46 protein-coding genes and 2 pseudogenes (1 of these 48 running past the window's edge) are annotated in these 57671 nt (G+C 73.7%); 32 read left to right on the forward strand and 16 right to left on the reverse strand.

The features are described from left to right. Window positions 1–324: 324 nt before the first annotated feature. Window positions 325–3930: pseudogene (locus ABZ452_RS13095) on the reverse strand (helicase-related protein); the annotation flags it as partial. 312 nt (window positions 3931–4242) lie between these two features. Next, a pseudogene (locus ABZ452_RS13100) lies at window positions 4243–5202 on the reverse strand (DEAD/DEAH box helicase); the annotation flags it as partial. A gap of 170 nt (window positions 5203–5372) precedes the next feature. On the opposite strand from ABZ452_RS13100, the gene ABZ452_RS13105 reads away from it, so the two are divergent. The 10 genes from ABZ452_RS13105 to ABZ452_RS13150 all read left to right on the forward strand — a co-directional run bounded on the left by ABZ452_RS13105 (window position 5373) and on the right by ABZ452_RS13150 (window position 15677). Next, a complete protein-coding gene (locus ABZ452_RS13105) occupies window positions 5373–5741 on the forward strand; it encodes a hypothetical protein (protein WP_357942080.1) in 369 nt (122 codons plus the stop codon). 120 nt (window positions 5742–5861) lie between these two features. After that, window positions 5862–8696, forward strand: a complete 2835-nt coding sequence (locus tag ABZ452_RS13110; protein ID WP_357942082.1) for a Na+/H+ antiporter subunit A — start codon at window positions 5862–5864, stop codon at window positions 8694–8696. Window positions 8697–8751: 55 nt separating this feature from the next. Further along, entirely contained in the window at window positions 8752–9234 is a 483-nt protein-coding gene (locus ABZ452_RS13115) for a Na(+)/H(+) antiporter subunit C (protein ID WP_357942084.1), read from the forward strand. Between the two features lie 37 nt (window positions 9235–9271). Beyond that, window positions 9272–10765 carry a Na+/H+ antiporter subunit D gene (locus tag ABZ452_RS13120; RefSeq protein WP_357942086.1) on the forward strand — a complete coding sequence of 498 codons (1494 nt, stop codon included), beginning with the start codon at window positions 9272–9274 and terminating at the stop codon, window positions 10763–10765. Then, window positions 10762–11412 (forward strand): Na+/H+ antiporter subunit E, encoded by a 651-nt coding sequence (locus tag ABZ452_RS13125; RefSeq protein WP_357942088.1) that lies wholly within the window; start codon window positions 10762–10764, stop codon window positions 11410–11412. The genes ABZ452_RS13120 and ABZ452_RS13125 overlap by 4 nt, the downstream gene beginning before the upstream one ends. Beyond that, complete coding sequence (locus tag ABZ452_RS13130; protein ID WP_357942090.1) at window positions 11409–11672, forward strand: monovalent cation/H+ antiporter complex subunit F; 264 nt, start codon at window positions 11409–11411, stop codon at window positions 11670–11672. Before ABZ452_RS13125 ends, ABZ452_RS13130 begins: the two co-directional genes overlap by 4 nt. Window positions 11673–11730: 58 nt before the next feature. Beyond that, window positions 11731–12060, forward strand: a complete 330-nt coding sequence (gene mnhG / locus ABZ452_RS13135; RefSeq protein WP_357942092.1) for a monovalent cation/H(+) antiporter subunit G — start codon at window positions 11731–11733, stop codon at window positions 12058–12060. A 161-nt stretch (window positions 12061–12221) separates the two neighbouring features. Beyond that, a complete protein-coding gene (locus ABZ452_RS13140) occupies window positions 12222–13574 on the forward strand; it encodes a hemolysin family protein (protein ID WP_357942094.1) in 1353 nt (450 codons plus the stop codon). Beyond that, window positions 13571–14635 carry a hemolysin family protein gene (locus ABZ452_RS13145; RefSeq protein WP_357942096.1) on the forward strand — a complete coding sequence of 355 codons (1065 nt, stop codon included), beginning with the start codon at window positions 13571–13573 and terminating at the stop codon, window positions 14633–14635. Before ABZ452_RS13140 ends, ABZ452_RS13145 begins: the two co-directional genes overlap by 4 nt. A gap of 115 nt (window positions 14636–14750) precedes the next feature. Then, the gene (locus ABZ452_RS13150) at window positions 14751–15677 is read left to right on the forward strand and encodes a sporulation protein (protein WP_357942098.1); all 927 of its coding nucleotides are present in this window, start codon (window positions 14751–14753) and stop codon (window positions 15675–15677) included. A 40-nt stretch (window positions 15678–15717) separates the two neighbouring features. On the opposite strand, the gene leuE is transcribed toward ABZ452_RS13150, so the two are convergent. Further along, complete coding sequence (gene leuE, locus ABZ452_RS13155) at window positions 15718–16386, reverse strand: leucine efflux protein LeuE (protein WP_357942100.1); 669 nt, start codon at window positions 16384–16386, stop codon at window positions 15718–15720. After that, on the reverse strand, window positions 16383–17630 hold the full coding sequence (locus ABZ452_RS13160; protein ID WP_357942102.1) for a bifunctional pyridoxamine 5'-phosphate oxidase family protein/GNAT family N-acetyltransferase: 1248 nt from the start codon (window positions 17628–17630) through the stop codon (window positions 16383–16385). Before ABZ452_RS13160 ends, leuE begins: the two co-directional genes overlap by 4 nt. Before the next feature lie 38 nt (window positions 17631–17668). Here ABZ452_RS13160 and ABZ452_RS13165 point away from each other — a divergent pair, with 38 nt between their 5' ends. Together ABZ452_RS13165 and ABZ452_RS13170 are read left to right on the forward strand one after the other, a co-directional pair. After that, on the forward strand, window positions 17669–19006 hold the full coding sequence (locus ABZ452_RS13165) for an aminotransferase class I/II-fold pyridoxal phosphate-dependent enzyme (RefSeq protein WP_357942104.1): 1338 nt from the start codon (window positions 17669–17671) through the stop codon (window positions 19004–19006). A gap of 225 nt (window positions 19007–19231) precedes the next feature. Then, window positions 19232–19930: a UdgX family uracil-DNA binding protein gene (locus ABZ452_RS13170; protein WP_357942106.1), complete on the forward strand. Its 699-nt coding sequence runs from the start codon at window positions 19232–19234 to the stop codon at window positions 19928–19930. On the opposite strand, the gene ABZ452_RS13175 is transcribed toward ABZ452_RS13170, so the two are convergent. Further along, window positions 19927–20580 (reverse strand): 4a-hydroxytetrahydrobiopterin dehydratase, encoded by a 654-nt coding sequence (locus ABZ452_RS13175; RefSeq protein WP_357942108.1) that lies wholly within the window; start codon window positions 20578–20580, stop codon window positions 19927–19929. The two genes, ABZ452_RS13170 and ABZ452_RS13175, sit on opposite strands and share 4 nt — an antisense overlap. Before the next feature lie 164 nt (window positions 20581–20744). On the opposite strand from ABZ452_RS13175, the gene ABZ452_RS13180 reads away from it, so the two are divergent. The 7 genes from ABZ452_RS13180 (at window position 20745) to rny (ending at window position 29302) form a co-directional block, all read left to right on the forward strand. Beyond that, a complete protein-coding gene (locus tag ABZ452_RS13180) occupies window positions 20745–21887 on the forward strand; it encodes an acyl-CoA dehydrogenase family protein (protein WP_357942110.1) in 1143 nt (380 codons plus the stop codon). Between the two features lie 71 nt (window positions 21888–21958). Beyond that, window positions 21959–23302, forward strand: coding sequence for an MFS transporter (locus ABZ452_RS13185; RefSeq protein WP_357942112.1), 1344 nt, complete (start codon window positions 21959–21961; stop codon window positions 23300–23302). A 3-nt stretch (window positions 23303–23305) separates the two neighbouring features. Further along, window positions 23306–23506 (forward strand): DUF3046 domain-containing protein, encoded by a 201-nt coding sequence (locus ABZ452_RS13190; protein ID WP_355060932.1) that lies wholly within the window; start codon window positions 23306–23308, stop codon window positions 23504–23506. Between the two features lie 184 nt (window positions 23507–23690). Further along, window positions 23691–24737 (forward strand): recombinase RecA, encoded by a 1047-nt coding sequence (gene recA / locus ABZ452_RS13195; RefSeq protein WP_091269420.1) that lies wholly within the window; start codon window positions 23691–23693, stop codon window positions 24735–24737. A 14-nt stretch (window positions 24738–24751) separates the two neighbouring features. Beyond that, the gene (locus ABZ452_RS13200) at window positions 24752–25450 is read left to right on the forward strand and encodes a regulatory protein RecX (RefSeq protein ID WP_357942115.1); all 699 of its coding nucleotides are present in this window, start codon (window positions 24752–24754) and stop codon (window positions 25448–25450) included. Window positions 25451–25542: 92 nt separating this feature from the next. Then, entirely contained in the window at window positions 25543–26247 is a 705-nt protein-coding gene (locus ABZ452_RS13205) for a 3-keto-5-aminohexanoate cleavage protein (RefSeq protein ID WP_357942117.1), read from the forward strand. A 1288-nt stretch (window positions 26248–27535) separates the two neighbouring features. After that, on the forward strand, window positions 27536–29302 hold the full coding sequence (gene rny / locus ABZ452_RS13210) for a ribonuclease Y (RefSeq protein ID WP_357942119.1): 1767 nt from the start codon (window positions 27536–27538) through the stop codon (window positions 29300–29302). A gap of 63 nt (window positions 29303–29365) precedes the next feature. On the opposite strand, the gene ABZ452_RS13215 is transcribed toward rny, so the two are convergent. Genes ABZ452_RS13215 through ABZ452_RS13230 form a run of 4 tightly spaced genes read right to left on the reverse strand, consistent with a single transcriptional unit; the run spans window position 29366 to window position 32764 of the window. After that, window positions 29366–30334, reverse strand: a complete 969-nt coding sequence (locus tag ABZ452_RS13215) for an amino acid ABC transporter permease (protein WP_357942121.1) — start codon at window positions 30332–30334, stop codon at window positions 29366–29368. Next, window positions 30331–31038: an amino acid ABC transporter permease gene (locus ABZ452_RS13220; RefSeq protein WP_357942123.1), complete on the reverse strand. Its 708-nt coding sequence runs from the start codon at window positions 31036–31038 to the stop codon at window positions 30331–30333. The genes ABZ452_RS13215 and ABZ452_RS13220 overlap by 4 nt, the downstream gene beginning before the upstream one ends. 37 nt (window positions 31039–31075) lie before the next feature. Next, window positions 31076–31951, reverse strand: a complete 876-nt coding sequence (locus ABZ452_RS13225; RefSeq protein ID WP_357942125.1) for a glutamate ABC transporter substrate-binding protein — start codon at window positions 31949–31951, stop codon at window positions 31076–31078. 57 nt (window positions 31952–32008) lie between these two features. After that, window positions 32009–32764, reverse strand: coding sequence for an amino acid ABC transporter ATP-binding protein (locus tag ABZ452_RS13230; RefSeq protein WP_357942127.1), 756 nt, complete (start codon window positions 32762–32764; stop codon window positions 32009–32011). Between the two features lie 196 nt (window positions 32765–32960). On the opposite strand from ABZ452_RS13230, the gene selD reads away from it, so the two are divergent. The 3 genes from selD (at window position 32961) to miaB (ending at window position 36437) form a co-directional block, all read left to right on the forward strand. Beyond that, window positions 32961–33950: a selenide, water dikinase SelD gene (gene selD / locus ABZ452_RS13235; RefSeq protein WP_357942129.1), complete on the forward strand. Its 990-nt coding sequence runs from the start codon at window positions 32961–32963 to the stop codon at window positions 33948–33950. A gap of 216 nt (window positions 33951–34166) precedes the next feature. Further along, window positions 34167–34646 (forward strand): hypothetical protein, encoded by a 480-nt coding sequence (locus tag ABZ452_RS13240; protein WP_107078199.1) that lies wholly within the window; start codon window positions 34167–34169, stop codon window positions 34644–34646. Between the two features lie 255 nt (window positions 34647–34901). Continuing rightward, entirely contained in the window at window positions 34902–36437 is a 1536-nt protein-coding gene (miaB, locus tag ABZ452_RS13245) for a tRNA (N6-isopentenyl adenosine(37)-C2)-methylthiotransferase MiaB (RefSeq protein WP_357942131.1), read from the forward strand. 51 nt (window positions 36438–36488) lie between these two features. Here miaB and ABZ452_RS13250 read toward each other — a convergent pair whose 3' ends face one another. Further along, the gene (locus tag ABZ452_RS13250) at window positions 36489–38105 is read right to left on the reverse strand and encodes a cellulase family glycosylhydrolase (protein WP_357942133.1); all 1617 of its coding nucleotides are present in this window, start codon (window positions 38103–38105) and stop codon (window positions 36489–36491) included. A 342-nt stretch (window positions 38106–38447) separates the two neighbouring features. Further along, on the reverse strand, window positions 38448–39656 hold the full coding sequence (locus ABZ452_RS13255; protein WP_357942135.1) for a DUF349 domain-containing protein: 1209 nt from the start codon (window positions 39654–39656) through the stop codon (window positions 38448–38450). Window positions 39657–39858: 202 nt separating this feature from the next. On the opposite strand from ABZ452_RS13255, the gene ABZ452_RS13260 reads away from it, so the two are divergent. The 3 genes from ABZ452_RS13260 to dapF are packed head-to-tail and all read left to right on the forward strand — an operon-like array spanning window position 39859 to window position 42330. Beyond that, window positions 39859–40575 carry a class III extradiol dioxygenase subunit B-like domain-containing protein gene (locus ABZ452_RS13260; protein ID WP_357942137.1) on the forward strand — a complete coding sequence of 239 codons (717 nt, stop codon included), beginning with the start codon at window positions 39859–39861 and terminating at the stop codon, window positions 40573–40575. After that, the gene (gene miaA / locus ABZ452_RS13265; protein ID WP_357942139.1) at window positions 40458–41477 is read left to right on the forward strand and encodes a tRNA (adenosine(37)-N6)-dimethylallyltransferase MiaA; all 1020 of its coding nucleotides are present in this window, start codon (window positions 40458–40460) and stop codon (window positions 41475–41477) included. Before ABZ452_RS13260 ends, miaA begins: the two co-directional genes overlap by 118 nt. A gap of 7 nt (window positions 41478–41484) precedes the next feature. Continuing rightward, window positions 41485–42330, forward strand: coding sequence for a diaminopimelate epimerase (gene dapF, locus ABZ452_RS13270; protein ID WP_357942141.1), 846 nt, complete (start codon window positions 41485–41487; stop codon window positions 42328–42330). 118 nt (window positions 42331–42448) lie between these two features. Here the strand turns inward: dapF and ABZ452_RS13275 are convergent, their stop codons facing one another. Continuing rightward, window positions 42449–43921, reverse strand: a complete 1473-nt coding sequence (locus ABZ452_RS13275) for an NAD-dependent malic enzyme (protein WP_357942143.1) — start codon at window positions 43919–43921, stop codon at window positions 42449–42451. Window positions 43922–44060: 139 nt separating this feature from the next. On the opposite strand from ABZ452_RS13275, the gene hflX reads away from it, so the two are divergent. Beyond that, window positions 44061–45581, forward strand: a complete 1521-nt coding sequence (gene hflX, locus ABZ452_RS13280) for a GTPase HflX (RefSeq protein ID WP_357942145.1) — start codon at window positions 44061–44063, stop codon at window positions 45579–45581. Between the two features lie 50 nt (window positions 45582–45631). Further along, window positions 45632–47236, forward strand: coding sequence for a hypothetical protein (locus tag ABZ452_RS13285; RefSeq protein WP_357942147.1), 1605 nt, complete (start codon window positions 45632–45634; stop codon window positions 47234–47236). A 54-nt stretch (window positions 47237–47290) separates the two neighbouring features. Here ABZ452_RS13285 and lexA read toward each other — a convergent pair whose 3' ends face one another. Continuing rightward, window positions 47291–48073 carry a transcriptional repressor LexA gene (gene lexA, locus ABZ452_RS13290; RefSeq protein ID WP_357942149.1) on the reverse strand — a complete coding sequence of 261 codons (783 nt, stop codon included), beginning with the start codon at window positions 48071–48073 and terminating at the stop codon, window positions 47291–47293. A gap of 544 nt (window positions 48074–48617) precedes the next feature. Between lexA and nrdR the strand changes: the two genes are divergently transcribed. The 4 genes from nrdR to ABZ452_RS13310 all read left to right on the forward strand — a co-directional run bounded on the left by nrdR (window position 48618) and on the right by ABZ452_RS13310 (window position 54004). After that, window positions 48618–49112 (forward strand): transcriptional regulator NrdR, encoded by a 495-nt coding sequence (nrdR, locus tag ABZ452_RS13295; RefSeq protein ID WP_357942151.1) that lies wholly within the window; start codon window positions 48618–48620, stop codon window positions 49110–49112. Window positions 49113–49147: 35 nt separating this feature from the next. Next, window positions 49148–52045: a vitamin B12-dependent ribonucleotide reductase gene (locus ABZ452_RS13300; protein WP_357942153.1), complete on the forward strand. Its 2898-nt coding sequence runs from the start codon at window positions 49148–49150 to the stop codon at window positions 52043–52045. Window positions 52046–52156: 111 nt separating this feature from the next. Next, a complete protein-coding gene (locus ABZ452_RS13305; RefSeq protein ID WP_357942155.1) occupies window positions 52157–53104 on the forward strand; it encodes a DUF2332 domain-containing protein in 948 nt (315 codons plus the stop codon). 174 nt (window positions 53105–53278) lie between these two features. Then, complete coding sequence (locus ABZ452_RS13310; RefSeq protein WP_357942157.1) at window positions 53279–54004, forward strand: nucleotidyltransferase domain-containing protein; 726 nt, start codon at window positions 53279–53281, stop codon at window positions 54002–54004. A 62-nt stretch (window positions 54005–54066) separates the two neighbouring features. On the opposite strand, the gene ABZ452_RS13315 is transcribed toward ABZ452_RS13310, so the two are convergent. From ABZ452_RS13315 to ABZ452_RS13325, 3 genes are all read right to left on the reverse strand, one after another. Continuing rightward, entirely contained in the window at window positions 54067–55263 is a 1197-nt protein-coding gene (locus tag ABZ452_RS13315) for a DUF6596 domain-containing protein (RefSeq protein ID WP_357942808.1), read from the reverse strand. A 65-nt stretch (window positions 55264–55328) separates the two neighbouring features. Continuing rightward, window positions 55329–55670, reverse strand: coding sequence for a YciI family protein (locus ABZ452_RS13320; protein WP_357942159.1), 342 nt, complete (start codon window positions 55668–55670; stop codon window positions 55329–55331). Between the two features lie 96 nt (window positions 55671–55766). Then, window positions 55767–57023, reverse strand: a complete 1257-nt coding sequence (locus ABZ452_RS13325) for an MFS transporter (RefSeq protein WP_357942161.1) — start codon at window positions 57021–57023, stop codon at window positions 55767–55769. Window positions 57024–57203: 180 nt separating this feature from the next. On the opposite strand from ABZ452_RS13325, the gene ABZ452_RS13330 reads away from it, so the two are divergent. Next, on the forward strand, window positions 57204–57671 hold the 5' portion of the coding sequence (locus ABZ452_RS13330; protein ID WP_357942164.1) for a class I SAM-dependent methyltransferase. 174 nt of this gene lie beyond the right edge of the window; the window shows 468 of its 642 coding nt (coding positions 1–468); its start codon is at window positions 57204–57206; its stop codon lies beyond the right edge, outside the window.

Below are 57671 nucleotides of genomic sequence, written 5' to 3' on the forward strand. Positions count from 1 at the left end.
CCGCTGACGCTGACGCTGACGCTGACGCTGACGCTGACGCTGACGCTGACGCTGACGCTGACGCTGACGCTGACGCTGACGCTGACGCTGACGCTGCACCGGCGACCGGAGTCGACGGCGGACGCGGAGGCCGGCGCCCGACGCGGACGCTGACGGCGCACCGGCGACCGGAGTCGACGGCGGACGCGGAGGCCGGCGCCCGACGCGGATGCTGACGGCGCACCGGCGACCGGAGTCGACGGCGGACGCGACGCCGACGCCCGACGCCGATGCCCGACGCCCGACGCAAGGCGCCGACGGCGGTGTGGCGGTTGGGGGGGCTGGTCAGCCGCGGAGGCGGAGGCCGCGGGGGGTGGCGCGGAAGCCGGCCGCCGTGAGCGCGTCGCGTAGCGGCGAGGAGTGCACGGCTTCGCCGTCGGCGCGTTCCACCGAGATCGCGCCGAGCGCGCCGGAGTGCACCGCGTCGGCGAGCGCCTTGCCGGCCGCGGCCAGCGTGTCGGTGTCGTCGGTGAAGGAGAGGATGGTCCGCCCGCCCCGCTCGACGTAGAGCACCAGGTCGCCGCCGACCAGCACGACCAGCGCCCCGGCTTTGCGCCCGGCCCGGTGACCGGTGGCCGGTGCCGCCCCGTCGCCGGAGTCGACGACCCGGTCGGGCCAGGGCAGGGCCGCGCCGTAGGGGTTGGCCGGGTCGGTGGCGGCGAGCACCACGGTGGGTCCGCCGCCGCGGGTCCGGTTGTCGTCGGCGGGGTCGGCCAGGGCGCGGATCCGGTCGACCGCCCCGGGCACGGCGAACTGGGCGGCGCCCAGCCCTTCGACGAAGTAGCCGCGCCGGGCTGCCCCGCGTTCCTCCAGTGCGGAGAGCACCGGGTAGACCGCCGTGAAGCCGCCGGTCACCTGCTCGGCCATGACCGCCCCCCGGGTGACCACGCCGTGCCGTTCGAGCAGCAGGTCGGCGAGGGCGGCGGCCCGCTTGGTGGGGTCGAGGTCGCGTTCGGGCAGCCGGGACCAGCGGCCGGCCACGGTGGGCGGGCCGCCGCGGCTGGGCAGCGCCACCCGGCCGGGGCGGCGGTAGCGGGTGCGCGGGGCGGTCGGCCGGCTCCGGTGCGCCCCGCCGCCGCCGAGCGCCGCCCGGAGCGGGGCCAGGGTGTCGTTGGTGAGGTGACCGGCCCAGACCAGGTCCCACACCGCGGCCGTCAGGGCGGTGTCGTCGGTGGAGCCGACCCGGTCGGACAGGGAGCGGAAGAACAGGGCCTGCCCGTCGGCGAGCGCGTCGAGCACGGCCTCGTGCAGCGGGGTGACGGCCAGCGCCTCGTCCGGCGGGGGGAGCAGCAGCGGCGCGACGTCCGCGTACGCGAGGGTGACCCAGCCGTCGCCGCCGGAGATCGCCCCGGACCCGGCCCAGACCACCTCGCCGCTGGCGCAGAGCTCGTCGAGCTGGGCGGGGGAGTAGTCGGCGATGCGGGCGGGCAGCACGAGACGTTCCAGCGCGGACGCCGGCACGGCCACGCCCTGCAACTGTTCGACGGTGGCGGCGACCGCCTCGACGCCGCGGGCCGAGGAGCCGACCTGCTGCCAGCGGGGCAGGAACGCGGCGAGTGCCCGGGGCGGCACCGGCTCGATCTCCCGGCGCAGCGCGGCGAGGGACCGGCGGCGCAGCAGCCGCAGCACCTCGGCGTCGCACCACTGGGTGCCGACGCTGTCCGGGGCGAACTCGCCGGAGACCACCCGCCCGGTGGCGGCGAGCCGGCGCAGCGCCTGCTCGACGACGAACACCCCGAGCCCGAAGCGGGCGGCACAGGTGGCCGCCGCGAACGGGCCGTGGGTGCGGGCGTAGCGGGCGACCAGGTCACCGAGCGGGTCGGCAACCGGCGCCAGGTAGGCCTCGGCCACCCCGACGGGCAGCGCCACGCCGAGGGCGTCGCGCAGCCGGGCGGCGTCCTCGACGATCACCCAGCGGTCCTCGCCGGCGATCCGCACGCGCAGCACCCGCCGGGCGGCCTCCAGCTCGCTCAGCCACCCGGCCGGTACGCCCCGCTCGGCCAGCTCGGCCTCGCTCAGGTCGCCGACCACCCGGAGCAGCTCGACCACGTCCTCGGCGTCGCGGGCGCGGCGCTGCTCGGTGCGCCAGCGCAGTTGCCGCTCGGTCTCGGCCAGCACCGCGGGGTCGAGCAGCTCCCGCAGGTCGACCCGGCCGAGCAGCTCGCCGAGCAGCCCCGAGTCGAGGGCCAGGGCGGCGGCCCGGCGCTCGGCCAGCGGCGCGTCGCCCTCGTAGAGGAACGCGCCCACGTAGCCGAAGAGCAGCGAGCGGGCGAACGGCGACGGCCGCTCGGACTCCACCTCGACCAGGCGGACCTTACGGGCGCCCAGGTCGCGCATCAGCTCGGCCAGTGCGGGCTGGTCGAAGACGTCCTGGAGGCATTCCCGGGCGGCCTCCAGGGTGACCGGGAAGTCGGCGTACTCGCGGGCCACGTCGAGGAGCTGGGCGGCGCGCTGGCGCTGCTGCCACAGCGGCTGGCGGCGGCGCGGGTCGCGGCGGGGCAGCAGCAGGGACCGGGCCGCGCACTCGCGGAACCGGGAGGCGAACAGCGCCGACGTGCCGACGGACTCCTCGACCAGCTGGGCGATCTCCTCGGGGTCGAAGACCACCACGTCGGCGCCGGGCGGCTCCTCGGCGGTGTCGGGCAGCCGGACCACGATGCCGTCGTCGGAGGGCATCACCTGGGCGTCCACCCCGTAGCGCTCGGCCAGCCGGCGGCCGATCGCGAGGGCCCACGGGCCGTTGACCCGGGCGCCGAGCACCGAGTGCACGGCGAGCCGCCAGTCGCCCAGCTCGTCGCGGAACCGCTCGACGACCACCGTGCGGTCGTCGGGCAGCGACCGGGTGGCCTCCTTCTGCTCGCGCAGGTAGGTCATCAGGTTGCCGGCGGCCCAGTCGTCCAGCCCGCCGGCGCGCAGCCCGGCCACGGCGTCGGTGTCGGACTGCCGCAGCAGCGCGCGGACCCGCGCGCCGATGGCCCGGCCCAGCTCGACGGGCCGGCCGAGCTGGTCGCCCTTCCAGAACGGCATCCGGGCGGCCTGCCCGGGCGCAGGGGAGACCAGCACCCGGTCGGGGGTGATCTCCTCGATCCGCCAGGACGACGAGCCGAGCAGGAAGACGTCGCCGACCCGGGACTCGTAGACCATCTCCTCGTCCAGCTCGCCCACGCGGGCGGCCCGCTCGGCGCCGGCCAGGAAGACCCCGAACAGGCCCCGGTCGGGGATGGTGCCGCCGCTGGTGACGGCGAGCCGCTGCGCGCCGGGCCGCCCGGTGAGCACGTCGGCGGCCCGGTCCCAGACCAGCCGGGGCCGCAGCTCGGCGAAGGCGGTCGACGGGTAGCGCCCGGAGAGCATGTCGAGTACCGCGTGCAGCGCCGAGTCGGGCAGCTCGGCGAAGGGCGCGGCCCGGCGGACCAGCACGGCCAGGTCGCCCAGCCGCCACGGCTCCAGGGCCACCATGGCCACGATCTGCTGGGCCAGCACGTCGAGCGGGTTGCGCGGGTAGTGCAGTTCCTCGATCGCGCCTGCGCCCATCCGCTCCGCGACGACCGTGCAGGAGAGCAGGTCGCCGCGGTGCTTCGGGAAGACCACGCCCCGGGAGACCGCGCCGACCTGGTGCCCGGCCCGGCCGACGCGCTGCAGGCCGGCGGCGACGCTCGGCGGGGCCTCGATCTGCACCACCAGGTCGACCGCGCCCATGTCGATGCCCAGCTCCAGGCTGGAGGTGGCCACCACGGCCGGGAGCTGCCCGGACTTGAGCGCCTCCTCGATGTGCTTGCGCTCCTCGCGCGAGACGCTGCCGTGGTGGGCGCGGGCGATCACCGGCGGCGCGCCGGCCGCCGCCCCGGACTGCGCCATCACCTCGGCCGGCTGCCGGGGCGCGCGCAGCGGCCCGACCGGCCCGCCGAACGCGTCCGCGCCCCGCCGCCGCGCCGGCCCGGCGCCGTCCCCCGGACCGTGTCCGCCCCCCGGACCGTTTCCGCCCCCCGGACCGTGTCCGGCCCCAAGACCGTCGCCGTCCCCCCGACCGTCTCCGGCCCCAAGACCCTGTCTGCCCCCAAGACCGTGTCCGGCTCCCGGACCGTCGCCGTCCCCAGGGCCGCCGTCGCCCGCCGCCGGGCCGGCGCCCCCGGCCAACAGCTCGGATACGCTCACCGGCTCCCCGCCCCGGGCCAGGCGACCGCCGTCCGGCGCGGCGGCCGCCTCCAGCTCCTCGGCGGCCAGCTCGTTGAGCCGGGCGCAGAGCCGCTCGGCGCTGCGCCGCGAGTTGGTGAAGACGATGGTCGACCGGTGCGACCGGATCAGCGAGAAGACCCGTTCCTCGACGGCCGGCCAGATCGACGCCCGGCGGGGACCGATGCCACCCAGCGCGTCCTCCGGCGGCTCCTGCTCGTCGAGGCGGGTCATGTCCTCCACCGGGACCTGGACACTGACCTCGATGGTCTTGCTGGTGGGCGGCTGCACCACGTCGACGGGGCGGGCCCCGCCGAGGAAGCGGGCGCAGACGTCGATCGGCCGGACGGTGGCGGAGAGCCCGATCCGCTGCGCCGGGGTCTCCAGCAGCGCGTCGAGGCGCTCCAGGGAGAGCGCCAGGTGGGCGCCGCGCTTCGTCCCGGCGACCGCGTGCACCTCGTCGACGATCACCGTGCGGACCCCGCGCAGCGAGTCGCGGGCGGCGGAGGTGAGCAGCAGGAACAGCGACTCGGGCGTGGTGATGAGGATGTCCGGTGGGGTCCGGGCGAAGGCGCGCCGCTCGTCGGCGGGGGTGTCGCCGGTGCGCATGCCCACGGTGATGTCGGGCGGGGCGAGGCCGAGCCGGGTGGCGGCCTGGCGGATGCCGATGAGCGGGGCGCGCAGGTTGCGCTCGACGTCGACGGCGAGTGCCTTGAGGGGGCTGACGTAGAGCACCCGGCAGCGTTGCCGCGTGTCGGCCGGCGGTGGCTCCTTGGCCAGCCGGTCGAGCGACCAGAGGAACGCCGCGAGGGTCTTGCCGGAACCGGTCGGGGCGACGACCAGCGCGTTGCGGTCGGCGGCGACCGACCGCCAGGCGCCCTCCTGGGCGGGGGTGGGCGCCGCGAAGGCCGCGGCGAACCACTCCCGGGTCGCCGCGCCGAACTCCGCCAGGACCGCCGCGCCCCGGGTCACCTCGTCCGCCACGCCCTCCATCCTGCCTCGACGGTGTGACAACCGGTCCTCGCCGTACGCTGATCTGTCCGGGACGGGGTCTTAAGCGACGGATGCGACGTTGGATGCGTTAAGTCTTACTTAACTGCTTGCTTGCAGCGCGCAACATAAAGTAACTTCACTCGCAACGCAGCGTGGGGTGGAGGGCTTGGATGACGGTGCAGGGGCGAGGGTCCGGGTCCGGCACCGACGTGCTCATCCGCAAGGTCGACAGTCACCTCGCCACCCTGCGCACCGGCCTGCACGGCCCCGAGCTGGAGCTGGCCGAGGACCTGGCCCGCTGCCTGCGCGAGCTGGTCGTCGCCACCGCCCACTCCAGCGCCGCCGACCGGGGGCTCGTCCGCGCCGCCGTGCACTACTTCGTCCTGCGGCGGGAGAGCCGCGGCAAGCTGCTGCCGGTGCGCTCCCTGGCCGCCGCCCAGCGGGTCGTCAACAAGGCGGTCCGCCAGCTCGGCCGCCCCGACCTGCTCGTGGAGACGCCCCGCCGGGACCGCTCCGCCCCCGACCCCGCCCTGCGCTGACCGGGGCGCCAGCCGCCGGGCCGGTTTCCCGAAAACCGCCCGGTCGGGCGGGAATGTGGCGTCTGATCGGTCGTGGCCGCAGCGTGCCTCGGCGCGCTGTCACCTCGACCGGGAGTGCGCGTGCTCGTCCTGCTGATCCTGCACCTGGTGGCGGCCCTGTCCGCCCCGCTGCTGGTCCGCCGGTGGGGCCCCCGCGCCTGCCTGCTGCTCGCGCTCGCCCCGGCCGCCACCTTCGGCTGGGCGGTGGCGCACACCGGGGCGGTCCGCGCGGGCGGGCCGGTCGTGGAGACGTACCCGTGGGTCCCGGAGCTCCAGCTCGACGTGGCGCTGCGGGTCACCACGCTGTCCTGGCTCATGCTGCTGCTGGTCGGCGGCGTCGGCGCGCTGGTGCTGGTCTATTCCGCCCGCTACTTCCATGCCGGCTCGGCGGGCCTGGCCCGGTTCGCGGCCGTCATGGTCGCCTTCGCCGGGGCGATGCTCGGCCTGGTCGTCTCGGACGACCTGTTGCTGCTCTACGTCTTCTGGGAGCTGACCACGGTCTTCTCCTACCTGCTGATCGGCCACAGCACCGAGCGCCGGTCCAGCCGGTGGGCCGCCGCCCAGGCGCTGACCGTCACCACCCTCGGCGGGCTCGCCATGCTGGTCGGCTTCCTGCTGCTCGGCCACCACGTCGGCAGCTACCGCTGGTCGGTGGTGACGGCCGCGCCGCTGCCCGGCGGCGGCTACCTGGTGGTCGCGGTGCTGCTCGTCCTCACCGGCGCCCTCGCGAAGTCCGCGGTCTTCCCGTTCACCTCGTGGCTGCCCGTGGCGATGGCGGCGCCCACCCCGGTCAGCGCCTACCTGCACGCGGCGGCCATGGTGAAGGCCGGGGTGTTCCTCATCGGGCTGCTCGGCCCGGCGCTCGCGCCGGCCGGGCCGTGGCGGCCGGTCACCGTGGTCGCCGGGCTCGTCACCCTGGTCGCCGGGGGCTGGGCCGCGCTGCGGCAGACCGACCTGAAGCTGCTGCTGGCGTACGGGACGGTCAGCCAGCTCGGCCTGCTCACCGTGGTGCTCGGCGTGGGCACCCCGAAGGCGGCCCTCGCCGGCGTCGCCATGCTGCTGGCGCACGCGCTGTTCAAGGCGGCGCTGTTCCTCGTCGTCGGCATCCTCGACCACAGCGCCGGCAGCCGGGACCTGCGCGACCTGTCCGGCGTGGGACGGAGCGCCCCGGTGCTCGCCACGGTCGCCACGCTGGCCGCCGCCTCGATGGCCGGCGTGCCGCCGCTGTTCGGCTTCGTGGCGAAGGAGGCGGTGCTCGGGGCGTTCACCGGGCGGCCGGTGGTGCTCGCCGTGCTGGTGGTCGGCAGCGCGCTGACCGTCGCGTACAGCATCCGGTTCCTCTGGGGCGCGTTCGCGTCAAGGCCGGGCGTGCCGGTCACCGACGTGGAGCGCCCGCCCGCCGCGATGCTCGTACCCCCGGCCCTGCTCGCCGTGGTCGGGTTCGCCGCCGGCCCGGCCGCCGGCTGGCTGGGCGGCCTGCTGCGCCCGTACGCGGAGCTGTTCGGCCCGGTCGAGGAGAAACTGGCGCTCTGGCACGGACCGACCGCGGCGCTCGGCCTGTCCGCCGTGGTGCTCGCCGGCGGGGTGGTGCTGCACCTGGTCCGCGGCCCGCTCGCGCCCGCGCTGACCCGGCTGCGCGCGCCGGTCGGCGGCAACCAGGGGTACGAGTGGATCACCCACCGGTTCGACCTGTTCGCCATCCAGGTCACCGGCGCGACCCAGCGCGGCGCCCTGCCGCAGTACCTCGGCACCGTGCTGGTCGTCCTGGTGCTGGTGCCGGGCGGCGCGATGCTGGCCACCCGGCCCTGGCGCACCGGGATCGCCGTCTGGGACAACCCGACGCAGCTCGTGGTCTGCGTGGTGATCGCGGTGGCGGCGCTGCTCGCCGTGGGCGCCCGGCGCCGGCTCACCGCCATGCTGCTGGTCGGCGTCACCGGCTACGGCACCGCGATGATGTTCGTCCTCTACGGCGCGCCCGACGTGGCACTGACCCAGTTCCTCGTGGAGACCGCCACCATCGCCGTGTTCGTGCTGGTGCTGCGCCGGCTGCCGGAACGCTTCTCGGCCCGCCCGCTGCGCCGCAGCCGCTGGGTACGCCGGGGCATCGGCGCGGCCGCCGGGCTGGTCATGGCGGGGCTGGCGCTGGCCGCGGCCGGCGCGCGGCGTGAGCCGTCGATCTCGGCGGCGTACCCCGACCTGGCGGTGGCGCAGGGCTACGGCCGCAACGTGGTCAACGTGACCCTTGTGGACATCCGGGCCTGGGACACCATGGGGGAGATCGCGGTGCTCGTGGTGACCGCGACCGGGGTGGCCAGCCTGATCTTCGAGCGCTCCCGCACCGGGCCCCGGCCGCGTCGCCTCCGCCCGGTCCGGTCGCTCCGGGAGCGGCGGACGGTCTGGCTGCGCGGCGGCGCGACCCTGCACGAGCGCCGCCGCTCGATCGTCTTCGAGGTGGTCACCCGGCTGATCTTCCACACGGTGCTGCTGTTCTCGCTGTTCCTGCTCTTCTCCGGGCACAACTCCCCGGGCGGCGGATTCTCCGGCGGCCTGGTGGCCGGCCTGGCGCTGACCGTCCGCTACCTGGCCGGCGGCCGGTACGAGCTGGCCGAGGCGGCGCCGGTCGGCGCCGGCACCGTGCTGGGCGCGGGCCTGGCCGTCTCGGTCGGTGGCGGCGCGCTCGGGCTGCTCCTCGCCGGCCAGGTGCTGGAGAGCGTGAAGGTCAATCTCTGGCTGCCGCTGGTCGGCCACTTCTACCTGGTCACGTCGCTGTTCTTCGACATCGGCGTCTATCTCATCGTGGTCGGGCTGATGCTGGACATCCTGCGCAGCCTCGGCGCCGAGGTGGACCGGCACGTCGAGGCGGCCGGCGAACCGGCCCGTGGGCTGGCCGTGCAGCGCGAGGGGGAGAGCTCGTGAGGGCGAGGAGTGAGCCGGTTCTGCGAGCCCTGCAGTCGCGAACAGGGGCGTCGCCGTGACCCGGGGCGCCGCCGGGCCGACCCTGGTGCTGGTGATCGCCGTCGGCGTGCTCGTGGCGGCCGGGGTCACCCTGCTGCTGGAGCGGAGCCTCACCCGGATCCTGCTCGGCGTCATCCTGCTCGGCAACGGGGTGAACCTGCTCATCCTGCTCGGCGGGCGGTCCGGGGCCGCGCCGCTGGTCGGCACCGCGCCGACCGCCGGGATGAGCGACGCGCTGCCGCAGGCCATGGTGCTCACCGCCATCGTGATCACGTTCGGGCTGACCGCGTTCCTGCTCGCCGTCGCCTACCGGAGCTGGTACCTGTCCGGCGACGACGAGGTGCAGGACGACCTGGAGGACCGGCAGGTCGTCCGGCTCGCCGAGCGCAACGAGGTGTCCACGGCGGACCTCGGCGGCGAGGGGCCGGGCAACGATCCGGAGCAGGTGGACCCGGAGCCGGCGCTGCGCCGCCTGCGCCGGCGGAGGGACGAGCGGTGAGCGGGCGGGCCCGCCGGGCGCGAACGGGGACCCGCCCGTGACCGCCCTGGTGCCGCTGCCGGTGGTGGTGCCGCTGCTCGGCGCGGCGCTCACCCTGATCCTCACCAACCGGCCGCGGTTGCAGCGGTCGGTCAGCGTCATCGGGCTGACCACGACCCTGCTGGTGGCGGTGGTGCTGCTGGTCGAGGCGTACCGGCACGGGCCGGTGGTGGTCCAGGTGGGCGGCTGGCCGCCGCCGGTCGGCATCGTGCTGGTCGCCGACCAGTTGGCCGCGCTCATGCTGGTGGTCTCGTCGGCGGTCACCCTCTGCGTGCTGCTCTACTCGATCGGCCAGGGGCGGGGCGAGTCCGGCGAGACCGCGCCGGTGAGCATCTACCACCCCACCTACCTGGTGCTGACCGCCGGCGTCACCAACGCCTTCCTGGCCGGGGACCTGTTCAACCTGTTCGTGGGCTTCGAGATCCTGCTGGCCGCGAGCTTCGTGCTGATCACCCTCGGCGGCACGGAGGTCCGGATCCGGACCGGCTCGACGTACGTGGTGGTCAGCGTCCTGTCGTCGATGATCTTCCTGGCCGCCGTGGGGCTCGTGTACGCGGCCACCGGCACCCTCAACATGGCGCAGCTCGCCGGCCGGCTGGACGCCCTGCCCTCCGGCGTTCGCCTGGCGTTGCAGCTCACCCTGCTGCTCGCCTTCGGCATCAAGGCGGCCGTGTTCCCGGTCTCCGCCTGGCTGCCGGACAGCTACCCGACCGCGCCCGCCCCGGTCACCGCGGTCTTCGCCGGCCTGCTCACCAAGGTCGGCGTGTACGCGATCATCCGCACCGAGACGTTGCTCTTCCCCGGCGGCCAGGTGTCCACCCTGCTCATGGTGGTGGCCGGGCTGACCATGGTGGTCGGCATCCTCGGCGCGGCGGCCCAGTCCGACATGAAGCGGATCTTCTCCTTCACCCTGGTCAGCCACATCGGCTACATGATCTTCGGGGTGGCGTTGAGCACCGTGGCGGGCCTGGCCGGGGCGATCTTCTACGTGGTGCACCACATCACCATCCAGACCACCCTCTTCCTGGTCGCCGGCCTGGTCGAGGAGCGCGCCGGCAGCACCGACCTGCGCCGGCTCGGCGGGCTGGCGCGGATCGCCCCGCTGCTCGCCGTGCTCTTCTTCGTCCCGGCCATGAACCTGGCCGGCATCCCGCCGTTCTCCGGGTTCCTCGGCAAGCTCGGCCTGCTCCAGGCCGGCGTGGCGGCCGGCGGGCCGCTGCCCGCCGTGGTCGTCGGTGCGGGCACGCTGACCAGCCTGCTCACCCTCTACGCCGCCTCCCGGGTGTGGAACATCGCGTTCTGGCGGGCGCCCCGGGTGGCCAGCGCCGGCCCGCCGGTCCGCCTGCCCGGGCTGATGGTCGGGGCCACCGCCGCCCTGGTGCTGCTCGGCCTGGTGCTCACGCTGGCCGCCGGGCCGCTGTTCCAGGTCACCGCGGACGCCGCGACCGACCTGCGCCAGCGCACCCCGTACGTCCGGGCGGTCCTGCCGTGACCGACAACGTGCCCCCGGGCCGGGCGGCCGGCGGCGGGGAACCGCCGGGTGGCCCGGACGACCTGGCGCCCGATGCCCCCGTGCCCGCCGTGGGCCGGGGCGGGCGGCGGCGCGACCAGGCCGTGGCGCTCGGCTGGCTGGTCGCCATCTGGGTGCTGCTCTGGGGCGACCTGTCCTGGGGCAACCTGCTCGCCGGCCTGCTGGTCGGCGCGGCCGTGCTGCTCTTCTTCCCGCTCCCGCCGGTCACCTTCGGCGGGCGGCTGCGCCCCGGCGCGCTGCTGGTCCTCGCGGTCACCTTCGTCAGCGAACTGATCACCGCGAGCCTGCACGTCGCCGCCGTCGCGCTGCGCCCCGGCTACGTCCCGCGCAGCGCGATCATCGCGGTGCCGCTGCGGGTGCGCACCGACCTCAACCTGGCGCTGACCGCCGAGGTGATCTCCCTGGTGCCGGGCACCCTGATCCTCGACGTGAACCGCGACCGCGGGGTGCTCTACGTGCACGTGCTCGACGTCCGCGGCCCGGAGGACCTGACCGCGAGCCGGGAGCGGGTCCTCGCCGTCGAGCGGCGCATCGTCCGCGCCGTCGGCTCCCCCGCGGAGGTACGCCAGCTCAGCCTCGAACCCGTCGATCGGAGGAACCATCCGTGACCGCGCTGCTCGCCCTCGCGCTGACCGTGCTGCTCTCGGTCACCGCGCTGCTCGCCCTGGCCCGGATCTACCGCGGCCCGTCCCTGCTCGACCGGGTCGTCGCCGCCGACCTGCTGCTCTCCGCCATGCTCGGCGCGGTGGGCGCGGAGGCGGCGGTGAACGGGCACGCCACCACCCTGCCCGTGCTCGTGGTGCTCTCCCTGCTCGGCTTCGTCGGCTCGGTGTCCCTGGTCCGCTTCGCGGTCCGGGAGGAAGTGTGAGCGCGAGGAGTGAGCCGGGGTTGCGAGCCCCGCAGTCGCGAACGGAAGGAGGCACAGCGTGAGCGCGGTCGCCGACTGGCTCGGTGGGGCGTGCCTGCTGGCCGGGGCGCTGCTCAGCCTGGTCGCCGGGATCGGTGTGCTGCGCTTCCCGGACGTGCTGGACCGGATGCACGCCGCCACCAAGCCGCAGGTGCTCGGCGTGCTGCTGCTCCTCGTCGGCCTCGCGCTGCGCCTGCGTACGCCGTCGGATCTCGGCATGATCGCGTTGGTGGCGGTCTTCCAGCTGGCCACCGCGCCGGTCTCCGCGCAGATGATCGGGCGGGCCGCCTACCGTTCCGGGCGGTTCGAACCGAAGCTGCTCGACGCCGACGAGCTGTCCGGTCGGTGAACCGGACAGCGGGGAGGCTTCCGGCACCCTCAGCGAACGTCCAGCCGCCGCCGATAAAATGGCGGCATGATCGACTCCTCTGCCCAGGAGGGCAGCAGTAGCCAGCCGGGTCGTGCCCGGCAACCTCTGGACCCGACGGCCCCGGGAGCCCTGACCCTCCCGTGCTGATCCTCGTCGGACTCGTCCTCATCATCGTGCTCACCGCCGCCACCGGTTACTTCGTGGCCCAGGAGTTCGGTTACGTCGCCGTGGACCGGGGCAAGCTCAAGCAGCTCGCCGACGGTGGCGACCGTGCCGCCGCCCGGGCCCTGGAGGTGACCGGCCGGCTCTCCTTCATGCTCTCCGGCGCCCAGCTCGGCATCACCGTGACCGCCCTGCTGGTCGGTTACGCCGCCGAGCCGTACCTGGGCGCCGGGCTGGCCGACCTGCTCGGCCTGGCCGGCGTCTCGGACGCGGTGGCGCTGCCGCTGTCGGTGGTGCTCGCCCTGCTCGTCGCCACCGTCGTGCAGATGGTGCTCGGCGAGCTGGCCCCGAAGAACCTGGCCATCGCCCGCGCCGAGCCCCTCGCCCGGGCACTCGCCCCGTCCACCCTCATGTACCTGCGGATCGCCGGACCGGTGATCACCCTCTTCGACCGGGCCGCCGTGCGGCTGCTCCGGCGGGTCGGCATCGAGCCGATCGAGGAGCTGCCCAGCGGGGCCACCCCGGAGGACCTGGAGCAGATCATCGCCGAGTCCCGGGAGGAGGGGCACCTCGACGCCGAGATGTCCGACCTGCTCGACCGGGGGCTCGACTTCCGGGAGCTCACCGCCGGGGAGGCCATGGTCCCCCGGGTCGACGTGCACACCGTACGGGCCGACGAGCCGGTCAGCCGGGTCGTCGAGCTGCTCGACACCGGCCACTCCCGGTTCCCGGTGAGCGGCGCCGAGGGCGTCGACGACCTGGTCGGCGTGATCGGCATCGCCGACGTGCTCGGGGTGCCGCCGGCCGAGCGGGCGACGACCCGGGTCGCCGCGGTGGCCGTACCCCCGTTGCTGGTGCCGGAGACGCTGCCGTTGCCGACGGTGCTGGACCGGCTCCGGGTCGGGCACCGCCAGCTCGCCTGCGTGGTCGACGAGTACGGCGGCTTCGCCGGCGTGATCACGCTGGAGGACCTCGCGGAGGAGCTGGTCGGGCCGATCCGCGACGAGGACGATCCGCCGGAGCGGGCCCCCGCCCGGCAGGAGGACGGCTCCTGGGTGGTGCCGGCCCGCTGGCGGATCGACGAGGTCGCCGACAGCACCGGCATCGCGCTGCCCGAGGCGCCCGAGTACGACACGCTCTCCGGCCTGGTCATGCGCGAGCTGGGCCGGGTGCCCGAGGTCGGCGACCGCCTGGAGATCGCGCTCGCCGTCGACGGCGACGAGCCGGACGAGCCGCGGGCCCTGGTCGAGGTGCTCGCCGTGGACCGGCACGTGGCCGACTCCGTCCGGCTCCGCACGACGGCCGGCGCACAGGGGGAGGAGGCGGCATGAGTCCCGGTTTCGCGCTCTTCTTCTCCGTGGTGCTCCTGGCGCTCAACGGCTTCTTCGTGGCGGCCGAGTTCGCGCTGGTGGCCGCCAAGCGGTACCGCCTGGAGCAGTCGGCGGCCGGCGGCGGCCGGGCGGCCCGCGCGGCGCTGGACGGCGTCCGCGAGCTGAGCCTCATGCTGGCCGGCGCCCAGCTCGGCATCACCCTGTGCACCCTGGGCCTCGGCGCGCTGGCCGAGCCGGCCATCGAGCACCTGCTCAGCCCGCTGCTGCACGCGGTCGGGCTGCCGGACGCGGTCAGCCACCTGGTCGGGCTGCTGTTCGCCCTGGCCCTGGTGACCTTCCTGCACCTGGTGGTCGGCGAGATGGCCCCGAAGTCCTGGGCGATCACCGACGCGGAGCGCTCAGCCATGCTGCTGGCGCTGCCGTTCCGGGCCTTCGCCCGGGTGGCCCGCCCGGTGCTGTCCGCGCTGAACGCCCTCGCGAACGCCGTGCTGCGGCTGGTCGGCGTACGCCAGCAGGACCAGCTCGCCCAGGTGCACGGCCCGGACGAGCTGCGCATCCTGCTGGAGCAGTCCCGCGAGCACGGGCTGCTCGGCGCCGAGCAGCACCAGCTGCTGACCAGCATGCTGGAGCTGCAGGGCACGCGGGTGGCGCAGGTGATGGAGCCGTTCGACCGCATCGTCACGGTGCGCCGGGACGACACCGCCGAGCGGATCGAGCACGTCTCCCGCGACAGCGGCCGGTCCCGGCTCGCCGTGGTCGACACCGGCGGCGAGGTCTGTGGTCTGGTCCACGTCCGCGAGGCGGTCCGCGCGGTCACCACCGGCCGGCCGGCGACCGCCGAGGAGCTGATGACCCCGGCGTTCACCCTGCCCGGCGAGGCGTCGGTCACCGAGGCGGTGGCGGCCATGCGGGGCCGGCAGGCCCAGCTGGCGCTGGTCCGCAACGGCGGCGGCCCGACCCGGCCGATCGGCTTCGTCGCGCTGGAGGACCTCCTCGAGGAGGTCATCGGCGAGTTCGACGACGAGACCGACCCGGTGCCGCGCGGCCGCCGCATGCGCTGACGCGGTTCTCCGACCGCTCCGGGTGCGTCTGTTGTCGCTCCAGCGACAACAGGCGCACCCACACCGTGCGCCGCGGGCGGCGCATGGGGGAGCGGGCGGTGGGAAAGCCCGCTGCATGCGGGTGACCGGGGTGTCGTCGGAGTCCGTGTGGACCGGGCTGTCGGTGAGCACCACGCTGCCCAACCCGAGCACCCGCCCCGGCCTGCGCCTCCCCGGCCGGGTCACCCTGTCCGCCGGCGGCGCCGACGTCGCCGTCCGGCACATCCGGCTCGGGCTGGTGGCGCAGGTCGAGCCGGAGGATCCTGACGCGCCCTACCGGCTGCTGCAGTACCACCAGGTGCCGATCGCCGGCCGGTTCGTGGTGCCGGCCGGTCGGCGGCGGGCGGTCGACTTCGCGATGCCGCTGCCCTGGGAGACCCCGGTGACCATGTTCGGCGGGGTGCCGCTGATGAGCCTGCGCACCGGGTTGCGTACCGAGGTGTCCGTCGACCCGGACCTGGACCAGGGCGCCATGGTGCCGGTCCTCGTCCACCCGCTGCCCACCCAGCAGCACATTCTCGCCGCGCTGGACACCCTGGGCTTCCTCATGCGGCAGGCCGGGCTCCAGCACGGGCGGTTGCCCGGGGTGGAGCAGGCGCTCCCGCTCCACCAGCGGCTGGGGTTCTGGGTGGCCCCCCTCTACGCCGGCCCGATCACCGAACTGGAGGTGATCTTCGTGACCAACGCGGCGGGGCTGGAGGTGCTGCTCTGGATGGACCGCCGGCTCTCCCTGGCCGGGGTGACCCACCAGAGCATCAGCCGGTTCCGGGTCTGGCACGCGGGCGCCGACCGGCGGGACTGGGTCGCCACCGTGGACGGCTGGCTGCGGCACGCCATCGACCGGCACGCGGCGGCCGCCGCCCCCGCCGACTGGTCCGCCATGATCCGCGAGTCCGCGCACGTCAGCCGCCCGCCGGACGAGCCGGTCGCCCCCGGCTACGGCCTCGGCGGCACGGCCGGCGGCGCGGGTGTGGGCGGCGGTGGAGGCAGCGACGGCACCTGAGGCCGGCCGCGGCCGGGGTGGGCCGCCCGGGGAGGCCGGGTCAGACCGAGGCGGTGGCGAGCTTCAGGCTGAAGCCGAGGAAGAGCACCGCGATGGCCGTGGTCCCGGTCGCCGCGAGCCGCCGCCGGCGGTGGAACTGGGCGGCCAGGAAGGTGCCGGTGAGGATCAGCGCGGTCAGGTAGAGCGCGCTGGTCACCTGCGCGATCAGGCCGAGCAGCAGGAACGACAGCGCCGGCCAGGCGTAGCCGGGGTCGACGAACTGGATGAAGAAGGAGATGAAGAAGAGGATCGCCTTGGGGTTGAGCAGGCTGATCACCAGCGCCCGCCGGAACGGGTCGCGCACCGCCGCCGGCTCCGCCGCGTCGATCAGCCGCGGCGCCGCGGGGTCGTTGCGGTCGCGCCAGCGCCGCCAGGCGCCGCGCAGCATGGTCAACCCCAACCACCCGAGGTACGCGGCGCCGGCGTACTTGATCACGAGGAAGAGCGCCGGGTACGCCCGGAGCAGCGACGCCACCCCGGCGGCGGAGAGGATCATCAGCACCGAGTCGCCGACGAACACGCCCCCGGCGGCCCGGTAGCCCGCCCCGACCCCGCGGCGGGCGGCCGTGGACAGCACGAAGAGCGAGTTCGGCCCGGGCAGCAGCACGATCGCCACGGTGCCCAGCACGTACGTCCAGATGTCGGTGATCCCCAGCACGCCGGTCATCATGACGCCACGGGTTCCGCGGGGCGAAGCCGTTCCCGCAGCGTGACCTGTGCGTTTGGCCACTCCGCGGCGAGCATCGAGTAGAGCGCGGAGTCCCGCCAGGTGCCGTCGGCGCGCCGCCGGTTGGACCGCAGCGTCCCCTCCCGGGTCGCGCCGAGCCGTTCGATGGCCCGCTGCGAGCGCTCGTTGAGCGAGCTGGTCTGCCAGGTGACCCGGACGGCGTCGAGCTCCTCGAAGGCCCGGGTGAGCAGCAGCAGCTTGGCCTCGGTGTTGATCCCGGTGCGCCACCAGGGCCGGCCGAGCTGGGTGTAGCCGATCTCCACGGTCCGCAGCTCCTCGTCGGGCTGGTAGTAGGAGGTGGTGCCGACCACCGCCCCGGTCACCGCGCAGCGCTGCACCCAGGGCATCCGCACCCCGCGCCGGTGGGCGTCCAGCGCGGCCCGGATCTGGGCGGCCGTCTCCGCGACGTTTCCCGGGCGGGGGCTGCCGACGTACCGCCAGACCTCCTCGTCGTCGAGGGCGGCGTACAGCTCCTCGGCGTGGGACTCGTCGAGCGGCTCCAGCACGACATGCTCGCCGCGCAGCACCACCGGCTCCAGCCAGGGCGACGGGGCCGCCCGCAGGTACGCCGGCACCGGCGCGGTCACCCCGGCGTCCGGCTCGGGCACGCCGGCGGTGAGCCGCAGCGGCACCACCCCCGCCCAGTACGGCAGGTCGTAGTCGGCCGGCTCGTCGCTCACCCCGGCGGCCCGGATCCGGACCGACACCTCGCGCAGCGGCAACGCCAGCACGGCCGTCTCCGCCAGTTCCCGGCGGTTCGGCGGCCGGCTGTCCGTGCTGCGCCCGGCGCCCAGCTTCTCCACGAGCGCGGTGAGCACCCGGGCCTTCTCCCGCTCGTCGGTGACCAGCCGGGCGGTGCCGTGCGCCACGAGCGACCGGTAGTTGGCGCTGTGGTGGAACTGGGAGCGGCCGAAGACCAGCCCGTCGAGGTGGGTGACCGCGACGCAGATCGCCAGCCCGTCCTCGCCCCGGGCGGCCAGCAGCGGGCGGCTGCCGGTGGAGCCGTGCACGTAGAGGGTGTCGTCGACCCGCACGACAAGGGTGGGCAGGACGCGCGGCTCGCCGTCCACCGTGAAACCGAGCGCGCAGTGGTACGCCTCGTCGAGCAGCGCGTGGGCGGTTTCCCGGTCGTAGTGCATCCGGTCGCGGGTGCGGGTGGCGGTCGTCCGTTCGGTCGCGGGGTACATGCGACATCCCACCTTCGTTCTAGTACAATCTCTGAACTGTGGCAGCACGTTATCAGATCAGCGGCTCCTCCTCGGCGGCGATTTCGGCGAGTGTGGAAACCGGCATCCGGGCCGGCGACCTGGCCCCGGGCGACGCCCTGCCCGCCGTCCGCGCCCTCGCCACCGAGCTGGGCGTCAGCCCGGCCACCGTCGCGAAGGCGTACCAGGAGCTGCGGCAGCGCGGCCTCGTCGCCACCGCCGGCCGGCACGGCACCCGGGTCCGCCCCCGCCCGCCGGTGGCGAGCCGCCGCTCCGCGCTGATGCCCCCGCCGCTGCCCGGCGCCCGCGACGTCTCCGCCGGCAATCCCGACAGCCGGCTGCTGCCGCCGCTCGGCCCGCACCTGGCCGCGCTCGCCGCCGAGTTCCACGCACCCGTCGGGTACGCGGCCAGCGCCGTCCTGCCCGAGCTGGCCGCCGCCGCCCGGGACCGGCTCGCCGCCGACGGGGTGCCGGCCGACGAGATCACCGTGACCGGCGGCGCGCTCGACGGCATCGAACGCCTGCTCACCGCCCACCTGCGCCCCGGCGACGCGGTGGCCGTCGAGGATCCCGGCTGGGCCAACCTGCTCGACCTGGTCGCCGCGCTCGGGCTGCGCGCCATCGGGGTGCCCGTGGACGACGAGGGCCCCACCGCGCCGGGGGTCGGTGCCGCGCTGGCCGCCGGCGCCCGCGCGCTGATCGTCACGAGCCGGGCCCAGAACCCCACCGGCGCCGCCGTCTCCGCCGGCCGGGCCGCCGAGCTGCGCACGCTCCTCGCCGGCCGCCCCGACCTGCTGCTGATCGAGGACGACCACGCCGCCGAGCTGGCCCGCGTACCCCTGCACCCGCTCGCCGGGGCGACCCCGGCGTGGGCCTTCGTCCGGTCGGTGAGCAAGCCCTACGGCCCCGACCTGCGGCTCGCGGTGCTCGCCGGCGACGAGGCCACCGTGGCCCGGGTGGCCGGCCGCGCCCGGGTGGGCGCCGGCTGGGTCTCCACCGTGCTGCAACGCCTGGTCCTGGCGCTCTGGCAGGATCCGGCCACCGCCGGCCTGGTGGGGCGCGCGGCGGAGAGCTACGAGCGGCGGCGCGACGGCCTGGTCGACGCCCTCGCGGCGCGCGGGCTCGCCGCGCACGGGCGGACCGGCATCAACGTCTGGGTGCCGGTGCCGGACGAGACGGTCGCGGTCACCGCCCTGCGGGACGCCGGCTGGTCGGTGGCCCCCGGCGCGCTGAACCGGATCGCCGCCGCGCCCGGCGTGCGGATCACCGTCAGCCGGCTCGACGAGGCCGACCTCGGCCCGCTCGCCGACGCCGTGGCCCGCGCGGTCCGGCCGGCGCCCGCCGGCTTCACCGCCTGAGCCGCGGCATGGCGGGGCCGCCGGCGGGTAACCGCGGCCGGGAGGTGTGGCATGGCTAGGAACGGATCCCGGACCGGTCTCTGGATCGGCGTGGCGGCGGTCGTGATCATCCTGGTGATCATCGCGATCGCGCTGGCCTCGCGCGGCGGTGGCGGCGGCTCCGGATACTGACGCGGGCCCCGGGCGCATCCGGCGTCGATGCCGAAACCGGTATATAAAGCTGGCATGGCCGAGACCGAGAACGCCCCCGGAGCCCAGGAGTTCATCCCGCCGCAGGCGGACACCATCGACGAGCTGCGCGCGGCCGCCACCGGCTGCCGGGGCTGCGAGCTCTACCGGGACGCCTCGCAGACGGTGTTCGGCCGCGGCGACGAGAGCGCCCGGGTGGTCCTCGTCGGTGAGCAGCCCGGCGACATGGAGGACCAGAAGGGGCTGCCGTTCGTCGGCCCGGCCGGCCGACTGCTGCGCAAGGCCGTGGACGACGCCGGCATCGACCCCGGCCACATCTACCTCACCAACGCCGTGAAGCACTTCCGCTTCGAACTGCGCGGCAAGCGGCGGATCCACCAGACGCCCGACCGGGTGCACATCACCGCCTGCCGGCCCTGGCTGGTCGCCGAGTTCGCCCGGCTGCACCCCGAGATCGTGGTGGTGCTCGGCGCCACCGCCGCCAAGGCCCTGCTCGGCCCGGCCTTCCGCGTGACGAAGCAACGCGGCGAGCTGCTGCCCTGGCCGGCCGCCGCCCAGCACCCGGAGGACTTCGCCCGGGTCCCGGTCGACAGCGCCGGCACGGTCGCCGACGCGCCGGAGGCCCGGCTGCTGGCCACCATCCACCCCTCCGCCGTGCTGCGCGCCGACAACCAGGACGTCGCCTACGACGGCCTCGTGAAGGACCTGAAGGTGGCCGCCCGCGCGCTGCGCTAGTCGCGCCCCTGCGAGGTGCAGAGGCAGACCCGGTTGCCGTCGGAGTCCGCGAGCACCCAGAAGTGCGGCGCCGCCGCGTCGCTGACCAGCGTCCCGCCCGCCGCGAGCGCGGCCTCGATGCGCGGCGCCACCTCCGCCGGGTCCACCCACACGTCGGGGTGCCAGCGCTGGCGGGGCTCCTCGCGGCCGGACTCCTGGAACCACACCGTGGGCAGCGCGCCGGCCGGATCGCGCAGCTCGTCGCCGAACCCGGGCCCGGCCAGGTGCTCGACGGCCAGCACCGCCCGCCAGAACGGCAGCACGGCGGCGAAGTCCGGGCTGTCCAGGGCGAGTTCGAGCCGGGACACACCGGTGTGCGCCGGCGACAGGCCGGCCTCCGCCGCGAGCGCGGAGATGGCCCGGGCCAGCCGGACGTCGCGGTCGGTGACGCCGCGCGCGTCGTGCGACCAGAGCCGCACGTCGACGTGGGTGTAGCGCAGATCCAGGTCGGGATGGTGGTCCCGCCGCTCGGCCTCCGCGCCGATGGCGTCCACCAGGGACAGCCCGGCGGCGAAGTCCGGCGTACGGATACGGGTGTGCAGGGCGCCGAGCAGATAGGTCCACCCGTCCAGGCCGGCGTCGGCGATCTGCGTTCCGGTCAGCGTGCTCATCCCGCCATGCTGGCGTATCCCGGGGGCGCTGGACCAGTGCCACGGCGCGCCGGCCGCCCGCTCCACGACCCGCCCGGCTTCGTCCCGGTCACCGGCGCCACCCGGTGGAGCTGAGCGCGGATCACCTCTGGGCAGCGCGGGTCGTCGGTGCCAGACTGGCCGCCATGGAGCAGCATCTCTACGAGCCCGTCCACCAGGAGTTCCGGGACCTGTGCCGGCAGTTCCTCGCCCGGGAGGCCGTGCCGCACCACGAGCGCTGGGAGGCCGACGGGATCGTCGACCGGGAGGTGTGGCGCAAGGCGGGCGCGGCCGGGCTGCTCGGCATGGACGTGGACCCCGAGCACGGCGGCGGCGGGCAGCGCGACTTCCGGTTCAACGCGGTGCTCGACGAGGAGATCGTCGCGGCCGGCTGCAGCGGGCTGGGCTTCGGGCTGCACAACGACGTGGTGGCCCCGTACCTGACCGAGCTGACCACCGACGACCAGCGCAAGCGCTGGCTCCCGGGCTTCTGCTCCGGCGACCTGGTCACCGCCATCGCGATGAGCGAGCCGGGCGCGGGCAGCGACCTGGCCGGCATCCGCACGAGCGCGGTCCGCGACGGCGACAGCTGGGTGCTCAACGGGCAGAAGACGTTCATCACCAACGGCGAGCTGTCCGACCTCGTGGTGGTCGTCGCCAAGACCGCCCCCGACCAGGGCGCGCACGGGGTGAGCCTGATCGTGGTGGAGACCGGCACGCCCGGCTTCGGCCGCGGCCGGCGGCTCGCCAAGGTCGGCCTGAAGGCCAACGACACCGCCGAGCTGTTCTTCGACGACTGCCGGGTGCCGGCGGAGAACCTGATCGGCACCGAGAACCACGGCTTCTACCACCTGATGGGCAACCTGCCCCGGGAGCGGCTGAGCATCGCGGTCGCCGCGGTGGCCGCGGCCGAGAAGCTGCTCGCGCTCACCCTCGACTACGCCCGCTCCCGGGAGGCGTTCGGCCGGCCGATCGGGCGGTTCCAGCACAACCGGTTCCTCCTGGCCGAGCTGGACACCGAGGTCACCATCGCGCGGACGTTCGTCAACCACTGCGTGGCCGAGTTCAACGCCGGCCGGCTCTCGGTGACCGACGCGGCGAAGGCCAAGTGGTGGACCACCGAGCTGCAGAACAGGGTCGCCGACCGCTGCGTGCAGCTGCACGGCGGCTACGGCTTCATGCTGGAGTACCCGGTGGCGAAGGCCTGGCTGGACAGCCGGGTGCAGACGATCTACGGCGGCACCACCGAGATCATGAAGGAGATCATCGGCCGGGGCCTCGGCCTCTAGCGAAACCGGGTGCCCGCGACCGGGTCGGGTGCGGGAGGATGGGTCACCCCTTACTCCCAGGAGCATCCGCCATGGCCACCGACCTGACCACGCCGGCCCCGAGCCGGCTCGACGTCGCCCCGATCCAGCGGCGCACCGTCCGGCTGCTCTTCCTCACCCAGATCATCGGCGGCATCGGCGTCACCATCGGCATCTCGGTCGGCGCGCTGCTCGCCGCCCGGGTCGCCGGCACCGCCCTGGCCGGCGTGGCGCAGAGCGCCGGGGTGGTCGGCGCCGCGCTGCTCGCCGTTCCGGTCACCCGGATCATGACGGCCCGGGGGCGGCGGCCGGGGCTCGTCACCGCGTACCTCGTCGGGGCGGTCGGGGGCGTGCTCGTGGTGGTCTCCACCGTGCTGCACCTGGTGCCGCTGCTCTTCGTCGGCATGCTGCTCTTCGGGGGCGGGACCGCGGCCAACCTCCAGGCCCGCTACACGGCCGTGGACCTGGCCGAGCCGGCCCGCCGGGGGCGCCAGCTCTCGCTGGTCGTCTGGGCCACCACCATCGGCGCGGTGGCGGCGCCGAACTTCGCCGCGCTCGCCGACGCCACCACCCGCGGCTGGGGCCTGCCGGCGCTGGCCGGCCCGTTCGCCTTCAGCGCCGCCGCGTTCGTGCTGGCCGCCGCCGTACTCGCGGTGTTGCTCCGGCCGGACCCGCTGCTCACCGCGCGCCGGCTGGCGGCGGCCGAGACCCCGGTCGGCCCGGGCGCCGCACCGGCGTCGTCGGCCCGGCGTCGCGCGGGCATGGTCGCGGCCTGGCGCACGGTACGCGGGCGGCCCGCCGCCCGCCTCGGCATCGCCGCCGTGGCCGTGGGCCACCTCGTGATGGTCGCCGTGATGTCGATGACCCCGGTACGCCTCGGCGAGTCGCACTCCGACGCGGACGTGCTGCGGGTGGTCGGCATCGTGCTCAGCCTGCACATCGCCGGCATGTACGCGCTCTCCCCGCTGGTCGGCTGGCTCACCGACCGGCTGGGCCGGCGCCCGGTGATCCTCGGCGGGGTGGCCCTGCTGCTGGCCGCCTGCGCGGTCGCCGGCACCGCCGGGCACCACACCCCGCTGCTCTCGGTGGGTCTGGCCCTGCTCGGGCTGGGCTGGTCGGGCACCATGGTGGCCGGCTCGACCCTGCTGTCGGAGTCGGTGCCCACCGCCGACCGGCCCGGCGTGCAGGGCCTGTCCGACCTGGTCATGGGCCTGGCCGGGGCGGGCGCGGCGGCGGCGAGCGGGTTTGTCATGCGGGCCGTGGGTTATCCGACCCTGACCCTGCTGGCGGCGATCGCGGTGGTGCCGCTGGTGGCGCTAGCGTTGCGTCCGGCGCCCGTCGGGGCGGCGGACGAACTCGGGCGTCCCTCGGACGAGGTGCCCGACGAGGAGGAGTGACACGTGCGGCTGACCGACTTCTGGGCGCGGCTGGCGGAGGCGTTCGGGCCGGGCTACGCGACCAGCATCGCCAGCGACCAGGTGCTGTCCCAGCTCGGCGGGCGGACCATCGAGCAGGCCCTGGCGGCGGGGGTGGAGACACACGTGGTGTGGCGCGCGGTCGTCGCCGCGTATCCCGACCGGGTGCCCGCGCGACTACGCTGAGCAGCCTTTTCGCCGGTTCCGCGTGTCGCTTGTCGAGTCGTACACCTGTTCGGCTATTGTCCACAGCGGGGTGCTCGTCCACAGCTCGCGGCCCGTCGGCTGGTTTTCTGTCGGACCCAGCGCCTAGCGTGTCCGCGTGACGCGAAGCTCAGGGAAGACGCCGGCGAAGGCAGGGGTGGCAACGATGGCGGCAGGGCCGGACCGGGAGAAGGCACTCGACCTTGCTCTCGCTCAGATCGACAAGCAGTTCGGCAAGGGTTCAGTGATGCGGCTGGGGGAGCGACCCGTCGTCCAGACGGCGGTCATCCCCACCAGTTCCATCGCGCTCGACGTGGCGCTGGGCGTGGGCGGCCTGCCCCGCGGCCGGGTCGTCGAGATCTACGGTCCCGAGTCCAGCGGTAAGACCACGGTGGCCCTGCACGCGGTGGCCAACGCGCAGCGGGCCGGCGGCATCGCCGCCTTCATCGACGCCGAGCACGCGCTCGACCCGGAATACGCGAAGGCCCTCGGCGTCGACACCGACGCCCTGCTGGTCTCCCAGCCGGACACCGGCGAGCAGGCGCTGGAGATCGCCGACATGCTGGTCCGCTCCGGCGCGATCGACATCATCGTGATCGACTCGGTCGCGGCCCTGGTGCCGCGCGCCGAGATCGAGGGCGAGATGGGCGACAGCCACGTGGGTCTGCAGGCCCGGCTCATGAGCCAGGCGCTCCGGAAGATCACCGGCGTGCTCAACAACACCGGCACCACGGCGATCTTCATCAACCAGCTCCGCGAGAAGATCGGCGTGATGTTCGGCAGCCCGGAGACCACTACCGGTGGTCGGGCGCTCAAGTTCTACGCCTCGGTCCGGCTCGACGTGCGCCGCATCGAGAGCCTCAAGGACGGCACCGACGTGGTCGGCAACCGCACCCGCGTCAAGGTCGTGAAGAACAAGGTCGCCGCGCCGTTCAAGCAGGCCGAGTTCGACATCATGTACGGCAAGGGCATCTCCCGCGAGGGCTCGCTGATCGACGTCGGCGTGGAGCAGGCGATCATCCGCAAGTCCGGCGCCTGGTACACCTACGACGGCGACCAGCTCGGCCAGGGCAAGGAGAAGGCCCGCGAGTTCCTCCGGGAGAACCCGGACGTGGCGGCCGAGATCGAGAAGAAGATCCTGGAGAAGCTCGGCGTCGGCACCGGCGCGGGCGACGCCGCCGGCGGCCCGGAGCTGCCGCCGGTCGACTTCTGATCCCCGGCTGACCCGTGGCAGGACGACGCGCCCGTACGGGGCGGGGCTGGGATGCCAGCCCGCCCCGCACGGGTGACGCCACCAGTCCACCCCGGCCGCGCCGTGGCCGCCGGGGCCGGTCCGAGGAGCCCGATGCCGGGGCGACCCCGGCGCCGCCCCGCGACGAGGCCGAGGTGGCCCGGGAGATCTGCCTTCGGCAGCTCGCGGTCCGGCCGCGCACCCGTGCCGAGCTGGCCGGCGCCCTGGCGAAGCGGGGCATCTCCGAGGAGGTCGCCGACCAGGTCCTCGACCGCTACGACGAGGTCGGCCTCGTCGACGACGCCGCCTTCGCCCGCGCCTGGGTGAGCAGTCGCCACAACGGTCGCGGGCTGGCCCGCCGGGCGCTCGCCAACGAGCTGCGCCAGCGCGGCGTCGACGGTGAGGTGGCCAGCGAGGCTCTCGACGAGCTCGACGAGGAGACCGAGGCGGAGACCGCCCGGGCCCTGGTGGAGCGGAAGCTGCGCGTGACCCGGGGCGCGCCCGACGCGGTGTTCCGTCGCCTGGTCGGCATGCTGGCCCGCAAGGGCTACCCGGCCGGCGTGGCCATCCGGGCCGTCAAGGACGCGCTGGCCGCGCAGAGCGCCGAGGCGGCCGAGTTCGCCGAGCACATCGACGCCGACGCCCTCGCCGACGCCGAGCACGACCTCGACCCGGCCTCCCGCCCCCTCGACTGACCCGCCCGCCCTGGTGATCATGAATTGGTGCCCGGCGCGGTGGCGTGTCGGCGCAACAACTTCATGATCGACTCCTGGGGAGGTGTGCGGCCGTGTTGAAGGCCTGTCTGAACGGGGGACGGGGCAGGCGGGAGCACCCCGCCGTGCCGGTAACGCCGGACGAGTTGGCTGCCGAGGCGGTCCGGTGCGCGGCGGCCGGGGCGGCGGCCGTGCACGTGCACCCGCGCGACGCCGGCGGCGCCGAGTCGCTCGACCCGGGCGTGATCGCGGCGGCGGTCACCGCGATCCGGGCGGCCCGGCCCGGCCTGCCCGTCGGGGTGAGCACCGGCGCCTGGATCGCCCCCGAGCCCGCCGACCGGGTCGCCGCCGTACGCGCCTGGACGGTGCTGCCCGACTTCGCCTCCGTCAACGCCCACGAACCCGGCGCGGCGGCCGTCGCGGCCGCCCTGCACGAGCGGGACGTCATGGTCGAGGCCGGCCTGTGGACGGTGGCCGCGGTCGAGGCCTGGCGCCGCTGGCCGGCGCCGACCGGGCGGGTCCTCGTCGAGTGCCTGGCCGAGGAGCTCGACGTGGCCCTCGCCGACGCCACCGCCATCCTGGCCGCGCTGCCCGCCGACCGCCCGCCCGTGCTGCTGCACGGCGAGGGCCCGGCGACCTGGCCGGTGCTCGCCGAGGCCGTCCGCCGCGGCCTGCACACCCGGATCGGCCTGGAGGACACCCTGCTCCTGCCGGACGGCACCGTGGCCCCGGACAACGTGGCGCTCGTGACGGCGGCCCGAGTCCTCGGCGCCCACTGAGCCGGCAACCGTGCGCCCGCTGGGCTGGTAACCGTGCGCTCGCTGGGTTGGTACCCGTGCGCTCGCTGGGCCGGTGACTGTGCGCCTGCTGGGCCGGTAACCGTGCGCCCGTTGGGCCGGTAACCGTGCGCCCGTTGGGCCGGTAACCGTGCGTCCGCTGGGTCGGTAACCGTGCGCCCGCTGGCTGGCGGTCGTGCGCCCGCTAAGCCGGCGGTTGCGCGAGCGCCGGGTCGGTGACGCGGAAGCAGCGCTTTGGGGCGTCGCTCTGTCGCCATTCCTGCCCTGCCGCTCCTCCGCCTCTCGATGCGCGGCGAGATCTTGGCGAGTTACCGTTCGCCCCGAACGGAAACTCGCCAAGATCTGGTCATGTCGGCGCCCGGAGCGGAGCGCGGGCGCGGTGAGTCGGTCACGACATCAGGTCGCGAGGCGGCGGAAGAGCGCCGGCGGATGCCGCGCCCACCCTCGGCGGAGATCCGGATAGCCGGTGAAACGCGAATCACTCTTGCGGGAAGTGGTGAGCCCGCCGGAGCCGGCGCGAGGTCACCTCGGCAGGTGCCGAGAACGGTCGCCTTGCGGCCCCTGAGCAGGTCGGGAACGTGACCGGGGAGGCCGGGACCGGCGAGGTTTGTCCGGCCGTGTCCGGCATCTGGACACCGCTGCGTGACGTCACAACTTCTCTCCGTCCGGGTGGTTTGATCATGAGTTCTTGACCGAACGGCCCCTGGAGACCTAGCCTCGCCATACAGGCTCACTTTGCCCGACCAGCGCAGGCTAAGCGCACAACATAGATCGCGTAACAGAACAGCATCACTTTGGCCAGCTTCACCGGCCCTTGACGGCAAGCTCCGGACGACCGGTCCGGGGCCGACCGACAACTGCAACCGGCCGCCGGCGATGCCCCGAGGTGGGCACCGCCGACGGAAGCTACCCACAGCCAGCCGCTCCGGTCGGGCGTCCAGAGCCGCAGGTGCGTGCCGTCCGCACGCCGCCTGCGGTGCCGACGTTCAGGGGAGGCAGCCATGGCGGGGCGGCAGAGGTTCACCGGCGGTCTTCCACACGCCGCCGGCCGCTCCTCGCCGGGCGACGGCCCGGACCGAGTTCGGGGTGCGCTGGCTGCCGATCTACGGCACCCGATCGGAGCAGGTAGGCCGGCCCCGATCGAAGCAGGTGGGCCGGCCCCGATCGGAGCAGGTGGGCCGGCCCTGGTCGGAGCAGGTCGGCCGGCCCTGATCGGCGTCGGCGCGCCGGCCCTGGTCGGAGTGGGCGCGCGCCGGCCCGGAGCGGCCGCATGAGCGCCTTCGACGTCGTCATCCTCGCGGTGGTGCTGCTGCTCGTCGTGGTGGTGGTGGGCGCCGTCCTGTTCGGTGTGCGCGCCATGCGCCGGCTCAGTCTCGCGCCCGCACCCGAGGACCCGGCTTTCATCGCCGAGAAGGACCGCCAGGAGCAGTCCCTGGCGGCCCTGCGCAGCGCCGCCGACGAGGCGAACAGCACCATCGACGTGGCGAAGTCGGCCGCCGCCGCGGCCCGTGCCGAGGCGGCCGCCGCCAAGGCCGAGGCGAAGGCGGCCCGGGCCGAGGCCCGGCGGGTGCTCGACGACGCCCGGGCCGAGGCCGACACGGTGCTGGAGCGGGCGCACAAGCAGGCCGAGGCGGACGCCGACCAGCTCCGCGCCGCCGCCCGGCGCAGCGGCGAGCGGGAGGTGGCGGTGCTCGCCGCGACCACCCGTGAGCAGGCCGCCGAGGTCGAGCGGCGGGCGGCCCGGATGGACGAGCGGGAACGGCTGCACACCGAGGAGGTGGAGCGGCTCGCCGAGCGGGAGCGGCAGCTCACCGCCGCGAGCGCCGCACTCGCCGCCCGGGAGGCCGCCCTGGTGGAGCGGGAGCGGGCGCTCGCCGAGGCCGAGGAGCAGCGCCGCCGCGAGCTGGAGCGGGTGGCGGGCCTGACCGCCGACACGGCCCGGGCCGAGCTGGTCGAGTCGATCGAGGGGCAGGCCAAGCGGGAGGCCGCGCTGCTGGTCCGGGAGATCGAGGCCGACGCCCGTGGCACCGCCGAGCAGCGGGCCCGGCACATCGTGGTCGACGCCATCCAGCGGGTGGCCAGCGAGCAGACCGCGGAGAGCGTGGTCAGCGTCCTGCACCTGCCCGGGGACGAGATGAAGGGGCGGATCATCGGCCGGGAGGGACGCAACATCCGCGCCTTCGAGTCGGTCACCGGGGTCAACCTGATCATCGACGACACCCCCGAGGCGGTCCTGCTCTCCTGCTTCGACCCGGTGCGCCGGGAGGTCGGCCGGCTCACCCTGGAGAAGCTGGTGCTCGACGGCCGGATCCACCCGCACCGGATCGAGGAGGTCTACGACCTCGCCCGGCACGAGGTGGAGGAGCTCTGCCACCGGGCCGCCGAGGACGCCCTGGTCGAGGTCGGCATCACCGAGATCCACCCGGAGCTGGTCACCCTGCTGGGTCGGCTGCGCTACCGGACGTCGTACGGGCAGAACGTGCTCAAGCACCTGGTGGAGACCGCGCACATCGCCGGGATCATGGCCGCCGAGCTGCGGCTGGACGTGCCGACGATCAAGCGCTGCGCGTTCCTGCACGACATCGGCAAGGCGCTCACCCACGAGGTGGAGGGCAGCCACGCGATCATCGGCGCCGACCTGGCCCGCAAGTACGGGGAGAGCGAGGACGTGGTGCACGCCATCGAGGCGCACCACAACGAGGTGCCGCCGCAGACCATCGAGGCGGTGCTCACCCAGGCCTCGGACGCCTGCTCGGGCGGGCGGCCGGGGGCGCGGCGGGAGAGCCTGGAGGCGTACGTCAAGCGGCTGGAGCGGATCGAGGAGATCGCGGCCGGCAAGCTCGGCGTGGAGAAGGTCTTCGCCATGCAGGCCGGCCGGGAGATCCGGGTGATGGTCAAGCCGGAGGACGTCGACGACATCGGCGCGGCGGTGCTGGCCCGGGACGTGGCCAAGCAGATCGAGGAGGAGCTGACCTACCCCGGTCAGATCCGGGTGACCGTGGTCCGCGAGTCCCGGGTCACCGAGATCGCCCGCTGACGACAGGGAATGCGAAAGGCCGGCCCGGGGATCCGGGCCGGCCTTTCGTCGGGTCAGGTGATCTCAGATGCCGCCGGCGCCCTCGGCCTGCGACATCAGTGCCGCGGGCGGCGGGTTCTGCGCCGGGGTGCCGGCGGTCTTGCGGCCCCGGGAGAGCCGGCGCTGGACGTACTGCGCCAGCTTCGACAGCGAGTAGTTCACCGCGATGAACAGCACCGCGATCACCACGTACACCTGGATCGGGTTGCCCAGCACGCCGATGATCTGCTTGCCGATGTTGAGCGTCTCCTCGTAGCTGATGATGAAGCCGAGCGAGGTGTCCTTGAGCACCACGACGAGCTGGCTGATCAGCGCCGGAAGCATGATCCGGAACGCCTGCGGCAGCAGGATCATCCGGGTGGTCTGGGCGGGCGAGAGCCCGATCGCGGCGGCGGCCTCGGCCTGGCCGCCGGGCAGACCCTCCATGCCGGAGCGGAGGATCTCGGCGATGACCACCGAGTTGTAGACGGTCAGGCCGATGACCAGGTACCAGAGGTTGTCGAACGAGATGCCGAACTCGGGGAAGCCACGCGCCACGAAGAAGATGGTGAGGACCACGGGCAGGCCCCGGAACACCTCGACGCAGACCCGGGTGACCGCGGACAGCAGCCAGCTCAGCCCCCGCAGCGGGTACGCCAGCGGGGTGGCCAGCCCGGTGAAGCGCCGCCGGGTCAGGCTCTTGAGCTGGATCCGCAGCACGGCGATCAGGGTGCCGACCACGAGGGAGGCGACGATGGCCAGCGCGGCGGCGGTCAGGGTGTTCTTCAGGCCGAGGCCGATCCGGTCCCAGACGAGGGGGAAGTTCTCGTTCGAGGGGTCGACCAGCGGCCCCCACAGTTCCATCGAGAACTGGCCCTTGTCGGCCAGCGGCCGGTAGATCAGGAAGTACGCTCCGACCAGCACCAGGACGGTGGCGACCAGGCTGCTGATCAGGGTGACGCGCCGCTGGCGAGGACCCGGGACGTCGTAGAGGACGGTCGTCTGCTGGCTCACCGGGCCACCGCCTGTCGCTTCTCGATCCGGTCGAGCAGTGCACCGAGCGGCACCGTCATGATCAGGTAGCCGACGGAGATGCCGATGGCCACCGGGATGAAGGCGTAGCCGCCGGCCGAGGTGAGCTGGTCGGCGGTCTGCGACAGGTCACCGACGACGCCGAAGAAGCCGACCAGCGCCGAGTTCTTGATCATCGCGATGATGACCGAACCGAGCGGCACCACGGATGCCTTCCAGGACTGGGGCAGCACCACGTACCGGAGGTTCTGGCCGAAGGTGAGGCCCAGCGACCGGGCCGCTTCCGCCTGCCCGGCCGGGACCGCGTTCACTCCGGAGCGCAGCGCCTCGCAGACGAACGCCGCCGTGTAGAGCACCAGCGCGATGAGCGCGAAGCGGAAGTACGGCAGGTCGGTGCCGAGCCGGCTGAAGATCGCGTCCAGCCCCGGGATGCGCAGGAAGTCGGCGTTCGAGCCGAGCGCCGGCAGCCCGAAGGCGGCGAAGAACATGACCACGGTCAGCGGCATGTTCCGGAAGACGTTCACGTAACCGGTGCCGAGCGCCCGCAGCGGTGGCACCGGGGAGATCCGCAGCACCGCCACGACGGCGCCCAGGATCAGGGCGCCGATCGCGGCGAGTACGCAGATCTGGAGGGTGAGCCAGAATCCACCCGCGAAGACGTCGAACTTGTCGATGAGCACACTCACGGGTCGGTTTCCTCCCCACCCTCCAGATCAGGTCAGATCAGTAGCGGTTGACGGTCGGAGCGCTGCCCAGGGTGGCGCCGAACTTGCCGGCGGTGTCGTCCCAGGCCTTCTTCCAGCTACCGTCCTGGAAGGCCTTCTCCAGGGTGTCGTTGATGAAGTTACGGAAGTCGGTGTCCTCCTTCTTGACACCGATGCCGTAGGGCTCCTTGGTGAAGTTGTCGCCGGCCATCTTGAAGGAGGCCTCGTCCTTGGCGATGTAGCCGAGCAGGATCACGTTGTCCGTGGTCACCGCGTTCACCTGGCCGCCCTTGAGGGCGTCGCGGCACTTGTCGTAGGTGTCGAAGAGCACCAGCTGGGTGCCGACGTCCTTCACGTACTTCTTGATCTCCTCGGCCGGCGTCGAGCCGGTCACCGAGCAGACCTTCTTGGTGCCGTCCTTGAAGGAGTCCGGGCCGGTGATGGTGGTGTCGTCCTTCTTCACCATGATGTTCTGGCCGGCCTCGTAGTACGGCCCGGCGAAGGCGATGCGCTCCTTGCGCTTGTCGTTGATCGTGTAGGTCGCCGCGACCAGGTCGACGGTGCCGTTGACGATCACGTCCTCGCGGACCTTCGACGGGGCCTCGACGTACTCGATCTTGTCCTCGGGGATGCCGAGTTCCTTGACGATGATCTTGGCGATCTCGACGTCGAAGCCCTCCGGCTTGCCCGACAGGCCCTTCTGGCCGAAGCCCGGCTGGTCGAACTTGGTGCCGATCTTGATCTTCTGCGCCTTGTTCAGGCGCTCCATCGTGCTGCCGGCGGCGAAGGACTTGCTGCCCGAGCCGGTGCCCTCGTCGCTGTCACCACCACAGGCGGCCATGCCCAGCGCCAGGGTCGCCGCCGCGGCAACCGCGGCCACGCGCTTCAAACGCATACTCATCTCCTTCTACGACGGAGCCACCGGGGGACGGCGCACTCCAACTACGGACGCTCAGTGCGTGAGGATCTTGGACAGGAAGTCCCGGGCCCGCTCGCTGCGCGGGTTCGCGAAGAACTCCGTGGGCGGGGCCTCCTCGACCAGCTGGCCGTCGGCCATGAAGACGACCCGGTTGGCCGCGTGGCGGGCGAAGCCCATCTCGTGGGTGACCACGACCATGGTCATGCCGTCGCGGGCCAGCGAGGTCATGACCTCCAGAACCTCGCCGACCATCTCCGGGTCGAGCGCGCTGGTGGGCTCGTCGAAGAGCATCGCCTTGGGCTGCATGGCAAGCGCGCGGGCGATCGCCGCCCGCTGCTGCTGGCCGCCGGAGAGCTGCGCCGGGTACTTGTCCGCCTGGTTGGCGATGCCCACCCGGTCGAGCAGGGCGAGGCCGCGCTCACGGGCGGCGGCCGCCTTCTCCCGGCGCACCTTGACCGGGCCGAGGGTGACGTTCTCCAGGATGGTCTTGTGTGCGAAGAGGTTGAACGACTGGAACACCATGCCGACCTCGCTGCGCAGCTTGGCCAGCGCCTTGCCCTCGGCCGGCAGCGGGGTGCCGTCGAAGGTGATGGTGCCCGAGTTGATCGGCTCCAGCCGGTTGATCGTCCGGCACAGCGTCGACTTGCCGGAGCCGGACGGGCCGATGACCACGACCACCTCGCCCCTGCCGACGGAGAGCGAGACGTCGTCCAGCACGTGCAGCGGGCCGAACCACTTGTTCACCCCGTCCAGCACGATCAGCGGTTCGCCCGTCGTCACGTCGTCCACCGTCCCTGTCGTCCGTACGGAAAGCGGGGCCGCGAGCCCCTGGTTGGGCCACTGTAGGCGGCGTGATGTGGCAGAACGCAACTCGAATGGTCACGGAGCGGTAACACCGGTCACCGCCGTACCCATGCGTCCGAATTCCGTCACCGAACGGGGCGTCCGGGTGGCGGTCACGCCGGTGCACGGCGATCATGTGGGCATGACAGTCCCGCTCCGGCTGACCGATTACGCCCGCGGCGGCGGGTGTGCCTGCAAGATCCCGCCGGGCGAGCTGGAGACGATGGTGGCCGGGCTGGCCCCGGCCGTCGGCGCCGCCGATCTGCTGGTCGGTCTGGAGCACGGCGACGACGCCGCGGTGGTCCGGCTGGACGAGCGCACCGGCCTGGTCAGCACCGCCGACTTCTTCACACCGGTGGTCGACGACGCCTATGACTGGGGGCGCATCGCCGCGGCCAACGCGCTCTCCGACGTGTACGCCATGGGCGGCACCCCGCTGGTCGCGCTCAACCTGCTCTGCTGGCCCCGCGAGGTGCTGCCGCTGGAACTGGCGCGGGAGGTGCTGCGCGGCGGCCAGGACGTGGCCCGGGAGGCCGGCTGCCACCTGGCCGGCGGGCACAGCGTGGACGACGACGGCCCCAAGTACGGGCTGGCCGTCACCGGTGTGGTCCGGCCCGAGGAGCTGATCACCCTGGACGCCGGCCGGGCCGGCCTGCCGCTGTCGCTGACCAAGCCGCTCGGCGTCGGGGTGCTGAACACCCGGCACAAGCGCACCGGGGAGCGGTTCCCGGAGGCGGTCGCCTCGATGGCCCGGCTGAACCGGGACGCGGCCCGGGCGGCCGTCGCGGCCGGGATCCGCTGCGGCACCGACGTGACCGGGTTCGGGCTGCTCGGGCACGCCTCGAAGCTGGCCCGGGCCAGCCGGCTCACCGTGGTGATCGACGCGGCCGCGGTGCCCTACCTGCCCGGCGCCCGGGAGGCGTTGCGCGACGGTTTCGTCAGCGGCGGCACCCGGCGCAACCTGGACTGGGTGACCCCGTGGACCGACTTCGGCGGGGCCGACGAGGGGGAACGGCTGCTGCTGGCCGACGCGCAGACCTCGGGTGGGCTGCTGGTCGCGGGCGAGGTGCCGGGCGGCACCGTGATCGGCGAACTGCTGCCGGCGAGTGGACACCTGATCCAGGTGCGCTGAGGAGTCCGTCACCACCCGGTGTTTCGCGTCGCGGGCGTGGCACCATACCCGATAAACTGTCACCTTCCCGCTACTCTGGGCAAGGTCGCCCCGGGAAATTCTGCCCGGAATGGTCACAGACCGGTAACTTGCGCCCGGCTGAGGTCAAAAGCACCCCACCATCGTGAGTAAGGCCCGATCCGGAGGCCGGTGGGACGAGCGCAGCGAGGAGGCGGCATGACCGAGCTGTGGAACTGGAGAATCGACGGCGCGGCGCCCGTGGAGGTCTACCCGGCGCTGGCCGAGGCGCTCGGCCGGGTGGTGATGCCCCTCGCCGTCGCCGACCCGGTCCGACTGCCCGCGTACGCGGTGGTCTGCGACGTGTGGGAGGCGCCCGGGGTGTACGGGACCGTTGTCGACTGTTACGGGGTGCCGGAGCGCCTGCCCGAGCTGCCCAGCATCGCGGCGCTGGCCCGGCTGCTGGACCGCAACTGCCTGATGCGCGACGACACCCTCGACGCCGGGCGGCACCTGCTGGTCGCCCCGGACGGCACGATCCGCCCGGTGCACTTCGACGTGGTCGAGACCGACGACGGCGAGGTCCTCAGCGACCAGCGGCTCTGCACCGTGGCGGACCCCCGCTGCCGCGGCTGGTCGCAGTGCCACCGCTCCCGGTGGGCCCCCGACTCGGTCGCCCCGGCCCTCGCCGCCGCCTGACCGGCGGCGAGGGGCCGGCCCCGGCACAGCAGCCCGAGGGCCCAGCCGCCTGACCGGCGGCGAGGGGCCGGCACCGGCACAGCAGCCCGAGGGCGGCCCGCCGCGATCGTTGACGTCTCAGCGATGCGAAGGCCGGCGCGTCGCGTGGCTCCCGCGTCAACGATCAGGCCTCGGCCAGCGCTCGTCGAGCGCCCCCGGAACACGGCTGCTCCTCGTTCGGTCCGGCCAGCTCGGCCCGGATACGCTGTGCGGGTCATGACTACCGCAGCCGCGGGCAGCCCGCGCACCTACCAGGTGCGCACGTACGGCTGCCAGATGAACGTGCACGACTCCGAGCGCATTTCCGGCCTGCTCGAACAGGCCGGTTACGTGCGTGCCGCCGAGGCCGACGAGCAGCCCGACGTGGTGGTGTTCAACACCTGCGCCGTCCGGGAGAACGCCGACAACCGGCTCTACGGCAACCTGGGTCACCTGCGCCCCGTGAAGGACAAGCACCCGGGGATGCAGATCGCGGTCGGCGGCTGCCTGGCCCAGAAGGACCGCGGCGAGATCGTCCGCAAGGCGCCCTGGGTGGACGTCGTCTTCGGCACGCACAACATCGGCTCGCTGCCGGTGCTGCTGGAGCGGGCCCGGCACAACACCGCCGCCGAGGTGGAGATCCTCGAATCCCTCGACGTCTTCCCGTCCACGCTGCCGACCCGGCGCGAGTCGACGTACGCCGGCTGGGTGTCGATCTCGGTGGGCTGCAACAACACCTGCACGTTCTGCATCGTGCCCTCGCTGCGTGGCAAGGAGAAGGACCGCCGCCCTGGCGACATCCTCTCCGAGGTGCGCGCCCTGGTCGACGAGGGCGTGCTGGAGGTGACCCTGCTCGGGCAGAACGTCAACTCCTACGGTGTCGAGTTCGGCGACCGGTACGCGTTCGGCAAGCTGCTGCGCGCCTGCGGCGACATCGAGGGGCTGGAGCGGGTCCGGTTCACCAGCCCGCACCCGAAGGACTTCACCGACGACGTGATCGCGGCGATGGCCGAGACGCCCAACGTCTGCCACTCGCTGCACATGCCGCTGCAGTCCGGCTCCGACGACGTGCTGCGGGCGATGCGCCGCTCGTACCGGTCGGAGAAGTACCTGGGGATCATCGAGAAGGTCCGGGCCGCGATGCCCGACGCGGCGATCACCACCGACATCATCGTCGGTTTCCCCGGCGAGACCGAGGCCGACTTCGAGCGGACCCTCGACGTGGTCCGCGAGGCCCGCTTCTCGTCGGCGTTCACGTTCCAGTACTCGAAGCGCCCCGGCACCCCGGCCGCGACCATGGACGGCCAGCTGCCCAAGCAGGTCGTGCAGGAGCGGTACGAGCGGTTGATCGCCTGCGTGGAGGAGATCACCTGGGCGGAGAACCGGAAGCTGGTCGGAGAGACCGTCGAGGTGCTGGTCGCGGTCGGCGAGGGACGCAAGGACGAGCGCACCGGCCGGATGTCCGGCCGCGCCCGCGACGGCCGTCTGGTCCACTTCGCGACGGGCGCAGCCGGCGCGAACGGCCGGCCCGGCGACGCCGGTTCGCTCGCCGGGCAGATCCGCCCGGGAGACATCGTGCACACCACGATCACCTACGCCGCCCCGCACCACCTCAACGCCGACGGGGAGCCGCTGTCGCACCGGCGTACCCGGGCCGGCGACGCGGCCGAGGCGGGGCGCGCCCCGCGTACCCCCGGGGTGCTGCTCGGGCTGCCGACGATCGGCGCGCCGGCCGCGGTGCCCGCCCCCACCGGCGGCTGCGCCGCGCGCTGACCGACCGCCGACGGCCGGGACCGCTCCGTGGCGGCCCCGGCCGTCGCGTGCTCAGCAGGCGGTGCCGTTGAGCTTCACGGCGCCCGGCGCGGCGGCCGTGCCGTTGGCCGTGAAGCCGACGGTCACCGACGCGCCCGGCGCGAGCGACGCGGCCCAGCCCGGTGCGGCCGCGGTGACCGTGGTGCCGGACTGGGTGACGGTGGCGTTCCAGCCGCTGGCCAGGGTCACCCCGGACGGCCAGGTCCAGGTGGCCGACCACGGGTTGAGCGCGGCAGTGCCGGTGTTCTTGACGGTCAGCTCGCCCTGGAAGCCGCCCTGCCACGCGTTGACCTGCTTGTACGTGGCCGTGCAGCCGCCGCTCGGCGCCGGCGTGGTGGGCGACGGCGACGGCGAGCCGGTGCCGGTCGGGGTCGGGGTGGGGTTGCCGCCGCCACCGGTCGGCGGGATCAGGTAGGGCTGGAGGATGTCCTGCTTGGCCTGGTTGATGGTGGTCCAGTCGTCGTTGGCGATGCCGCCGGTGTCACCCGAGTTCGGGTTCCACGACCAGTAGGTGAAGGACATCCCGGTCACCCCGGTCCCGGTGTACGCCATGAGGTTCTGCAGCCACACCTTGTCCTTCGGGTCCTGGAGCGTGGTGCCGAACTCGCCCATCATGATCGGCGCGATGTTCTGCTTGTGGAGGTAGCCCCAGTACCTGTCCCAGATGGCCGGCATGTTCGCCGGGTAGGTCGGGTCGTCGAACCAGGCCTGGTGGTAGACCGAGGTCGCGTACTCGTGCGGGGAGTAGACCAGCCGGTTGGCCACGTTCAGCCGCACCGGGAACTGCCCGGCCTTCGACAGGTTGCCGCCCCACCAGCCGCAGTCCTCGTCGTTGCTGGGGTCGTTGTCCCAGACGTTCGACAGGCCGCCGCTCGGGCAGCTCACCCCCTCCACGAAGATCAGCCAGTTCGGCTGCACCCCGAGGATCGCGTTGCCGGCCCGCTCGGCGGCCAGCCGCCAGTCGCGAGCGGTGTCGCCGCAGCCCCAGCAGGCGCCGGTGGCGGCCGGGTTGGTGCCCTCGGCGTGCGGCTCGTTGTGCAGGTCCGCGCCGATCACCGTGGGGTTGTTCGCGTACCGCTGGGCGAGCATCTTCCAGTCCGCGATCCAGGTCGCCTCGGAGACCGTCGAGGTGTACCAGAGCGGCGACTGCCCGGCCGAGGTGGGCCGGTGGCGGTCCAGGATGACCCGCATCCCCTTGCCGCCCGCGTAGTCGATCACCTTGTCGAGGATCTGCAACGGGGAGAGGCCGACCAGGTCCGGGTTGACGAAGTCGTTGATGCCGGTGGCCGTCGCGCCGGGCTTCAGCGCGTCGTTCGAGTAGGGGATGCGCAGCGTGTTGTAGCCCAGCCGGGCCATGGTGTCGAGCTGGCCGCGCCACGGGTTGCTCGACCACAGACCGTGGAAGGTCTTGTTGTCGGTCTCCATGCCGAACCAGTTGATGCCGGTGAGCCGGACCGTGGCCCCCGTACTGTCGACGATCTTGTTGCCGCTGGTGTGCAGGTAGCCGGTGCCGGTCGCGGCCGTGGCGGCGGCGGCCGGGGTGGTGCTGACGGCGGCGGCGACGAGGACGCCGGCCGCGGCGGTGGCGAGCGCCGCGAGGGCGCCGCCGAGGGCGGTGGGTCGGTGCATTGGCGAGCTCCACTTCGGATGCCCGCGCCGCACGAGCGCCGCGGGCGGGAAGACCAGGGGGAGACGGCCCGCTCGTCATCGAGTACGCGGACAGCGCGCGTCGGGCCGTGTCACGTGGACGGCCACCCGTGGGGGAGCACCGGCGATCGTCGACGGCGGGATCAGCCGTCGGTGCCCTCGTGCCGGTGCCGGAACCTGGCTCCGCCGCCCATTTTGATCAGCCGGCCTCGATGCGTCAACACGTGACCACGGAAGCCGGGCAGCTTTTCCTTCCCGACCCGCCGCTGGACAGACGGAAGCCCCGGTCCCGTGGCGGGACCGGGGCTTCCGGGACGCGTCAGGTCAGCCGGCCTGCTCGGCCAGCTGGAGGAACTGCCGCTTCGAGGCGAGCGCCTGCTCGGCCTCCTTGATCCGGCGGGTGTCGCCGGCCGCCTGCGCTCGGGCCAGCCGGTCCTCGGCCTCGGCGACCTGGGCCCGCATCTGGGCCAGCAGCGGGTTGTCCTCCTTGGAGGTGCGCCGCCACGCCGAGTCCATGACCTCGCGGACCTTGTCGTCGATGGCGCGCAGCCGGCGCTCCAGCCCGGCGGCCGCCTCGCGCGGCACCCGGCCGGCCTCGTGCCACTGCGCCTGGATCTCCCGCAGCTTCGCCTGGGCGCCCTTCGGGTCGCCGTCGACGTCGAGCGCCTCGGCCTCGGCGAGCAGGGCCTGCTTGCGCTCCAGGTTGGCGCGCTGCTCGTTGTCCCGCGCCGAGAAGACCTCGCTGCGCCGGGTGAAGAACTCGTCCTGCGCCGCCCGGAACCGTTCCCAGAGCTTCTGCTCGGCCTCCTTGGAGGCGCGCGGCGCGGCCTTCCACTGGGCCATCAGGTCCTTGAGCTGGTTGGCGGTCGCGCCCCAGTCGGTCGACTCCTTGAGCTTCTCGGCCTCGGCGACCAGCTCCTCCTTGACCCCCTGCGCCTGCTTGCGCTGCTGGTCGAGGGAGGCGAAGTGGGCGCCCCGGCGGCGGGTGAAGCCGTCCCGCGCGGCGGCGAACCGCTTCCACAGCTCACCGTCGGCCTTCTTGTCGACGCCGCGGATGGTCTTCCACTCGTCGAGGATCTCCTTGAGCCGGTCGCCGGCGGTCTTCCAGCCGGTCGACTCGGCGGCCAGCTTCTCCGCCTCCTCGACCAGGGCGGTCTTGCGCGCGAGGGCTTCGCCGCGGGCGGCGTCCCGGGCGGCGCGGGCCTCGCCGGCCTTCTCCTCGGCCACCGTGGCCAGCTTGTCCAGGCGGGCGGCCAGGGCGTCGATGTCACCGACGACGTGCGCCTCGGGCAGCGAGGCGCGGATCCGCCGGATCGTGGTCAGCGAGTGGCCGGCGTCGGCCGCGCCCGAGTTGAGTCGCGCCTCGGTCAGGTCCACCTCCGTCACGAGGTCGGCGAAGCGCCGGGCGAAATGGGCCAGCCCCTCCTCCGGTGCCCCCGCCTGCCAGGATCCGACCACCCGCTCGCCCTCGGCGGTCTTGACGTAGACGGTGCCGTCCTCGTCCACCCGTCCGAAGGCAGTCCAGTCGCTCATGTGCCCATCCTCGTTCTCCCGGCGTCGTCGGGACACCTCCCGCGATCGCCGCCACGGCGCAGCAAAGTTCTCCCGGCATTGTCACAGGTCCGACCCGGTCCGTGTCGAGCGCCTGTCGTCGACCGTGACCATACGGTGTCGTAGCGCCTCGATGACCGGATCGGCGCGGGGACGCACCGGGGGATACGGATAGGTTGGTGCCGTGCCCCTGGTCGCCGCCGCCGTCTGCCCCGACCCGCCCCTGATCGTGCCCGCGCTGGCCGGCGCCGCCGCGTCCGAGCTGGACGACCTCCGCGCCGCCGCCGACGCGGCCGTGGCCCGGCTCCTCGCCGCCGACCCCGAGGTGATCCTGCTGCTCGGCGCCGGGCCGCAGACGGAACGGTTCGGCACGGCCGACCACGGCTCGCTGCGCCCGTTCGGGCTGGACCGGGACGTCCGGCTCTGGAAGGTCAACTGCGCCGGGAGCGACCGCCTGCCGCTGAGCCTGACCATCGGCGCCTGGCTGGTGAACCGGTCGGGGACCGAGCTGCCCCGGCTGGCCCGGGCGGTCGCCGCCGACGCGTCCCCGGCCGAGTGCGCCGCCCTCGGCGCCGAACTGGTCGGCGAGGACGGGCGCGCGGCGCTGCTGGTGCTCGGGGACGGGTCGGCCTGCCGGGGCGTCAAGGCGCCCGGCTACGACGACCCGCGCGCGCCCGCGTACGACGAGGGGGTTGCCCGGGCCCTCGCCGGCGCGGACGCCGAGGCCCTGCTCGGCCTGGACCCGGCGCTGTCCGCGGAGCTGAAGGCCGCCGGGCGGGCGCCGTGGCAGGTGCTGGCCGGCGCCGTCCGGGCGGCGGGCGGCGACTGGCGCGGCGACCTGAGCTACCACGAGGCCCCCTACGGCGTTGCCTACTTCGTGGCCAACTGGGAGCGGGTGTGACTGTCGTCGCCGTGGTCGGGCCGACCGCGGCGGGCAAGTCGGCGCTGAGCATCGCCCTGGCGCACGCCCTCGACGGCGAGGTGGTCAACGCCGACTCCATGCAGCTCTACCGGGGCATGGACATCGGCACCGCCAAGCTGACCCCGGCCGAGCGGGAGGGTGTGCCGCACCACCTGCTCGACATCTGGCCGGTGACCGAGCCGGCCAGCGTCGCCGAATACCAGAAACTGGCCCGCGCGGCGGTCGACGACATCCTGGCCCGGGGGCGGGTGCCGCTGCTGGTCGGCGGCTCCGGGCTCTACGTGCGGGCGGTGCTGGAGCAGTTCGAGTTCCCCGGCACCGACCCGGCCGTGCGGGAGCGGCTGGAGGCGGAACTGGCGGAGGTCGGCCCGGGCCCGCTGCACGCCCGGCTCGCCGAGGCCGACCCGGTGGCCGCGGCGGGCATCCTGCCGAGCAACGGCCGGCGGATCGTCCGGGCCCTGGAGGTCGTCGAGCTGACCGGTGCGCCGTTCACCGCGTCGCTGCCGGCGCCGACGCCGTACTACCCGTCGGTGCAGCTCGGCGTCGACCTGGACACCGCGCTGCTGGACGAGCGGATCGCGCTCCGCGTGGACCGCATGTGGGCCGACGGCCTGGTCGCCGAGACGCGGACGCTGGTCGGCCAGGGCCTGCCCGAGGGGCGGACGGCCAGCCGGGCGCTCGGCTACCAGCAGGTGCTGCGCTTCCTGGCCGGGGAGCTGAGCGAGGCCGAGGCGCACGAGGAGACCGTCCGGGCCACCCGGCGGTTCGTCCGCCGGCAGCGCTCCTGGTTCCGCCGGGACCCGCGGATCCACTGGCTGGATTCGGCCTCGCCGGAGTTTCTCGACACTGCGCTGCGGGTGGTCACCGAGCATCGGCGATGATGGGGGCGTGGAGTTCACCAAGGGCCACGGCACCGGCAACGACTTCGTCATCCTGCCCGACCCGGACGGGGCGCTCGACCTGACGCCCGGCCTGGTCGCCGCGCTCTGCGACCGGCGGCGCGGCCTGGGCGGCGACGGCGTGCTGCGCGTCGTACGCGCCGCGAAGCACCCGGACGGCGCCGCGCTGGCCGACGAGGCCGAGTGGTTCATGGACTACTGGAACTCCGACGGCTCGTTCGCCGAGATGTGCGGCAACGGCGCGCGGGTCTTCGTCCGCTACCTGCTGGAGACCGGCCTGGCCACCCCGTCCGGCGCGGCGCTGCCGCTGGCCACCCGGGCCGGCCTGGTCCGGGCCCGGGTCGAGGGGGCCGACGTCGCCGTCGAGATGCGCCGCCCCCGGCTGTACGACACGGCCACCGCCACCCTGGGCGGGCTCACCCTGACCGGCGCGGCCGTGGACGTGGGCAACCCGCACCTGGTCTGCGCGCTGCCCGCCAGCCTGGATCTGGGCGGCCTGGACCTCACCCGCGCTCCCGACGTCGATCCCTCCGCCTTCCCGGCCGGGGTGAACGTCGAGTTCATCACCCCGGGCGAGCCGGTCGAGGGCACCGACGGGCACGTGCTCATGCGGGTCTACGAGCGGGGCTCGGCCGAGACGCTCTCCTGCGGCACCGGCGCCTGCGCGGTGGCCGCCGTGGCGCTGCGCGACGCCGGCCGGCAGACCGGCACCGTGACGGTCGACGTCCCCGGCGGCCGCCTCACCATCACGATCACCGACGACACCTGCTGGCTCTCCGGCCCCGCCGTCCTGGTCGCCACCGGCGAGATCACGCTGCCCGCCCTGGCGGCCTGAACCCCCGCCCAGGCCCGCGCCCTCGCGCGTCGGTCGCGGCCGGCGCGGCGGCAAGCCCCAGGCCGGTGGGTGCGTTTGTTGTCGCCGGAGCGACGACAAACGCACCCGGAAGGTGCCGTCAGGGGGTGGCGCTGGCGTTGGCGGCGATCTCGGGGAGGTCGGCCGGGCCCGGGTCGGCGGCCGGGGGCGGCGTCGCGGCCGGGTTCTGGGCGGCGGCGCGCACCGCGGCGGCCACCGCGGGGGCGACCCGCGAGTCGAAGACGCTCGGCACGATCACCGTCGGGTTGATCTTGTCCTCGCCGACCACGTCCGCGATGGCCCGGGCCGCCGCGATCGCCATCTCCTCGGTGAACTCCTCGGCGTGCGCGTCGAGCATGCCCCGGAAGACGCCCGGGAAGGCGAGCACGTTGTTGATCTGGTTCGGCTGGTCGGACCGGCCGGTGGCGACCACGGCGGCGTGCTTGCGCGCCTCCCGCGGGTCGACCTCCGGGTCCGGATTGGCCAGCGCGAAGACGATGGCGTCCTTGGCCATGCCGGCGATGTCCTCGCCGGTGAGCAGGTTCGGGGCGCTCACCCCGATGAACACGTCCGCGCCCCGGATCGCCCCGGGGAGGTCGCCGGAGTAGTTCTCCTTGTTGGTGTGCTCGGCCAGCCACCGCCAGGCCGGGTTGAGGTCCGGCAGGTCGCGGTGCAGGGCGCCCTGCCGGTCGTACGCGATGATGTCGCCCACGCCCTGCCGCAGCAGCAGCTTCATGATCGCGGTGCCGGCCGCGCCGGCGCCGGAAACGACGACGCGGACGTCCGAGAGGTGCTTGCCCACCACCCGCAGCGCGTTGGTCAGCGCGGCCAGCACGCAGATGGCGGTGCCGTGCTGGTCGTCGTGGAAGACCGGGATGTCCAGCGCCTCGCGCAGCCGGGCCTCGATCTCGAAGCAGCGCGGCGCGGCGATGTCCTCCAGGTTGATGCCCCCGTACGCCGGCGCGATCGCCTTGACGATCTGCACGATCTCGTCGGTGTCCTGGGTGTCCAGCACCACCGGCCAGGCGTCCACCCCGCCGAAGCGCTTGAACAGCGCCGCCTTGCCCTCCATGACGGGCAGCGAGGCGGCCGGCCCGAGGTTGCCCAGGCCGAGCACGGCCGAGCCGTCGCTGACCACGGCGACGGTGTTGCGCTTGATGGTGAGCCGGCGGGCGTCGGCCGGGTTCTCGGCGATCGCCATGCAGACCCGGGCCACACCGGGGGTGTACGCGCGGGACAGCTCGTCACGGGTGCGCAGCGCGACCTTCGAGCTGACCTCGATCTTGCCGCCCAGGTGCAGCAGGAACGTCCGGTCGGAGACCTTGCGGACGTCCACCCCGTCGAGGGCGGTCAGGGCGTCGACCACCTGGTCGGCGTGGGTCGCGTCGGCGGTGTCGCAGGTGAGGTCGACGATCACGTGGGCCGGGTCGGAGTCGACCACGTCCAGCGCGGTGACGATGGCGCCGGCCTCGCCCGCCGCGGTGGTCAGCCGCCCGATGGAGGAGGCGTCCGCGGGGACCGCGATCCGGATCGTGATCGAGAATCCGGCACTCGGCAGTCGGGTGTTGGCCACGAATAACTCCTCCGTCGACGCTGAGCGGCTCGCCTGGCATTTCTACTCGCCCGCCCAGGTCGGCCGGCATCCGACCCCGCTACCGGTTAGTAACGCCACGGGCATATAGCGGGTGCGTCGGGCGTTGGTACATGTCAGGATGCTCATGCGAACGGGAAATCCCCCGGCAAAAGACATAACGGACAGGAGTCGCGGTTTGCGAGACCAGGAGACCTTCCTTCCCTACGAGGACGACGAGCTCGACGCCACCACCGGCGAGTTCGAGCTGTCGGAGCGGCAGGCGCTGCGGCGGGTCCCCGGCCTCTCCACCGAGCTCAGCGACATCACCGAGGTCGAATACCGCCAGCTCCGGCTGGAGCGGGTCGTCCTCGTGGGCGTCTGGACCGAGGGGACCCAGGCCGACGCCGACAACAGCCTCACCGAGCTGGCGGCGCTGGCCGAGACGGCCGGCTCGCAGGTGCTCGAGGGGCTGATCCAGCGGCGCAACCGGCCGGACCCGGCCACGTACATCGGTCGGGGCAAGGTCGACGACCTGAGCGCCGTGGTGCTCGCCACCGGCGCCGACACGGTCATCTGCGACGGTGAGCTGTCCCCGTCGCAGCTGCGCAACTTGGAGCAGCGCACCAAGGTCAAGGTGGTCGACCGCACCGCCCTGATCCTCGACATCTTCGCCCAGCACGCCAAGAGCCGCGAGGGCAAGGCGCAGGTCGAGCTGGCCCAGCTCGAATACCTGCTCCCGCGACTGCGCGGTTGGGGTGAGACCCTCTCCCGGCAGACCGGTGGTAGCGGCCGCGGCGGTGGCGCCGGCGGCGGCGTGGGCCTGCGCGGTCCCGGTGAGACCAAGCTGGAGACCGACCGGCGCCGGATCCGGCACCGCATCGCGCGGCTGCGCCGCGAGATCAAGAGCATGACGACGGTACGCCAGACCAAGCGTGCCCGCCGCACCCGCAACGCGGTGCCCGCGGTGGCCATCGCCGGCTACACCAACGCCGGCAAGTCCAGCCTGCTCAACCGCCTCACCGGGGCGGGCGTGCTGGTGGAGAACGCGCTGTTCGCCACCCTGGACCCGACCACCCGCCGGGCCACCGCCTCCGACGGCCGGCTCTACACCCTCTCCGACACGGTCGGGTTCGTCCGGCACCTGCCGCACCAGATCGTCGAGGCGTTCCGCTCGACGCTGGAGGAGGTCGCCGACGCCGACCTGGTGGTGCACGTGGTCGACGGCACCCACCCGGACCCGGAGGAGCAGGTCCGGGCGGTCCGCGAGGTGCTCGCCGAGGTGGGCGCCGACCGGCTGCCCGAGCTGCTGGTGGTCAACAAGATCGACGCCGCCGACGAGGAGACGCTGCTGCGGCTCAAGCGGCTCTGGCCCGAGGCCGTCCTCGTCTCCGCCCACAGCGGGCGCGGGATCGACGGGCTGCGCGAGGCTGTCGAACAGCGGCTTCCGCGGCCGGCCGTCGAGGTCCGGGCGGTGCTCCCGTACGACCGGGGCGACCTGGTGGCCCGGGTGCACCGGCAGGGCGAGGTGCTGAGCACCGCGCACCTGCCCGAGGGCACGCTGCTGCACGTCCGGGTGGGCCAGGCGCTGGCCGCCGAGCTCGTGCCGTACCGGGCGGGGGACCGGCTCACCAGCGAGGAGCGGGTGGGCGCCGGGCGGTGAGCCGTCCGGCGTCACCCGCCGGAAACGTGGGTCGTGCGACACTTGGCGCCATGCGGCACGCTGTCTCCTCGGTCACGATCGCGCTGAGCCTCGTCGGCGCGGTCGTGGCGCCGGCCGGGCTCGCCCTGGCGGCTCCCGCCACGGCCCCCGTGCTGGCCGCGGCTCCCAAGAAGAAGTGCACCGTCGACGACAAGCGACTCCGGGAGCTGTCCGGCCTCATCGCCACCAGCACCGGCTACGTCGTGATCAACGACGGCACCGATGACCCGAGCCGGAAGCGCGTCTTCTACCTCGACGCCAAGTGCAACATCTCGAAGGACCCGGTCCGCTACACGGGTGACGGACCGGCCGACACCGAGGACCTGGCCGTCGGGCCGGACAAGAAGACGCTCTTCATCGCCGACACCGGCGACAACGTCGAGTCCAAGACCCGGCGTGAGCGGGTCGCGGTCTGGACCATGCCGCTCAACGGGTCCAAGCAGCCGGTGCTGCATCGGCTCACCTACCCGGGCAAGGAGCCGCACGACGCCGAGGCGCTGCTCGTCGGCGACGACAACCTGCCGCTGGTCATCACCAAGGAGCTGTCCGGCAAGTCGGAGATCTTCACGCCGACGGCCAAGCTGAAGACCACTGCCGACACCGAGCCGATCCCGATGAAGAAGGTCGGCGAGGTCACGCTCCCCGAGACCAACACCGAGAACAAACTTGGCAAGACGGGCCGGCTGCTGGTCACCGGCGCGGCCCGGTCGCCCGACGGTGCCAAGGTGGTGCTGCGCACCTACGCCGACGCCTTCGAGTTCGACGTGACCGGCGGCAACATCGTCGGCGCGCTGACCACCGGCAAGCCCCGGGTCACCCCCCTCGCCGACCCGTTCGGCGAGGCCATCTCCTACACGCCGGACGGCAAGTCCTTCGTCACCGTCTCCGACGGAGGCCTCCTGGACGCCACGGACCCGATCGACATCCTCAGCTACACCCCGGCCGCCACCGGGGTCGAGGCGCTGCCCAACGCCGGCAAGACCGTCACCAAGCCGGCCGCGCAGAAGTCCTGGATCGAGGGGCTCAGCCTCGACGAGATCACGTACCTCATCGCGGCGGTCGGCGTGCTCGGCGCGCTCATGGTCGGCGCGGGCATCTTCGGCATCCTGCGGGCCCGGCGCAAGCCGGCGCCGCCCGCCGAGCCGACCGACGAGCGCGGCGACGGGTTCCCGGCCAACCCCGGTTACCCGCCGGGCGACCGGCCCGACGCCCCGCCGCGCGGTGGGGTCTACGGCGGCGGTGGCGGCCCGGGCGGGGTCTACGGCGGCGCCCCGGCGAACGGCGGGCGCCCGGGCGGCGGGGTCTACGGCGGGGGCCGTCCGCAGAGCGGCGGCCGCGGTGGCGCGGTCTACGGCGGCGGCCCGCAGGGCGGTGGCGGCTCCCAGGGTGGCGGCCGCCCGCCGGGTGGCGGCGTCTACGGCGGCGGCGCCCCGGGCGGTGGCGGCTACGGCGGTGGCCGGCCGGCCGGCGGCGGAGGCTACGGCCCGGGCCGGGCCGAACCGCCGCGCCGCGAGCCCGACCGCCGGGACCCGCGCGACGGCCGCTACGGCGGCGGGGGTCAGCAGTACGGCCAGGTCTCCGGCGGCGGCCGGGAATTCCGGGGCGACCGCTACTGAGCGCATGAGAAAGGGGTGACCGCCGGGACCGGCGGTCACCCCTTTCCTGTCGTCTCAGATGCGGCGGAGCACGGCGACCACGCGACCCATGATGGTGGCGTCGTCACCGGGGATCGGGTCGAAGGCCGGGTTCTGCGGCATGAGCCAGACGTGCCCGTCACGCCGCCGGTAGGTCTTCACGGTCGCCTCGCCGTCGAGCATGGCCGCCACGATGTCGCCGACCTCGGCGGTCGGCTGCTGCCGGACCACCACCCAGTCGCCGTCGCAGATCGCCGCGTCGAGCATCGAGTCGCCCTTGACCTGGAGCATGAAGACCTCGCCCTCACCGACCAGCTCGCGGGGGAGGGGGAAGATGTCCTCCACCGCCTGCTCGGCGAGGATCGGGCCACCGGCGGCGATCCGGCCCAGCATCGGCACGTAGGCGGGGGTGGGGCGCTGGGCGCGGGCGGCCTCGTCGTCGACGTCGCCCGGGGCCCGCACGTCCACGGCGCGGGGCCGGTTGGGGTCGCGGCGCAGGAAGCCCTTCTTCTCCAGCTCCTTGAGCTGGTAGGCGACGCTCGACGGGGAGACCAGGCCGACGGCCTCGCCGATCTCGCGCACGCTCGGCGGGTAGCCGTGGCGCTCCACCCAGGTGCGGATGAACTCCAGGATCCGGCGCTGCCGGGCCGTGAGGTCGACCGTCGTCGGGTCCGGGAAGCTGCTGACCACCGGGGTGACCGCACGCACGGCGGGCTGGGCCGCCCGGCTGCGCGCGGTGCGGGGTCGACGGGTCGCCGGCGGACCCGCCCCGTCGATCGGCTGCGGGTTCTTCTGCCGGCTGGCCCGGTCCTCGGTCACGTCCGTCCTCCCTGGTCGGCGCTGGGTGCCTCGTCGGCTCGTGGTGCGTGCTCAGGTGGTGCTGGCGACCGGTCCGCCGCGATCCGCCGCGCCCGGTCGTTGTTGACCGTATAGGTGAGATCGGCCATTTTCAAACATCTGTACGACCTGTTGTCGGCGTGTCGCCCCGAAATCCTGGATTTCCGAACGCCTGTTCTGATAAATGGTACGTCGCTCTCGAACGAATGTTCTATCCCGGCGTCCCGTGACCCCGCCGGCCGCCGGCCGTTGGGTTCCTCGGTACGCCGGGGACGGGGTGGGACGGGGGCGTGATTCTGGCGACTCGCCGGACACGCCGCTCAACTTGACCTCGCTAGTGCGACGGCATACGGTCGACCCCTAGATGTTGTGGTTACATGGGCGTAAGTCGCCTACAGGTTGGGTCCGGTTACCGACCGCACTCCCGTACCGCCGACCCGGCGGCGGCCATCGAGAGATGGTGCCGCCGCGGTGAGGCGTGCCCGGAGGCGGCCGGCGGGCCGCGGTCGATGAAGGAGGTCAGGCGATGCGGTGTCCGTACTGCCGGCACGCCGACTCCCGGGTGGTCGACTCGCGGGAGGCCGACGACGGTCAGCTCATCCGGCGGCGGCGGTCCTGCCCGGAGTGCGGCAAGCGGTTCACCACCGTCGAGGAGGCGGTGCTCGCGGTGGTCAAGCGCAGTGGGGTGACCGAGCCGTTCAGCCGCATCAAGATCATCGGCGGGGTGCGCAAGGCGTGCCAGGGCCGGCCGGTCGACGACGACTCCATCGCGCTGCTCGCGCAGAAGGTCGAGGAGACCGTCCGGGCCAAGGGGGCCGCCGAGATCCCCAGCCACGAGGTCGGGCTGGCCATCCTCGGGCCGCTGCGCGACCTCGACGAGGTCGCCTACCTGCGGTTCGCCAGCGTCTACCGCTCCTTCGACTCGCTCGCCGACTTCGAGCGCGAGATCGAGACGCTGCGGGAGGCCGCACGCGCCCGGGAGGGCGCCGGGGCGGTCGGGGCCGCCGGCGCGACCAGTTGAGTTTCTACGGGTTTCTGACAGTTTGACGACGCGCGGTGGGTGACCGCGCTGACGAGGGGGGCGAGGGCGTGACGACCAGCAAGTCACGGAACAAGGCCGGGGCCGGGCTGAAGATCGAGCGCGTCTGGACGACCGAGGGGGTGCATCCCTACGACGAGGTCACCTGGGAGCGCCGCGACGTCGTGATGACGAACTGGCGGGACGGCTCGATCAACTTCGAGCAGCGCGGGGTGGAGTTCCCCGAGTCCTGGTCGGTCAACGCGGCCAACATCGTGACCACCAAGTACTTCCGGGGAGCGGTGGGGACCCCGGAGCGGGAGTGGTCGCTCAAGCAGCTGATCGACCGGGTGGTCGGCACCTACCGCACGGCCGGTGAGGAGTACGGCTACTTCGCCACCCCGGCCGACGCCGAGGTGTTCGCGCACGAGCTGACCTGGATGCTGCTGCACCAGGTGTTCAGCTTCAACTCGCCGGTCTGGTTCAACGTCGGCACGCCGTCGCCGCAGCAGGTCAGCGCCTGCTTCATCCTGGCCGTCGACGACTCGATGGACTCCATCCTCGACTGGTACAAGGAGGAGGGGCTGATCTTCAAGGGCGGCTCCGGCTCCGGCGTCAACCTGTCCCGGATCCGCTCCTCCCGCGAGCTGCTGTCCTCCGGCGGCAACGCCTCCGGCCCGGTCAGCTTCATGCGCGGCGCGGACGCCTCCGCCGGCACCATCAAGTCCGGTGGCGCCACCCGGCGGGCGGCCAAGATGGTCATCCTCGACGTGGACCACCCGGACATCCAGGAGTTCGTGGTCACCAAGGCGCGCGAGGAGGACAAGATCCGCGCGCTGCGGGACGCCGGCTTCGACATGGATCTGGGCGGCGCCGACATCGTCAGCGTGCAGTACCAGAACGCCAACAACTCGGTCCGGGTCTCCGACGAGTTCATGACCGCGGTGGAGAACGGCGGCGGCTTCGACCTGCGCGGCCGGCTCGACGGCCAGGTCATCGAGACGATCGACGCCAAGAAGCTGTTCCGCGGCATCTCCCAGGCGGCCTGGGAGTGCGCCGACCCCGGCCTGCAGTACGACGACACCATCAACGACTGGCACACCTGCCCGGAGACCGGGCGGATCACCGCGTCGAACCCGTGCTCGGAATACCTGCACCTGGACAACTCCTCGTGCAACCTGGCCTCGCTGAACCTCATGAAGTTCATGCGCGCCGACGGCGGCTTCGAGGTGGAGAAGTTCGTCAAGTCGGTCGAGTTCGTCATCACCGCCATGGACATCTCGATCTGCTTCGCCGACTTCCCGACCGAGAAGATCGGTGAGACCAGCCGCGCCTACCGGCAGCTCGGCATCGGCTACGCCAACCTCGGCGCGCTGCTGATGGCCTCCGGCCTGCCGTACGACTCGGAGCAGGGCCGGGAGGTCGCCGCGGCGATCACCTCGCTGATGACCGGCACCGCCTACCGCCGCTCGGCCGAGCTGGCCGGCGTCGTCGGCCCGTACGACGGCTACGCCCGCAACGCGGAGCCGCACAAGCGGGTCATGCGCAAGCACGCCGCCGCCAACGACGCCATCAAGCCGACCGGCACGGTGGCCACCGCCGTCCAGCGCGAGGCCACCAGGCAGTGGACGCTCGGCAACAAGATCGGTGACAAGAACGGCTGGCGCAACTCGCAGGCCAGCGTCCTCGCGCCGACCGGCACCATCGGCTTCATGATGGACTGCGACACGACCGGCGTGGAGCCGGACCTGGCGCTGGTCAAGTTCAAGAAGCTGGTCGGCGGCGGCTCGATGCAGATCGTCAACCAGACCGTGCCGCGCGCCCTGCGCAGCCTCGGCTACCCCGAGGAGCAGGTCGAGGCGATCGTCGAGCACATCGCCGACCACGGCCACGTGGTGGACGCCCCCGGCCTCAAGCCGGAGCACTACCCGGTCTTCGACTGCGCCATGGGCGAGCGGTCCATCGCGCCGATGGGTCACGTGCGGATGATGGCGGCGATCCAGCCGTTCGTCTCCGGCGCGATCTCCAAGACGGTCAACATGCCCGAGCAGGCCACCGTCGAGGACGTCGAGAAGATCTACTTCGAGGGCTGGAAGCTCGGCCTCAAGGCGCTGGCGATCTACCGGGACAACTGCAAGGTCGGCCAGCCGCTCTCGGTGGCCAAGTCCAACAAGACCGCCACCGAGACCCAGGCTCCGGCCGCCGAGGTCGAGAAGGTCGTGGAGAAGGTCGTCGAGTACCGGCCGGTGCGCAAGCGGCTGCCGAAGAAGCGCCCGTCGGAGACCATCTCGTTCTCGGTCGGCGGCGCGGAGGGCTACCTCACCGCGTCGTCCTACCCGGACGACGGCCTCGGCGAGGTCTTCCTCAAGATGTCGAAGCAGGGCTCGACCCTGGCCGGCGTGATGGACGCCTTCTCGGTGGCCATCTCCATCGGTCTCCAGTACGGCGTCCCGCTGGAGACGTACGTCAGCAAGTTCACCAACATGCGCTTCGAGCCGGCCGGCATGACCGACGACCCGGACGTGCGGATGGCGGCCTCGGTGATGGACTACATCTTCCGTCGCCTGGCCCTGGACTTCCTGCCGTACGAGCGCCGCGCGGAGCTGGGCATCTTCACGGCCAAGGAGCGGGCCGCCCAGCTCGCGGCCGAGGCGGAGGCGGAGGCGAGCGGTGCGGACCTCACCGCGATGGCCGCCTCCGCCCCGGTCGAAGCGCCCGAGCCGAAGATCGCCCCGGTGGCCCAGCCGGCGCAGGAGGTGGCCGAGGTGGCCGCCGTCAAGCCGGCGCCGTCGGTGGGCTCCAGCACCGAGCTGCTGGAGGCCGTGATCGGCAAGGCCGCGGACGCGCCGCTCTGCTTCACCTGCGGCACGAAGATGCGGCCGGCCGGCAGCTGCTACGTCTGCGAGGGCTGCGGCTCCACCAGCGGCTGCAGCTGACGCACGACCGCTCGCGAGCGCGGCAGGGATTCCCTGCCGCGCTCGCGGCGTCTGACCGACGGGACGAAGCTCACGTCGCCCGTCGGGGCGTCCCGCTGGGATGCTCGGGTCATGACCACTGCGGACCGCTACGCCACCTTCGCCGCCAGGGAGGCGCGCGGGGTGTCACCCGCGTACGAGCGGCTGTCGGAGGCGGTCGCCCGCGACGACGAGCTGCTGGCCCGGCTCGACACCCTGCCGCCGGCCAAGCGTCAGCCGAATCTGCTCTTCGCCGTGGTCCGGCTGCTCGGCGGCCCGGTCACGGATCCGGCCGCCTTCCGCGGGTACGCGCTGGCGAACTGGCCGGCCGTCGAGGCGGAGATGCGGGTCCGGGCCACGCAGACGAACGAGCCGGGCCGGTGTGCCGTACTCCTGCCGGTGCTGGCGTCGCTGCCCCAGCCGCTCGCCCTGCTGGAGGTCGGCGCCTCCGCGGGCCTGAATCTCTACCCCGACAGGTACGCGTACCGCTACGGCGACCGCCGGCTCGGCAGCGGTGAGCCGGTCCTCGACTGCGCGATCGGCGGGACGGCGCCGCCGGCCCGCCGGCCCGAGGTGGTGTGGCGGGCCGGCCTGGACCTCAACCCGCTCGACGTGACCGACCCGGCCGACGTGGCATGGCTGGACGCGCTCATCTGGCCGGAGCACGGGCACCGCCGGGCGCGGTTGCGGGCCGCGGCGGCCGTCGCCGCGGCCGAGCCGCCACGGCTGGTGCGGGGCGACCTGGTGGACGACCTGCCGGCGCTGGCCGCGCAGGCGCCGCCCGACGCGACCCTGGTGGTCTTCCACACCTCGGTGCTGTACCAGGTGCCGCCGCCCCGGCGGGAGGCGTTCGCCGAGGTCGTGCGCGGGCTGCCCGGGCACTGGATCGCCAACGAGGACCCCGACGTGCTGCGGTATCCCGCGCTGCCCGAGCAACCGCCCGGCGGTTTCCACAACGTGCTGGCGCTGGACGGGACGCCGCTGGCCTGGACCCGTGGCCACGGCCAGGGCATCACCTGGTTCGGTGGGCGGCCCCGCTGAGTCGTTGCGGACGTCAGCTCGACAGGCGTGCGCGGACGCACGCGCCGGCCGGTCGCCTGCTGCTCGGCGCCTACGAACGTGATGTCGTAGGTGAATCACCCCGCGCCGCTGGGGGGCCGGCCGGAGTCAGTCACCCACGTCATCATGTTGGTAGCGGTTGAGGGGAGAGAGGTCATGGTGAGGCTGCCGGTCGTCGACGAGTTCGCCGGTGAACTCGCGGCGCTCGGTTGGGTCACCGACCTGCTGGTCGCGGGATCGCTGGCGACCGGCGACTACCTCCCCACGGTCAGCGACCTCGACCTGGTCGCCCTGACCGACGGCCGGGTCGACGACGCACGGCAGGCCACCCTGTCCGCCGTGCACCGCCGGCTCGACGCGGGCGCGGGCGCGGGCCTGCACCTGGGCTGCGTCTACGTCGACACCGCCACCATCCCCGACGTCCACCTGCGGCATCCGACGTGGACCCACGGCCAGCTCGTCCAGCGCATCCTGTCCGGCATCAACCGGGCCGAGCTGGCCCGGCACGGGTACGCGGTCTTCGGCCGCCCACCGGGCGAGGTCATCCCGCCGATGAGCGACGACGACGTGCGGGCCGCCGCCCGCGCCGAGCTCACCGGCTACTGGGCCTGGGCCGCGCGGCGCCCGTGGCTGTGGCTGGATCCCGCCCTCGCCGACCTGGGCCTCACCTCGATGGCCCGCGGCCGGCACGCGCTCCACCACGGCGACCTGCTCACCAAGACCGCGGCGGTCGAGGCGGCCCACGCCCCGGCCTGGCTGATCGGTCAGCTGGCGGCCCGGCGCAGGGGAGAGCGGGTCACCTCGCCCCGGCTCCGCACGGCCCTGATCGCCTGGCGAGACGCCCGCCGCACAGTCCGCCGGGCCCACCGCTCGGCGATCTGATGCTGCGTTGATCATGAAGTTATCGCCCCGACACGCCGACGCGGCGGGCGATAACTTCATGATCAACGCGACCGGGGGACCTCGGTGACCGAGGTCAGGCGGGCGGTGAGGAAGGCGCGTTCTGCCTCGTTGTCGACCAGGGCCAGCGCCGCCCGGTAGGCGTCCGCCGCCTCGGCATCGCGGTCCAGGCGGCGGAGCAGGTCGGCGCGGATCGCCGGCAGGTAGTGGTAGCCGGCCAGGTGGGGGTCGGCGGCCAGGGCGTCGACCTCGGCCAGGGCCGCGGCCGGTCCGTCGACCATGGACACCGCGACGGCCCGGTTCAGCGCCACGACTGGGGACGACCAGCGCTTGAGCAGCTCGTCGTAGAGGCGGACGACCTGGGGCCAGTCGGTGGCGGCGTAACTGGGAGCGATCGCGTGCAGCGAGGCGATGGCGGCCTGGAGGGCGTACCGGCCCACCCGGCCGGTGCGGAACGCGCCCAGGACGAGGTGGTTGCCCTCGGCGATGGCGGCCCGGTCCCAGGCCGAGCGGTCCTGGTCCTCCAGCCGCAGCAGCCGCCCGGAACCGTCGGTGCGGGTGGCCCGGCGGGCGTCGGTGAGCAGCAGCAGGGCCAGCAGGCCACGGACCTCCGGCTCGTCGGGCATCAGGGCGAGCAGCATCCGGGTCAGGTGCACCGCCCGGTCGACCAGGTCGGCGCGGACCAGGTCGGCCCCGGTCGGCGCGGTGTGCCCGGTGGTGAAGAGCAGGTGGATCACGGTGAGCACCGCGTCGAGCCGTTCGGGCAGCTCGGCGGCCCCCGGCACCCGGTACGGGATCCGGGCGGCGGCGATCTTCTTCTTGGCCCGGGTCACCCGGGCCGCCATGGTCGTCTCGGTGACCAGGAACGCGCGGGCGATGTCACCGGTGGCCACCCCGCAGACCAGGCGCAGGGTCAGCGCAACCTGGGCCTCCCGGGCGAGCGCCGGGTGGCAGCAGGTGAAGACCAGCCGCAGCCGGTCGTCGGGGACGGCGTCCGCGCCGGGCTCCTCCGCCATCTCGGCCTCCGCCGGCTCGACGAGCAGGGGCATCTTCGACCGGAACACCTTCTCCCGGCGCAGCACGTCGAGCGCCTTGCGCTTCGCCGTGGCGGTCAGCCAGGCGCCCGGCTTGTCGGGTACGCCGTCCCGCGCCCACGCGGCCAGCGCGGCCAGGTAGGCGTCCTGCACGCACTCCTCGGCCACGTCGAGGTCGCCGGCGACGCGCGCCGTCGCGGCGAGCACGAAGGCCCACTCGCGACGGTGCGCGTCCGCCACCGCGCGTTCGGCGGCGACCGTTGCGGCGTCGCTCACTCGGCCGGCGGCTGGAAGAGCGGCCGGACCTCGACGCCGCCGTCGATGGTCGCCGGGTTCAGCTTGGCGATCTTCAGGGCCACGTCCAGGTCGGGCGCCTCCAGGATGAAGAACCCGGCGACGACCTCCTTGGCCTCGATGAACGGGCCGTCGGTGACCACGTCGCCGCGGATCGCCGTGGCGGTGGTGCTCGGCTGGAGCGCGAACCCCGTGAGGATCTGCCCGCCCAGCTCGGTGACGTGGTCGCCGTACCGCTCCAGCAGGGCCACGTAGTCCGGGGCCAGGTCCATCGGGTCGGCCGGCGCGGGCGAGTAGACGAGGACTGCGTACTGGGCCATGGGTCTCTCCTTGGGGTTGTCGTTTCCCTCTTCCGCCTCACCGACGGACGGGCGCGGCCGGAATCGACAGCGGCCCGGGAAAAATCCTGCCTCTTTTCAGGACGTCGCGAAGTCCCGCATCCGGCGCAGCGGCGAAAAGACCACGAACAGCGCCGCGCTCCACATACCGAGCACGCAGACCAGCAGCGCCGGGCGCAGCCCGAGCCGGGTGCCGAGGGCGCCGCCGAGCAGGGCGCCGAGCGGGATCGCGCCGTAGCAGATCCAGAGGAACGCGGCGTTGACCCGGCCGAGCAGCCGGGCCGGGGTGACCCGCTGCCGGTAGGACATGGCGGCCACGTTGAACAGCACCGCGTTGGCCGCGAACGCGGCCGTGCCGACCGCGTAGAGCAGGGCACCCCAGCCCGGCCGGGCCAGCGGCATGAGCAGGTAGAGCGGGCCCGGCACGGCCATCGACACCCAGATGGTCCGGGCGCCGCCGAGCAGGGCGGTCACCCGACCGGCCAGCACGCCCGCCAGCAGCCCGCCCACCGAACCCAGGCTGAACAGCAGCCCGATGGTGGCCGGCCCGGCGTGCAGCACCCGCAGCAGGTAGGGCACCTCGATGGCCCGGGTGGCCATGACGAAGAAGTTCGAGGTGGCGGTGCAGGCGAGCACCAGGGCGAGGATCCGCTGCCGGCGGATGAAACCGAGCCCCTCGGTCAGCGCCGCCCGGACCGGCACCCGGCCCCCGGCGCGGGGCGCCGGGCGGTGCCGCACCAGCAGCAGCGTGACCGCGCTGGCCAGGAAGCTGGCCGCGTCGGCGACGAAGGTCCGGGCCGCGCCGAGCAACCCGACGAGCACGCCGCCCGCGCTCGGCCCGGCCAGGTGGGCCAGGTTCTCGCTCACTTCGAGGCGCGCGTTGGCCGAGGTCAGCTGCTCCGGCGCGACGAGGGCGGGCAGCAGGCTCCGGTACGCCACCGTGAACGCCACGGTCAGCACGCCGGCGAGCCCGACCACCGCGTACAGGAAGGCCAGCGTGAGATGGCCGACCAGGGCGACCACCGGCACCGACAGCAGCAGTGCCGCGCGGCCCAGGTCGCAGGCGACCATCAGCCGCCGCTGATCGACCCGGTCGGCCAGCATCCCGGCCGGCAGCGAGAAGATCAGGTACGGCAGCCAGGCCAGGACGGTGAGCAGGGAGATCTGGAAGACGGTGGCGTCGAGCACGTCCGCGGCGAGCAGCGGCACCGCCACTCCGGAGACGCGGGTGCCCACCTCGCTGACCGTCTGGCCGCTCCACAGCAGCAGGAAGTTCCGGCTCCGCCACAGCGAGCTGCGGGTTCCGGTCGTCGGGGGTGTCAGTTGCTGGGTCACCGCTCGGGCCTGTCCGTCGAGGTCGCGGATGTGCGACCCGGCACGGTATCCCGCCGGCCCGCCGCCGGGCGCGGCCTTTTCCGGCCCGGGCCGGCGGCCACGGCGGCGGTGCCAGCGCGGAGGCGTTCCCCGGGCGGGGCGGGCGGACGCGGAGCCGGCCGGCGACTAGGGTCGGCTTTCATGATCGAACCGACCTGGCTCACCGAGACGCGCGCCGCCTACGACACGGTCGCCGTGGACTATGCCCGGCTGATCCCCGAGGTGGTGGAGGGCCCGCTCGACCGGGGGATGCTGGCCGCGTTCGCCGAGCTGGTCGGCCCCGGCCGCCCGGTGCTGGAGGCGGGCTGCGGGACCGGCCGGGTCACCGCCCACCTCCGCGCCCTCGGGCTCGACATCTCCGGGGTCGATCTCTCCCCGGGCATGGTGGAGGTGGCCCGCCGGAACTATCCGGAGCTGCGCTTCGAGGTCGGCTCGATGACCGCGCTGGCCACCCCCGACGCGGCGCTGGCCGGCCTCGTCGCCTGGTACTCGATCATCCACCTGCCGCCGGACCTGCTGCCCGGGGTGTTCGCCGAGTTCCACCGGGTGCTCGCCCCGGGCGGCCACCTGCTGGTCGCCGTGAAGGCCGGCGACCAGCGGATCCGGCTG

Origin of the sequence: Micromonospora sp. NPDC005707 (assembly GCF_040631005.1) — a bacterium.
Lineage (GTDB): Bacteria > Actinomycetota > Actinomycetes > Mycobacteriales > Micromonosporaceae > Micromonospora.

Coding starts and splice junctions, on each gene's coding strand:
- ABZ452_RS13105 (WP_357942080.1), top strand. CDS start 5,373: ATGACGGTGCAGGGGCGAGGGTCCGGGTCCGGCACCGACGTGCTCATC.
- ABZ452_RS13145 (WP_357942096.1), top strand. CDS start 13,571: ATGAGTCCCGGTTTCGCGCTCTTCTTCTCCGTGGTGCTCCTGGCGCTC.
- ABZ452_RS13150 (WP_357942098.1), top strand. CDS start 14,751: ATGCGGGTGACCGGGGTGTCGTCGGAGTCCGTGTGGACCGGGCTGTCG.
- leuE (WP_357942100.1), bottom strand. CDS start 16,386: ATGATGACCGGCGTGCTGGGGATCACCGACATCTGGACGTACGTGCTG.
- ABZ452_RS13160 (WP_357942102.1), bottom strand. CDS start 17,630: ATGTACCCCGCGACCGAACGGACGACCGCCACCCGCACCCGCGACCGG.
- ABZ452_RS13170 (WP_357942106.1), top strand. CDS start 19,232: ATGGCCGAGACCGAGAACGCCCCCGGAGCCCAGGAGTTCATCCCGCCG.
- ABZ452_RS13175 (WP_357942108.1), bottom strand. CDS start 20,580: ATGAGCACGCTGACCGGAACGCAGATCGCCGACGCCGGCCTGGACGGG.
- ABZ452_RS13180 (WP_357942110.1), top strand. CDS start 20,745: ATGGAGCAGCATCTCTACGAGCCCGTCCACCAGGAGTTCCGGGACCTG.
- ABZ452_RS13185 (WP_357942112.1), top strand. CDS start 21,959: ATGGCCACCGACCTGACCACGCCGGCCCCGAGCCGGCTCGACGTCGCC.
- recA (WP_091269420.1), top strand. CDS start 23,691: ATGGCGGCAGGGCCGGACCGGGAGAAGGCACTCGACCTTGCTCTCGCT.
- rny (WP_357942119.1), top strand. CDS start 27,536: ATGAGCGCCTTCGACGTCGTCATCCTCGCGGTGGTGCTGCTGCTCGTC.
- ABZ452_RS13225 (WP_357942125.1), bottom strand. CDS start 31,951: ATGCGTTTGAAGCGCGTGGCCGCGGTTGCCGCGGCGGCGACCCTGGCG.
- selD (WP_357942129.1), top strand. CDS start 32,961: ATGACAGTCCCGCTCCGGCTGACCGATTACGCCCGCGGCGGCGGGTGT.
- ABZ452_RS13240 (WP_107078199.1), top strand. CDS start 34,167: ATGACCGAGCTGTGGAACTGGAGAATCGACGGCGCGGCGCCCGTGGAG.
- miaB (WP_357942131.1), top strand. CDS start 34,902: ATGACTACCGCAGCCGCGGGCAGCCCGCGCACCTACCAGGTGCGCACG.
- ABZ452_RS13250 (WP_357942133.1), bottom strand. CDS start 38,105: ATGCACCGACCCACCGCCCTCGGCGGCGCCCTCGCGGCGCTCGCCACC.
- ABZ452_RS13255 (WP_357942135.1), bottom strand. CDS start 39,656: ATGAGCGACTGGACTGCCTTCGGACGGGTGGACGAGGACGGCACCGTC.
- hflX (WP_357942145.1), top strand. CDS start 44,061: ATGCTCATGCGAACGGGAAATCCCCCGGCAAAAGACATAACGGACAGG.
- ABZ452_RS13285 (WP_357942147.1), top strand. CDS start 45,632: ATGCGGCACGCTGTCTCCTCGGTCACGATCGCGCTGAGCCTCGTCGGC.
- nrdR (WP_357942151.1), top strand. CDS start 48,618: ATGCGGTGTCCGTACTGCCGGCACGCCGACTCCCGGGTGGTCGACTCG.
- ABZ452_RS13305 (WP_357942155.1), top strand. CDS start 52,157: ATGACCACTGCGGACCGCTACGCCACCTTCGCCGCCAGGGAGGCGCGC.
- ABZ452_RS13310 (WP_357942157.1), top strand. CDS start 53,279: ATGGTGAGGCTGCCGGTCGTCGACGAGTTCGCCGGTGAACTCGCGGCG.
- ABZ452_RS13320 (WP_357942159.1), bottom strand. CDS start 55,670: ATGGCCCAGTACGCAGTCCTCGTCTACTCGCCCGCGCCGGCCGACCCG.